The following is a 54,826-nucleotide window of genomic DNA, read 5'->3' as shown; positions in this document are numbered from 1 at the left end:
GTCGCTGAGCGTGCTGCGACCGGCGGCGCGGGCAGCGGCCATGGCCATCAGTGCTCGAGGGTCGTCGATCTGCGCGCTGATGTCGGCGAGGCTCGAGATCGCGGTCTGCTCGGCGGCCTCTGCCGCTGCCCGATCCGCGCTCGCACGCGACAGCTGCTCGGCGGCCACGCGCTCCTGGGCGCCGCGCACGCGCAGCAGGCCGGCCAGGGGGAAGGTCATGGGATGAGTCCTCCGAAGTCAGTGGTGAGGGCGGCGAGCTGCTGCCAGGAATCGTCGGATGTCATGAGGTCGTCCATGCTCTGAGTCAGGAAGCGCGAGATCGCTGCATCATGCGTGAGCGCGGCGTCGACCAGCGGATTCGCGCCGGCCCGATAGGCACCGATGTCGATCAGGTCGTTCGCACTGCGGCGAGCGGCCAGCACGCTGCGCAGCGTCACCGCATCCTGCCGCTGCTGCGCGCTGGTGATCTTCGACACGACACGGGAGACGGAGCCCAGCACGTCCACCGCGGGGAAGTGTCCGCGGACGGCGAGTGCTCGGTCGAGCACGACATGGCCGTCGAGGATCCCGCGAGCGGCGTCCGCGATCGGCTCGTTGTGATCGTCGCCGTCGACCAGCACCGTGTAGAGCCCGGTGATGGAACCCACCGGTCCTGTGCCTGCGCGCTCGAGCAGACGGGCGAGCACCGAGAACGTCGAGGGCGGATATCCGCGCGTGGCCGGCGGCTCGCCCGCGCTGAGCCCGATCTCGCGTTGGGCCATCGCGACACGGGTGAGGGAGTCCATCATCAGGACGACGTCGAGACCGTCGTCGCGGAACCCCTCGGCGATCCGCGTGGCGACGAACGCGGACCGCAGGCGCGCCATCGCCGGCTGGTCGGAGGTCGCGACCACCACGACCGACCGGGCGAGGCCCTCCGGACCCAGATCGTCTTCGAGGAACTCCCGCACCTCGCGACCGCGCTCGCCCACGAGCGCGATGACGTTGACGTCTGCGGTCGAGCCGCGGGCGATCATCGACATGAGTGACGATTTGCCCACCCCCGAACCGGCGAAGAGACCGAGGCGCTGCCCGGTGCCCACCGGGGTCATGGTGTCGAGCACTCGCACACCGAGCCCGAGCTGGCTGTCGATGCGCTGCCGATCCATGATGCTCGGCGCATCGTGGTCGAGCGGGGCGTAGAGGGTGGTCGTGTCGAGCGGCCCCTTGCCGTCGATGGGGCGACCGAGCCCGTCGAGAACGCGTCCGAGGAGTGCGCGTCCCGTGGGCACCTGCAACGGGGCTCCGCCGTGTCGCACGCGGGCTCGCGCGGTGATGCCGTCGAGACGACCCAGTGGCATGCAGCGGGCGGATGCTCCGTCGACGGCGACCACCTCGGCGTCGACCGAGCGTCCGGGCACCGCGTCGATGCGGATGCGATCGCCCACCGCGGCGTCGATGCCGAGCACTTCGACCCCCAGCCCCCGCACCGCCCTCACGGTTCCCGAGCACTCCGGTCGAGCGGCGTCGAGAGCGCGCCGCCATGATGCCGTCGCCACGGTCACACGATCACCCCCGCGTTGCTCTCCTCGTCGCCGCGCAGCGCCGCAGCCGCGCGAGCGAGCGCCTCGGTGATCCGGGTGTCCACCGCACCGTCCTCGATCTCGACGATCGCGCCTCCGGCGTCCACGGCGTGCGACGCGACTATGTCGATGCCGCGCAGCGGTTCGATCGCCGGTGCATCGGCCTCGAGGGTGCGAACGTCCTGCTCGCTGAACGAGACGCGTGTCCATCGATCGACCGGCATCTCCGCGAGCGCCCGACGCAGCGCGTGCGCCGCCGACCGCGCCGGATCCGAGAGTTCGGTCCCGAGGATGGTCGTCGCGAGGACGACGGCCAGATCCTCGATCCGTTCCGTCGCGAGCGTGCTCATCTCGTCGATCCTGTGGTCCAGCGCGGTCCGCGCCGCGTCCATCGCGCGCAGCGCCGAGCCTCGCTCGTGCAGATACAGTTCCTGCAGCTCGTGCATCCGCTGCTGCTGCGCGATCTGCTGCTGCCGGGCCTCGTCGAGCGCGAGCCGTCGCCCCTCCGCGAAGCCGTCGGCGTATCCCCGGGTACGAGCTCTGTCGGCCTCGCCGCGGATGTCGATCGGAGTCTCGCCCACGCGTGGCACCACGAGCGGTGTGAAGGCGGAATCGAGCACGGAGGACACCTCGGAATCGAAGGGCGAGGCCTGTCCGTGGCCCGAAGGGAGAGCTATCCGTGCTCCCTGTCGACTATCGCGACAGTCGTCTGCATCCGTAACCATCCCGACCGATTCGCGCGCCGTGAGAGGGATCACTCGATGAGCTCGTCCTCGTCTTCGCGCGAGATCGTGATCTCCTCGGCTGCTTCCAGCTCGCGGATGATGCGCACGATCTCAGCGCGGGCCTCGTCGACCTGACGCATCCGCACGGGGCCGAGCACGCGGGTCTCCTCCGCCAGGTTCTCCTGGTTGCGCTCGGTCATGTTGCCCTTGACCTTGTCGGTGATCTGCTCGTCCGCGCCCTTGAGCGCGAGGGCGAGCATGCGCAGGTCGATGCCCCGGAGCACCCGCTGCGCGTCGCGATCCTCGAGACGGGCGATGTCGGCGAACGTCACCATGCGGCTCCGGATGTCCTCGGCGAGAGCGAGGTCACGTCCCTCGAGACTCGCGAGCAGCGACTTCTCGAGCGCGGTGTCGGAGCGGTTGATGATCTCGACGAGAGGCTGGACTCCCCCGATCGACTCGTGGTTGTCGCGCATCGCGAACACACCGGTGCGCGATCGCAGCGAGTCCGCGACGATCGAGATCGCCTCCTGCGTGGCCGTGCCCATGGTGGCGATCGCCTGAGCGACGTCGGTGCGCAGCGGATCCTGCAGCGCCGCGAGCACGGACGCCGCACGGTCCGCGCGCAGATTCGCCAGCACGACCGCGACCGTCGTCGGCAGCTCGCCCTCGATGATCGTGGCGAGCTGGGCAGGGTCGGCGGCGTTGAGGAAGTCGAACGACACCGATCCCTGCGACATCACACGGCCGACCATCCCGACGGCCTTCTCGCGTCCGAACGCCGTCTCGAGCAGGCCCGTGGCCAGTTCCTGGCCACCCCGCGACGGCACGGAGCCGCCGGTCGCGATGCGACGGAACTCGCCGAGGGCGGCTGCCGTCGAGGCGACGTCCACCCCACCGAGCTGGGTGAGTTCGGCGGCGAGCATCTCGGCGCGCTCCTCGCCCAGGTGACGCAGCACCTCGGCACTGGCGGCCCTGTCCATGTTCATCAGCACGATCGCGGCCTTGCGCAGACCGCTCATCGCCGCCACGGGGGCGGCGACGGATCCCGCGCCGGTCGATACCTCGACGGTGTCGGCCTGGGCATCCAGCACGTCGGTCAGCAGGCTCATACCGTCGCCTCATCCATCAGATCGGCCAGAGCAGTCGCGATCGCATCCGGTTCGCGCTTGGCGAGCTCGTCGATCTCACGTCGCCGGCGTTCGACGAGCACCTTGTCGGGTTCCGGCTCGTCATCGAAGTCGACCGACGCCGACGGGAGCAGCCTGGTCGGCGCGGTCGGCACGATCGCGTCGGCGTCCTTGAGCCCTCTGAGCGACTTGAGCTTCTGCTCCTCGCTCTCGGTGACGGTGGCGAAGTACTCGATCGGACCGTCGTCGGTGTACAGCACGCGGCGCTTCATCCGTCGTCGGACGACGAGGAACACGACGAGGACGATGACTGCGAGCAGGATCGAGCCGCCGATGATGGCCGACTTCAGGAGCTCCTGCTGCATCTGCGCACTGCGCTCCGCTTCTGCGGCCTGCAGGGCGGCCTGGGCCGCCGTCGCCCCGGTCTGGTTGAACTCGACGAATTCGACGGCGATCTCATCACCGCGCTCGACGTCGATTCCCGCGGCGGATGCCACGAGCGCCTCGATCTGGTTCGCGGTGACACCCGTCACGGTGCCCCGGTTCAGCGCGATGCTCACGGTCTGCCGAGTGACCTCGCCCGCGGGGGTGACGGTCTTCTCCGTCGACTTGTTCACGGCGTTGTCGCGCGACGTCTCCTCGAACTCGTACGCGCCGCTGCCCTCAGCGTTGTTCGGCACAGCGATGTTGTCAGGACCGAGCACGCCCGTGCCACCGCCCTGCCCGCCGGTGTAGGTCTCGGTCTTGGTCTGCTCCGAGGCGCTGAGCTCGCCCTCCGGCGCCGAGTACGTCTCCTCCATCCGCTCGGAGGTCGAGTTCGCGACGTCCGCCGACACCGTCACCGTGGCGTTGCCCGGACCGACGATCGTGTCGAGCATCTTGCTGACCGATGCCGCGACCTTCGCCTCGTGCTCGGTCGCCTGCTTCGACGAGTTGCCCGTGAGTCCGGTTCCGACGGCGGACAGCACCCGACCGTCCTGATCGGTCACCGCGACGTCCTCCGGAGTCATCCCCGGCACCGCGGCACTGGTCAGGTGCACGATCGCCTCGATCTTCTCGTCACTCAGCGTCGCCCCGTTCCGGGTCTTCACGAAGACGGAGGCGGTGGGGCTCTGCCGCTCCGAGACGAACACGCTCTCCTCGGGGATCGCGAGCTGGACGGATGCCGTGGAGATGCCGTCCATCGCGCCGATCGTGCCCGCGAGCTCGCCCTCGATGGCCCGCTTGTAGGTCACGGACTGCTGGAACTCGCTGGCGGTGACCCCCATCTTGTCGAGCAGGGTGTAGCCCTCGCTCGTGTCGCTCGGGAGGCCCGCCGAGGCCGCCGCCAGCCGCTGCGGGTACACCTGATCGTCGGGCACGAGGATGGTCGCTCCGCCTTCGGTGAGCTCGTAGCCGACGCCCGCGGACTTGAGCTGCTCGACGACGGCCGAGGCGTCGCCGGCGCTGAGGCCGGTGAACAGCGGGCTCATCTGCGGCTTGGTCAGCCAGGCCCCCAGTGCGATGGCGCCCATCACCAGCAGCGCGACGCCGATGATGGCGATCGTGCGCTGTGCGAGCGTGAATCCTCCGACGACCTGCTTGGCACGGTCGTAGTAGGTCGTGAGCATCTTCGGCATCAGGCCTGCATCCTCATGATCTCGTTGAATGCCGACACGCTGCGGTCGCGGACCGCCACGACCAGGTCGAGCGTGACGGAGGCGCGTGTCGAGGCGATCATCGCCTGGTGGATGTCCTGCAGATCACCGGTGACCGCCTGCACGGCGAGCTCGTTCGAGGTCGACTGAAGCTGCTGCAGGTTCTCGACGGCGCCGGTCATCGACGTCGCGAAGGCGCCGGCCGATCCGGAAGCCCCCGCACCATCGGCGCCGCTCTCGAAGCTCAGGGGTGCGAGCGGGGTCACTCCCGCGGCGGAGACGGGCTCGATCCCGGCGCTCATCAGCTGCGGCCGATCTGCAGTGCGGCCTCGTACGTCGTCTTGGCGCGATCGACCACGGCCGCATTCGCCTCGTAGCCGCGCTGGGCGAGGATCAACATGCTCATCTGGTCGCCGAGCTCGACGTTGGGGTACTGCACGTACCCGTCCTCGTTCGCGTACGGGTGCTCGGGGTCGTAGACGAGCTTGCCCTCGGCCTCGGATTCCACGACGCCCGCGACGTACACTCCGGGGCTCTCGGTGCCGGCCTGCACGGTGACGAACTTCTCACGGAACGCCTCCTGGCCTGCCGGCGTCGCCGTGTTCACGTTGGCGATGTTGTCGCTGAGCGCATCGAGCCATTTGCGGTGGGCGGTCAGACCGGTCCCGGCGATGCCGATCGCGTCGAAGGTCATGCGGACGCCTGGCCGATCGCCTTGGTGATCGAGGCGGCCTGACCGCCGATCGCCTGGCTGGCGAACTGGAACCGCAGCACCGTGTCGATGTTCGACAGGGTCTCGGTGTCGAGGTTGACGTTGTTGCCGTTCAGGCGCGTCGGCTCGAGCGACCGCTCGACCGTGGCGGCGACGCTTCCCGAGCCGCTCTCGACGGCGGAGCGCAGCTCGTCCTCGAACTGAACCCGCTGGGCGTGGTAACCGGGGGTGTTGACGTTCGCGATGTTCTCGGCGATCGAGCGTTGGCGCAGAGCCAGCCCGTCGAGGGCGCTGATCAGCGCGGAGGAGGTGACGGATTCGAGCACGGGGGCACTCCGGATGTTGGTGGAGAGGCCTATCCGTGGCCAATCGTCGAGCGATCCGTGCTCAGTGGGGACTATCGCGACAGTGACCCCTCGCCGTAACCGACCGCGTTCACCCCTGGACGTCGAGATACACCGGGGCGTCGCCGGGTCCGGTCGGCACCCGGCGCAGTGCGGCGATCTCACGGGCGACGTTCGCTCGAGAGGTGACCAGGCCGTTGATCATGAGCTGCTGACGGGCGAGCACCGCCTCGGCACGCTCACGCAGCTCATCGGGCACAGGACCCGGAGGTGGAGCGAACGGCTGTTCCTCCATCTGCTCGTCGGCGGCGTCGAGAGCCCGCTCGAACTGATCGAGAACGGTCAGCCAGGCGGAGAGGTTGTCGGACACGATCGCTCAGGCCAGCGCCGACGTCGACGACGACGGAGCCGAGGTCGTCGTGGTCGCCGCCGCGGCCGCGTGCCACGCGTCACGCAGCGGGACGACGAGGTCGCGGCACTCGGCGGTCACCGCGCGATCGCGCGTGATGTTCGCCGTGATGAGGCGGCCCGTGAGGTAGGTGTAGACGCCGCGCAGCTCGGCCGAGCCGTCCCACGCGTCGGTGAGAGAGCCGTTGAGCTCCGCGACGATCTGCTGGGCATGCGTGAGGTGGCTCCCGGCGGTCGTCCAGTCTTCGGCATCCTGCGATGCGCCCGCGCGCTCGATGTCGACGAGGAGACGGTCGTACAGAAGGATGAGCAGCCGTTCCGGTGAGGCGGAGGCGACCTGCTGCTCGAGGTACTGCTGCTTCGCGCGGTCGAGGGAGGTGATGGGCATGGTGTGTGACTCCGATGCGGTGCGGGTGGAGGGTTCTCAGGTCACGACGACGACGTCGTGTTGGTGAGGCCGGCGAGCTGGGAGGTGAGCCACGAGGACTGGGACTGCAGCTTCGACAGCTGCACCTCGAGCTGCGAGTACGTGCGCTCGAGTGTCGCCCGTCGCTGTTCGAGCCGGATGTCCCACCTCTCGACCTGGGTCTTGAGGGTCTTGACCTCGGACTCCTGACCGGTGATGCGCTGGGTGAGCAGTCCGTCGTACTTGTCGGAGTACTGACCCGTCACGGTCTCGACACGCCCCGCGATCGCCGAGAACAGCTCCTGGGTCTTCTCGGGGTCGTCGGCCAGCGCCGCACCGAACTTCTCGGCGTCGAACGAGAGCACGCCCTTGTCGCTGATCGAGATCCCGATGGTCGAGGGAGAGACGCCGTCCACCGGATACTGCATCGCGCTCGCGAGCGCGCCGCGCAGATTCCGCACGGTGCTGTCGCCGGTGAAGACGCCCAGGGTCGTCGTCTCCCCCACAGCGCCGATCGTCGCCTTCGAACCGTTGTCGATGCGCGTGAGCAGTGCGGCGATCTCCTTGACGAAGGCCTCGGCCGATGTCGTCTGCGCCTTGGCATCGAGTGCGACGACCACGGCCACCGGGTCGGTGCTGACCTTCGACACCGTGACGTCGATGCCCTCGCTCACCGTGAACGTGTTGCTGGCACTGTTGAGGGTCTGCTCGGCCGCGGTTCCGGCGAACAGGCGGATGCGCGCATCGCTGCCCTGCGTCAGCACGGCGGCACCCGACTCGGTCGCGACGTCGACCGACGATCCGGCGTCGACGTCGGCGCCCGTACCCCGGTGCAGGGTGAAGCGCGCCTCTTCGCCGGTCTCGGCGGAGGTCAGCTGGATGCGAGAGAGCGGCTTGCCGTCGGCATCCGTTCCCGCGGGGACGACAGTCGCGGTGACGCCGGTCCTCGCCGCGTTGATGGCCTTGGCCAGGTCCTGGGGCGTGCCGCCGTTCGGGGTGACCTCGGTCTGTGTGCCGTCCGAGGCCACGAGGGTGAAGGTGCCTGCCCACGCGTCAGCGCCCGCTGCCGCGGTGACGATCGAGTGGGCCGAGGCGATCGCGTCGACCACCACGCCGGTCGAGAACGGGCTCGCGGTGGCACCGGCCGTGACCTTGACGGTCTCGGCGGATGCGGTCGCGGTGAAGGCGGCGAGCGATGTCGGGCCCGCCGCCGCCTTGGCTTTGGCGACGAGGGCCTGCAGCGAGGTGTTGAGCGACTGCAGGTTCGTGATGATCGAGTTGCGATCGGTGATCTTCGTGGTGATGAGCTTCTTGGGGATCGCCGACACGTCCATGAGCGCGTCGATGAGCTCGCCCGTCTTCAGGCCGGAGATCAAGCCGTCGAGTTTCATCCTCGGATGCCTTCCCAGTGGTGCGGATCGTGTCGGTCCTAGAGCAGGGCNGCCCCGAGCGCCTCAGGCGCAGCGACTCAACGGAGAAGCTGCAGCACGCCCTGGCCGGACTGGTTGGCCTGCGCCAGCATCGCCGTGCCGGCCTGCGCGAGGATGTTCGCAGCCGTGTACTTGACCATCTCGGCGGCCATGTCGGTGTCCGCGATACGGCTCTTCGCCGCCGACAGGTTCTCTGCCGAGACCTGCAGCGAGTTGACCGTCGACTCGAAGCGGTTCTGCACCGCACCGAGGTCGGCGCGAGCCGACGAGACGCTCTTGATCGCAGCGTCGACCGTGGTGATGGTCGCCGCTGCGAGCGTCGGCGTGGCGAAGCCGTCGGTGGTGACGATGTCGGCCTTGAGGTCCGTCGCGAGCGTCTTGATGTCGGCGGACGCGAGGTTCACCGTGATCTGGCTCGAGGCGGCGCCGTCAGCACCGACCTGGAAGCTGAGCACACCGTCGCCTGCGGCACCGGCAGAGGCATCGAGCAGCTTGATGCCGTTGAAGTTGGTGCTGTCGGAGATACGGGCGAGCTCGTCGACCAGCTGCGTCACCTCGGTGGTGATCGCCTTGCGCGAGTCGGCGTTGTTGGAGTCGGATCCTGCCTGCACCGCGAGGTCGCGGACACGCTGCAGGATGGAGTGGACCTCGGTCAGTGCACCTTCCGCGGTCTGGATGACCGAGATGCCGTCCTGAGCGTTGCGGGCTGCGACGTTCAGGCCGTTGACCTGCGAACGCAGGCCCTCGGAGATGGCGAGACCGGCGGCGTCGTCGGCTGCGCGGTTGATGCGCAGACCGCTCGAGAGCTTCTCGAGCGACTTCGAGACGTCGTTCTGGTTCGCCGACAGGTTGCGGTACGAGTTGAGCGCGCTGACGTTGGTTGCGATCTGAAGACCCATGAGTGTTCCTCCGTGGTTATGGGACTGAATGCGGGCCCATCCGTGGACCTGCACAACCGATATTCGCGACATGCGACATCGGCGTAACCACCGTTGCGGAAGATTCTGGACTCGTCGTCACACGGCCGCGAGAAGTGCGCCCGATCGCGGCATCGCATCGACTCTGGCCGGCCCGAACAGCGCCTCGAAGAACTCCGTCTTCGCCGCGGTCGAGCGGTCGCCGGTCGTGCCGTTCTCCCAGGCCTCCATCGCCTCACGCATCAGGACGAGCCCGCGAGAGCGCAGCTTCGACACATAGGCGTGGCTGACCTCGAGCTCCTCGGCGAGGTCCTTCACCATGCGATCCTCGAGGTAGATGCCGCGGACGACCTTCTGCATCGCCCCCGGGAGCGCATCCACGACACGATTGACCATCGCCCGCGTCTCGGACTGTTCGACCGCGTGCTCGGGAAGGATCACACTGTCCGTGAGATCAGTGGCCTGACGACCGGTCTCGGCGTCGAAGTGCTCCTCGAAACTGGTCGCCGTGCGCACCATCTCGTCGAGCTGGCGCATCTCGGCGACCGCGTCGGCCGAGAGGCCCGTCTCCTTCGCGAGTTCCGGGATCGTCGCCGGTCGTCCCCTGCGAGCCAGCAGCGTCTCCGCCGCGAGCCGCACTCGCTCGATCTTCTCGCGTGCGCGCTCCCCCGCCGGGTCGGCCCGACGCATCTCCGAGAGCATCGCCCAGTTGATCTGGCTGCTGGCGAACGCTCCGAAGGGTATGCCGCGGGACGCGTCGTACGACAGCGCCGCGCGCGCCAGGCCGAAGCGAGCAGCCGAGAGCAGGTCGTCGAGGTCGAGGTGCGTCGCGGAACGCGCCTTCTCGACCGCGAGGAACGTCGCGAGCGGCATGTTGTCGCGCGCGAGCTGGTCCGGCGTGGAGGCCAGGACGTCAGCACTGCTGGAATCAGCAGAAAAAGCAGAATTACTCAGCAATGCGACTCCGAAGCTAGGACAACTGTTTTACGAGTGAAGCTAGCATGAACCTCGCGTTTATGAGTAGAAAACGCACCCGCTTTCTCCTGTGCAGCGATCAGCATCCCGATCTGTCCGCGGTCTGAGATGATCGATCGATGGGCGCGCATCGTGGAATCGACCGGCCCTTCTCCGCGGCACCGCGGGTCGGGGCCCGTTCATGAACCGCCACCAGCGGGCGAAGGGTCGCGGGATCTGGCGTCGGCGTCGCGCACGCGCCGATCGCGGCGCCCATGTCGCCGACCGCCTCGACACGACGGCGATCGTGATCGACGGCGATGCTCACGACCTCGTGCGTGACCTGCAGGTGAGCGCCCTGCAGGAAGGAGTGCTGCTCCAGACGTTCGACACGGCCACGGAACCGGCGCAGATCGTCATCCTCGCGATCGAGGGCGACGGACGATCGTCCCTGCTGAAGATCAACACACTGCTGAGGTCGGCCCCCGAGACCGTGACTCCGGATGCTCTGCGGATCGCCGTGATACGCAGCGGCCGGGCGCGGATCGCCCCCGCGAAGCTGCAGCGATTGCTCGCATCCGAGATCCTGTTCCAGATCACGGTGGCTGTCGCACCGGTCACCGCGGGTGCACGGGACCGCTCCCTGCGACAGCGTCTCGTGCTGGGGTCGCTCGACGCCGCCGGTTTCAACGTGCTCCGCGTGGGCTGACGGCACGCTCCGGTCTCGGGCACGTGCGCCCGCGAGCGAGGCCGCCCTAGAATCGGTTCGTCACTGCGCGGGCCGACCTCCGAGAGTTGGAGGACGGATCTTCCCGGTCGACGGGCTGGACTCACTGGACCGACGAAAGAAGACGAACATGGCTGTGATCTCCCGCGGTTTCGGCGCTCGGCGCAGAGAGTCCGACGAACGGCTCCCTCCGGGGCAGTACCTGACCGAGGACTTCCCCGTGCTCTCCGCCGGCCCCACGCCGCGGGTCTCCACCGACACGTGGGAGTTCGCGATCGTCGGCCTCGACGGCATCCGCCGCACCTGGTCGTGGGATCAGCTGCACGAGCTCCCGGTCGACGAGGTCACCACCGACATCCACTGCGTGACCCGCTGGTCGAAACTCGGCACGCGGTGGCGCGGAGTCTCGCTCGATCATCTGCTGGCGGATGCCGGCGACGGCGCGTTCACGCGGGTGTTCTCCTACGGCGGGTACACCACCAACGTCCCGCGGGCAGACCTGTCAGGCGGGAAGGCGTGGATCGCGTTCGAGTTCGAGGGCGAGCCCCTCGCCGCCGAACACGGTGGTCCCGCACGCCTGCTGGTTCCGCACCTCTATTTCTGGAAGTCGGCGAAGTGGGTGCATGGACTCGAGATGCTCGCGCAGGACGAACCCGGCTTCTGGGAGCAGAACGGCTACAACATGTACGGAGATCCCTGGAAAGAGGAGCGGTACTGGTGACGACCTCGTCACCGTGGCTCGTCGCCCGAGTCGTCGAGACCCGACCGGCGACCCCCCACGGCAGAGTGCTCCGCCTGCGCGTCGAGGGCTGGCCGGGAAACCTGGCGGGGCAGCACGTCGACGTCCGACTCACCGCCGAAGACGGCTATCAGGCCGTCCGTTCGTACTCGCTCGCCTCATCCGGAGAATCCGACCTCCTCGAACTCGCCGTCGACGAGCTCCCCGACGGTGAGGTCTCGCCCTATCTTGTCGAAGACGTGCTCCCCGGCGACGAACTCGAGGTCCGCGGACCCATCGGCGCCTACTTCGTGTGGACCCCCGACCGTGCGGAGCCCGTGCAGCTCATCGCAGGCGGATCGGGGATCGTCCCACTCGTCGCGATGGCACGGGTTCACGCCCTCACAGGCAGCAGTGCTCCGATGCGGATGCTGTACTCGGTGCGCTCGCAGGATGACGCCTTCTACGCCGACGAACTCACCGGGTTCGAGGGTGATGCGTTCGTCCTCGACTGGGCCTACACGCGCTCGACGCCTCCCGGGTTCATCCGGCCGGCCGGCCGTGTGGATGNGGCGACGATCGCCGCATCCACGATTCCCCCGACGGAGCAGCCGTCGGTCTACGTGTGCGGACCGACGGGCTTCGTCGAGGCCGTCGCAGACCTGCTCGTGGCGGCGGGACACTCCCCCGACCGCATCCGCACAGAACGCTTCGGAGGTGCCTGATGAACACCACCCACCCGGGTCATCACCACAGAGTCGACGGCAATGCCGCCGGAGGACTCCTGCTCGAGATCTTCGGCCGGGAGATGACGACCGCACGAGCGACGTGCCGGCACTGCGCACAGGAGGCCGCACTGGCCGATGCCGTCGCCGAGGTCGACGACGCCGGAGTGATCCTGCTCTGCCGCGGCTGCGATCACACCCTGCTGACGTACCTGCGCTCGGAAAGGGAGCGGACACTCACGATCGGCGGACTCGCCGGGCTGCGGTGGCCTCAGGGTGCAGATGACTTCACGGTGGGCCCTGCCGGGATCGAACCGACGACATCCACGGTGTAAACGTGGCGCTCTACCAGCTGAGCTAAAGGCCCTGGTGACCCCCAGTCTACAGATGACCCGGTGCGCGCTGATGCCGTGGAAGGGGGATAGGGTGAGGGAGGCACGCGTTGTGCACAGCCGACAAGGCTGCCCGCGTCGCTTCCCGTTTCAATGGCATGACCTGCCAGCTTGACGAAAGGCTCCCCCGTGACTGTGCACGACCAGGATCCGTACTCCCAGGGCCCCCTCGACAGCGATCCGGAAGAGACGGGCGAGTGGCAGCAGTCGCTCGACGAGCTCGTCGACGCCAAGGGCCACGGTCGTGGCCGCGAGATCATGCTCAGCCTGCTGAAGCGCTCGAAGGAGCTGCACCTGGGCGTGCCGATGGTCCCGACCACCGACTACATCAACACGATCGCCGCGGAGAACGAGCCTGAGTTCCCCGGTGACGAAGAGATCGAGCGTCGCTACCGCGCCTGGATCCGCTGGAACGCGGCCATCACGGTGCACCGCGCGCAGCGCCCCGGCATCGGCGTCGGCGGACACATCTCGACGTACGCATCCTCCGCAGCCCTGTACGAGGTCGGCTTCAACCACTTCTTCAAGGGCGCCGACAACGCCGGCGGCGGAGACCAGATCTTCATCCAGGGCCACGCCTCCCCCGGCACCTACGCTCGTTCCTTCCTCGAAGGACGCCTGAGCGAGGACCAGCTCGACGGGTTCCGTCAGGAGAAGTCGCACGCACCGTACGGCATCCCCTCCTACCCGCACCCGCGTCTGATGCCGGAGTACTGGCAGTTCCCGACCGTCTCGATGGGTCTCGGTCCGATCAACGCCATCTACCAGGCGATGTCGAACAAGTACCTCGAGAACCGTGGCATCAAGGACACGTCGCAGTCTCACGTCTGGGCCTTCCTCGGCGACGGCGAGATGGACGAGGTCGAGAGCCGCGGTCAGCTGCAGGTCGCGGCGAACGAAGGACTCGACAATCTCACCTTCATCGTCAACTGCAACCTGCAGCGCCTCGACGGTCCCGTGCGCGGAAACGGCAAGATCGTCCAGGAGCTCGAGTCGTTCTTCCGCGGAGCCGGCTGGAACGTCATCAAGGTCGTGTGGGGTCGCGAATGGGACGACCTGCTCGCCCGCGACACCGAGGGCGCACTGCTCAACCTGATGAACGTCACCCCCGACGGTGACTACCAGACGTACAAGGCCGAGTCCGGCGCGTACGTCCGCGAGCACTTCTTCGGCCGCGACGAGCGCACGGCCGCCCTCGTCAAGGACTACTCCGACGACGACATCTGGAACCTCAAGCGCGGTGGCCACGACTACCGCAAGGTCTACGCCGCGTTCAAGGCCGCGACCGAGCACAAGGGCAAGCCCACCGTCATCCTCGCGAAGACCGTCAAGGGCTACGGCCTGGGTCCGCACTTCGAGGGCCGCAACGCGACCCACCAGATGAAGAAGATGACGCTGGACAACCTGAAGACGTTCCGCGACGCCATGCACATCCCGATCACGGATGCGCAGCTCGAGGAGAACCCGTACCTGCCCCCGTACTACAACCCCGGGGCCCAGGACGAGACGATCCAGTACATGCTCGAGCGCCGCCAGGCACTCGGCGGTTTCCTGCCCGAGCGCCGCTCGACGCACGTCGGCCTGTCGCTTCCCGACGACTCGGCGTACGCCCTTCCCAAGAAGGGCTCCGGCACGCAGGAGATCGCCACGACCATGGCGTTCGTCCGTCTGTTGAAGGACCTGCTGCGTTCGAAGGACTTCGGCCACCGCATCGTCCCGATCATCCCCGACGAGGCGCGCACGTTCGGCATGGACGCCTACTTCCCGTCGGCGAAGATCTACAACCCCAACGGCCAGCACTACACGTCGGTCGACCGTGAGCTCCTCCTCGCCTACAAGGAGAGCCCGCAGGGTCAGATCGTGCACGTCGGCATCAACGAGGCGGGCGCCCTGGCCGCGTTCACCGCGGCCGGCACGTCCTACGCCACGCACGGCGAGCCGCTGATCCCGATCTACCTCTTCTACTCGATGTTCGGATTCCAGCGCACCGGCGACGCCCAGTGGGCCGCCGGCGACCAGATGGCCCGAGGCTTCATCATGGGCGCCACCGCCGGTCGTACCACCCTCACGGGTGAGGGCCTGCAGCACGCCGACGGTCACTCGCACCTGCTCGCCGCCACCAACCCGGCGACGATCTCGTACGACCCGGCATACGGCTACGAGATCGCGCACATCATGCGTTCGGGTCTCGAGCGCATGTACGGCGGAAACCACGAAGACCCGAACGTCATGTACTACATCACGCTCTACAACGAGCCGATGGTGATGCCGGCCGAGCCGGAGAACGTCGACGTCGACGGCATCGTGCGCGGTATCCACCGTGTCTCGGTCGGCGAGGGCGAGGGACCCCGTGCCCAGCTCTTCGCATCGGGTGTCGGACTCCCCTGGGCCCTCGAGGCGCAGCAGCTGCTGAAGAACGACTGGGGCGTGATCGCCGACGTCTGGTCGGTCACCTCCTGGACCGAGCTGCGCCGCGACGGCCTCGCCGCCGACGAGCACAACTTCCTGCACCCCGAAGAGGAGCCCCGCACCGCGTACCTCACGCAGAAGCTGCAGGGCGCCGAGGGTCCGGTCGTCGCGGTCAGCGACTTCATGCACGCCGTGCAGGACCAGATCCGTCCCTGGGTTCCGCAGCGTTTCGCGACGCTCGGTGCCGACGGCTTCGGATTCTCCGACACCCGTGCAGCCGCCCGTCGTTTCTTCAAGATCGACGGTCCGTCGATCGTCGTCCGCACGCTGCAGTCGCTCGCCGAAGACGGGGTCGTCGACCGTTCTCTCGCCGCGCAGGCCATCCAGAAGTACAGCCTGCACGACGTGAACGCCGGCACCAGCGGCAACGCGGGCGGCGAAAGCTGAGCCATCGGTGACAGGTTCCTCTTCGCGCGGCATGGACAAGTCCGCCACGCTCACCTGGCTGCGCCGGATCTCCGGTGACATCGCCTCGGTGACGATCAAGCGCCTCGAGGACACCCTGCCGTGGTACGCCGACATGCCACCAGCCCGCCGCTCTGCGGTCGGGCTGGTGGCCCAGGCAGGCATCACCTCCTTCATCCAGTGGTATGAGGATCCGACCTCGACCCCCTGGATCGCCGCCGACATCTTCGCGGCCGCTCCGCGCGAGCTTCTGCGCAGCGTCAGCCTGCAGCAGACGCTGCAGCTCATCCGCGTCACCGTCGAGGTGACGGAAGAGCGTGTGGCCGGTCGTGGCGAGGACCTCCGCGAGGCGATCCTGCTGTATTCGCGCGACGTGGCCTTCGCCGCTGCCGACGTGTACGCCCGTGCCGCCGAGGCCCGTGGCCTGTGGGATGCGCGCCTCGAAGCACTCGTGGTCGACTCGATCCTCACCGGTGAAGCAGACGAGGAGCTCCCGAGCCGTATCGCCGCGCTCGGCTGGCACGGCCACGGCGAAGTCGCTGTTCTGGTCGGCACGACTCCCCCGCAGTTCGACGTCGATCTGGTGCGCCGCACCGCCCGCAAGCTCGCGGTCGATGTGCTCATCGGTGTGCAGGGCTCGCGCCTCGTGCTCGTCATCGGTCGTGCGCGCATCGCGGGTCAGGAACCCGTCGAGGGCGAGGAGGAAGAACTCGGCTTCGAAGAGATCGCGTCCAGGCTCGAGCCCTCCTTCGGTCCCGGCTACGTCGTGCTCGGCCCGGCGGTCGCCGCCCTCGTCGATGCCAGCCAGAGCGCGCGAGCGGCTCTCGCCGGCTTCGCCGTCGCGCGCGCCTGGCGCAGCGCCCCTCGGCCCGTCGATGCCGACGATCTTCTGCCCGAACGCGCCCTCGCGGGCGATCCGCTCGCCAAGCAGACCCTGATCGAGCGCATCTACCGCCCCCTGCAGGCGCACTCCACCGACCTCGTGACCACGCTCTGGAGCTATCTCGACAACGGTCGATCTCTCGAGGCGACGGCGCGCGAGCTGTTCGTGCACCCCAATACCGTCCGATACCGCCTGAAGCGCGTCAGCGAGGTCATCGGCTGGGATGCAACCGGACCCCGCGAGGCCCTCATCCTTCAGACCGCGCTCATCCTCGGATCCATCGGCGCGGCGGAGCAGGTCCGCCGTCGTCCGCCGCTGCGACGCCAATCCCGCTGAACGACGCGCAGAACACCGATCTGCTGTACGCCACACACAAGGGATCTTCGGAATCTTGTGATGGATCATCCACCGCTTCCGCCAGATCGTTGGCAGACTGGGGATGTGATTGTCGTCGTATGCCCAGGACAGGGCTCGCAGACCCCCGGTTTCCTCTCTCCCTGGCTCGAGCTGGACGGCGTGGCCGAGAACCTCGCCGCGTACTCCGAGGCCGCTGAGGTCGATCTCCAGCAGCACGGCACGGTGTCGGATGCCGGCACCATCCGTGACACGCGCATCGCGCAGCCGCTGATCGTCGCAGCCTCGCTGATCGCGGCGAACGCCCTCACGGCGCGTGCAGGTCGCCGCGCAGATGGTGTCGCCGGCCACTCGGTCGGAGAGATCGCCGCACTCGTCGGCAGCGGTGTGATCGACGCCGAGACCGGAATGCGCCTGGTCGGCATCCGAGGTCGCGCCATGGCGGATGCCGCAGCACAGACCCCCACCGGCATGAGCGCGGTGCTCGGCGGCGACGAGGAGACGATCCTCACGCGGCTCACCGAGCTCGGCCTCTCCCCCGCCAACTACAACGGCGGCGGACAGCTCGTCGTGGCCGGCGAGCTCGCAGGACTCGAGGCTCTCTCGTCCGAGCCGGTCAAGGGCACCCGCGTCATCCCACTCCAGGTGGCCGGTGCGTTCCACACCTCGTACATGGAGTCGGCCGTCTCCGCCCTGCGTGACGCCGTCTCGACCGTGACTCCGGCAGACCCCGACATCACCCTGTGGACCAACCGCGACGGCTCCGTCGTCACCGATGGGTCGCAGGCACTGAGCTACCTGGTCGACCAGGTCTCCTCGCCCGTGCGCTGGGACCTGTGCATGGCGTCCTTCGCCGACCAGGGCATCACCGGCCTGATCGAGCTCGCCCCCGCCGGCGCGCTCACCGGTCTCGCCAAGCGCGGTCTGCGCGGCGTGCCGACGGTCGCCGTGAAGACCCCCGATGACCTCGATGCGGCCGTCGCGCTGCTGAACGGAGAAGCCGCATGAGCCCCACCCTGAACCAGGTCACCGGTCCTGCGTACACACGGATCTACTCCTACGGCGCGGCCCGTGGCGAGAACGCGGTGCCGAACGACGACCTCATCGGCCCGATCGACTCCAGCGACGAGTGGATCCGCCAGCGCACCGGCATCGTGACCCGCGTGCGCGCCGACAAGGGCACGGATGCGATCGATCTCGCGACCGTCGCGGCCGCCGAGGCGATCGAGAAGTCCGGCATCCCGGCCGACCAGGTCGATCTCGTCATCGTCGCCACCATCAGCAACCCCAAGCAGTCGCCCTCGGTCTCCGCGATCGTCGCCGACCGCGTGGGCGCGAACCCCGCCGCTGCGTACGACATCAACGCCGCCTGCGCCGGATACGCGTATGCCGTCACCCAGGCCGACGCCCTGATCAGGTCCGGCGCGGCACGCTACGCCCTCGTGATCGGCACCGAGAAGCTCTCGGACATCGTCGACCCGGCCGACCGCAGCATCTCGTTCCTGCTCGGTGACGGCGCGGGTGCCGCGCTCATCGGCCCGAGCGACACGCCGGGCATCGCCCCTGCGGTGTGGGGTTCCGACGGCTCGAAGGCAGACGCCGTCGGCATGAACGGCACTCTCACGGAGTTCCGCGACGGCGAAGTGCCGTGGCCGACCCTGCGCCAGGAGGGCCAGACGGTCTTCCGCTGGGCGGTGTGGGAGATGGCGAAGGTCGCTCGCGAAGCTCTCGACCGGGCCGGCGTCGAGCCGACCGACATCGCCGCGTTCATCCCGCACCAGGCGAACATGCGCATCATCGACGAGTTCGCCAAGCAGCTCAAGCTGCCGGAATCCACGGTGATCGCGCGTGACATCGAGACCACAGGCAACACCTCGGCCGCCTCGATCCCCCTCGCGAGTCACCGACTCATGGCCGAGCACCCGGAGCTCTCGGGCGGTCTCGCGCTGCAGATCGGCTTCGGCGCGGGCCTCGTGTTCGCCGCTCAGGTCGTCGTCCTCCCCTGAGAACGCGCCGACCTTCCCTAGACTGTTCCACGGTTCCGATACACAACCCGTAAGAAAGAGGAAGACCACATGGCTTTCACCAACGATGAGGTCCTCGCAGGCCTCGCAGAGCTGATCACCGACGAGACCGGCATCAACGCCTCCGAGGTCGCCCTCGAGAAGTCGTTCACCGACGACCTCGACATCGACTCGATCTCGATGATGACCATCGTCGTCAACGCCGAGGAGAAGTTCGGCGTCACCATCCCCGACGACGAGGTCAAGAACCTTAAGACCGTCGGAGACGCCGTCAACTTCATCGTCGCCGGCCAGGAGTAATCCACGCAGGATGCCACCCCCGCGCCTGCGGGGCGTGGCATCCTCCGCCTTGCCCGCCTTCTGCTCGACCCGCCTGACAAGGAACCACACATGACCAAGCGCATCGTCGTCACCGGCATCGGCGCCACGTCCGCCATCGGCGGGACAGCTCCCGAGAACTGGACCAACCTGCTCGCAGGACAGTCCGGAACCCGCCCCCTCGAACACGACTGGGTTCAGCAGTACGAGCTGCCCGTCACCTTCGCCGCAGAGGCGATCGTCCGCCCCGAAGACGTCCTGCCCCGCCACGAGGCGAAGCGGCTCGACCCCTCCTCCCAGTTCGCGCTCATCGCGGCTCGTGAGGCCTGGGCGGATGCAGGATCCCCCGAGGTCGCCCCCGAGCGCCTCGGTGTCGACTTCGCCACCGGCATCGGCGGCCTCTGGACCCTCCTCGACGCGTGGGACACCCTGCGCGAAAAGGGGCCCCGCCGTGTGATGCCCCTCACCGTCCCGATGCTGATGCCGAACGCCGCAGCGGGCAACCTGTCGCTGCAGTTCCAGGCACGCGCCTACGCCCAGACGGTCGTGAGTGCGTGCGCCTCCAGCACCGAGTCGATCATCCACGCGTTCCATCACCTGCAGGACGGTCTCGCCGATGTCGTGATCGCCGGTGGAACCGAGTCGGCCATCCACCCGATCACGATGGCGTCCTTCGCCTCGGCGCAGGCGCTGTCGCGCCGCAACGACGATCCCGCCACCGCATCCCGCCCCGGCGCGATCGACCGCGACGGCTTCGTCATGGGAGAGGGCGCCGCAGCGCTGATCCTCGAGACCGAGGAGCACGCCGAGGCTCGCGGAGCCAAGATCTACGGCTACGTCCTCGGCGGCGGAGTGACCGCTGACGCGTACCACATCACGGGCAACGACCCCGAGGGGAACGGCGCAGCACGTGCGGTCACCCAGGCTCTCGAAGAGGCCGGCATCACCGCCGATCAGGTCGCCCACATCAACGCGCACGCGACGTCGACCCCGGTCGGTGACCCCAACGAGTACGTCGCGCTCAAGAAGGTCTTCGGCGACCGGATCGACGAGATCCCGGTCTCGGCGACGAAGGCGTCGACCGGTCACCTGCTGGGTGGCACCGGAGCACTCGAGGCGATCTTCTCTCTGCTCGCGCTCCGCGACCGCGTGGCGCCGCCGACGATCAACATGACGGAGCCCGACCCGGCCGTGCCGTTCAAGCTCTCGGGCGAGGCGCAGCCTCTCGGCGACGGTCAGCTGTACGCGATCAGCAACTCGTTCGGCTTCGGTGGCCACAACGCCGTCGCGGTCTTCGCGAGCGCCGACTGACCCTCAGACACGCACGAGAACGGCCCCCGGGTGATCCCGGGGGCCGTTCTCGTCTTCCGCCATCTCGGGGCTATGCCCGGGCGAGCTGCCGCGAACGAGCCGCGCGCAGACGGGTGGTCCAGGGCAGGAACCAGCCGACCAGCGGTCCGACCCCGAAGGCGAAGAGCACCGTTCCCACGCCGACCGGCCCTCCGAGAAGGAAGCCGATCAGCAGCACGCTGCCCTCGATGAGGGTGCGCACGAGCCACACGGGCCGGCCCGTGCGCGCGACGAGTCCCGTCATCAGCCCGTCTCGCGGTCCTGGACCGAAGTCCGCGGCGATGTACAGACCGGTCGCGAATGCGAGGAGCAGCAGGCCCGCCACGAACATGGGGGCGCCCACCCAGATCGACGGCGGTGCGGGGATCACGAAGAGGGCCACGTCGGCGCTCGGTCCCACGAGCAGGGCATTCAGCAGAGTGCCGAGGCCGACACGCTGACGGAGCGGGATCCACAGCACCAGCACGAGCACCGACACGAGGACGGTGACGAATCCGTAACCGATCCCCGCCTGTCCGGCGATACCGAGAGCGAGCACGTCCCAGGGGGCGACGCCGATTCCACCGCGCACCATCAGGCCGAGGGCGACGCCATAGAGGAACAGACCCACGAGCAGCTGGACGATGCGCTCGACGACGTCGCGCCGGCTCGTGGCGGCGATGGGCAGGAAGACCGAACGCAGGTGCATTGTTCCATCGTGGCCCCGGTGGACGACGGGACGTCGAGGCCAGTCTGTGAAAAGTGGCCTGCCGTAACCAGTCCACTTTGCGGCATGCTGGGGAGATGACCTCCCGACTCGTCGAGCAACTCGGCACCCAGAGCGTCGCCGGGGCGACCGCTGCGTCGCTCGCGGAGCAGATCCGTGCCCTGATCCTCGACGGCCGATTGACCGTCGGAGAGCGGCTGCCCAGTGAGCGGGCGCTCGCGCTCGAGTTGCGCCGTTCACGCTCGACCACGACCCGCGTGTACGGCCTCCTCGAAGACGACGGATACGTGTCCCGGCTGCACGGCGGCAGCACCCGAGTCGCCCTTCCGCACTCCCCACCCGCCGCCACGAACACGGACGACGACGAGGCCATCGACCTCTCCATCGCCTCGATGGATTCGACGCCCGGGCTGTACGACGCCACGGTGCGGTCGCTCCCCCGGCTCGCCGCGCTCCGGGGGACGAGCGGCTATTCGCTGCGCGGACTCCCCGAACTGCGCGAAGCGGTCGCGCGCCGCTTCACCGAACGCGGCGTCGAGACGGACGCCGACGAGATCATCATCACGTCCGGCGCGCTCAATGCCTTCCACCTCGTCCTCGCCACGATCGGCCGGCGGGGAGAACGGGCACTGGTCGAGCAGCCGACCTTCCCGCACGCGCTCGAAGCCCTGCACCGGCACGGATACCGGCTTCTCCCCACCCCGGTGGATGTCACAGGCTGGGACGAGCGTCACCTCAGCGACACGCTTCTGCGCAGCCGCCCGCACGTCGCGTACCTCATCCCGGATTTCCACAACCCGACCGGAGCGACGCTGAGCGATGCCGAGCGATCCCGCATCGCGACGACGGCGAGGAACTCGGGCACGCACGTGGTCGTCGACGAGACCACCGCCGAGCTCGACATCGATCGCGGCTGGTCGCCGCTCCCGATGGCCGCTTTCAGTCCGCAGATCATCACCGTGGGCTCGATGTCCAAGATCGCCTGGGGCGGCTTGCGCATCGGTTGGATCCGCGCGGAGCGCTCACTCATCGCCCGACTGCTCGCGACCCGACCCTCGTTCGAGCTGGGCACGGCTCTGCTCGAGCAGTGCATCGCCGTCGAGCTCCTGCAGGACATGCCGGCACTCACCGCGCACGTCACGGCGCGCCTGCGAGCCGGCCGCGAGGCGGTCGCCACCGGCCTCGCATCCATCGGCGGCCTCTCCATGCCGCCGACGAGCGGTGGCCTCTCCGCCTGGCTCGACCTGGGCGCTCCGATCTCGACGTCGCTCTCGCTCGCGTCGCGCGACCATCAGCTGATCCTTCCGCCGGGCCCGCGGTTCACCACCGGAGGAGTCCTCGAGCGCCGCCTGCGCATCCCCATTACTCTTCCTCCCGAGCGGATGGCCGACGCGATGGGACGCCTGCAGCTCGCCTGGGATGACGTCATGGCCGGCGGAGCGTCCGCACCCCGGGAGATGCCGCGCTCAGCCGTCATCTGAATGCAGACGAGGACCCCGCCCCTGGATCAGGGGCGGGGTCCTCGTCATGTGGAACAGGGATTCGCATTCTCAGCGTCCGGGATCACTCACCGGCATCCGATACTCACGCCTTCCGGTTCCAGGTCTGTGCGCCGTGGCCGACTAGCCCACCTTGTGCAGCCAGACGACGCGGGCATCGTCACTCGCGTGGCGGAACGGCTCGAGCTCTTCGTCCCAGGCCGAGCCGAGAGCGATGTCGAGTTCGCGCTGCAGCTCCGTGGCACTGCCGGCCGCGATCTCCATCGCGTAGCGGATGCGGTCCTCGCCGATCACGATGTTGCCGGCGGCATCGGTCTGCGCGTAGTGGATGCCGAGGTCGGGGGTGTGCAGCCAACGGCCGCCATCGCTCCGCGGAGTCGGATCCTCCGTGACCTCGAAGCGGAGATGCTCCCAGCCGCGGATAGCCGTGGCGAGAGCAGCACCGGTTCCGACGGGGCCGTCCCAGTAGAACTCCGCACGGCGAGCACCGTCGAGCACCGGCTGGTCGCTCCAGTCGAAGTTCACCGCACGACCGATGGCGCGTCCTACCGCCCATTCCAGGTGCGGGCAGAGCGCGCGAGGTGCAGAGTGGATGAACACCACTCCGCGTGCGTAAGCCGTCGCCATGATCTCTCCGTTTCATCAGGTGCGTCTTCCCCAACGACCTGAAACAACGAGAACTGGCGTGAATATGCGGTTATGGGGCTATTCTCGCCCAGACCAGGCGAAATCACAAGCATGTGATTCGACGACGAAGGCCCCGGTCACGAGGACCGGGGCCTTCGGACCGTCACCGGTCCTGATTCGGAGGAGGCTCAGGCCTCGCTCATCGCCTGCTTGACCTGCTGGCCCTTGGCGGCGTAGTACGCGGCACGGGCGGCGTCACGACGAGCCTGCTCGGCGTAGCCGGCCTCGAGCACGTCCTGCGGGACGTCGACGTTCGGCACATCCTGCGTGCCGTTGTACTTCTCGATGTAGGCGTCGAGCTCGGGGCCCGACGTCCACGACGTGATGAGGCAGTAGCGCGGCTCGGAGCCGACGTGCGTCGCGGCGTGCCACAGACGCTGCGTGTCGACGATCAGCTGCGCGCCGGCCGGCAGCGCGATGCGGTACTCGATGCTCGGGTCGGTGCGGTTCTCGCGCAGGACGAAGAAGCTGTCCTTGTCATCGCTGAGGTTGAAGAAGCCGCGCACGACCCAGCCGGTGCCGTCGGGGTTCAGACGGTTGTTGTCGTCCTGGTGGAGGTTGTAGAGGCACTCGCCGTACGGCGTCGGCTGCAGCTCGATCACACGGCAGCGACCGACGTTGGCACCCGGCTCCTGCGCGCGACGCGTCAGGTTCGGCGCCTTGGCGGTCTGCGAGTCGATCCAGACGCCGTCCTTGTCGGTGCGCGGCGGCTTGTGGTTCCAGAAGCCGTTGCACTCGATCTCGCCCTTGGCACTGGCGAGCGGCGCGAAGCGGGTGTCACCCGACGACTTCCAGTCGTTGTACTCGATGTCGAGCCACTCCTTGGGGTCGAGCTCCTGGTCGTAGCTGTCGAGAACGACGAAGCCCTTGTCTTCGAGCGCCTTTGACTTGATGTATCCCATGATCTGAACCAGATCCTTTCATCGGGGGCCAGCACGTTTTAACAGGCCCTGATAAGGCAAGCCTAACAGTGCGCCTCTGACGCGCCGCCGAGGGCCGCCGTGAATAACCGAATAGACTGAATCGGGCGCCTGGCGACTCCTCGGCGCCGGGCGTTACGGGAGGACGAGACACCAGCATGAGCACTGCGACCAACGTCGAGGCGACAGCTGTCAACACGATCGAGTGGCTCGCAGAGGACTCCACCACCATCGTCGTGCCGGTGTACCAGCGTCAGTACCGATGGGACATCGGCGGATGCGAGCAGCTGCTCTCCGACGTACGAGCCGTGGCCCGCGAAGACGAGTCCCACCGCCATTTCATCGGGTCGATCCTGTCGGCCTCCGACGACTCGGATGCCGACACGGAGCTCGTCCTGATCGACGGGCAGCAGCGCATCACCACGCTCATGCTGCTCGTCGCGGCTCTGCGGCACGCGCTGCAGGACTCCTCCCCCGAGTTGGCCGCCGAGCTCGACCGTGTTCTCGTGCGTCCGGACGACCCCACCCGCACCAAGCTGCGCCCGCATGACGCCTGGGCCGAGCTCTACGAGTCGGTTGTGCTCGAACGCGGCGATCACGCGGACCGTGAGTCGCGCTTCGACGACAACTACGCGTTCTTCCGCAGCCAGGTGCACGTCGACGAGGTGCCCTCGATCTGGCGCGGACTGCAGAGGCTCGAGCACGTGTCGATCACGCTCGCCACAGAGGCGAATGCGCAGCAGATCTTCGAGAGCCTGAACTCCACCGGTGAACCGCTGCGTGATCACGAGCTCATCCACAACTACATCCTGATGGGCCTCACCCACGCCGAGCAGCTCGATGTCGAGACCCGGTTCTGGCTGCCGATCGAACGCCACACCGGAGAGACGATCGGTGCATTCTGGCGGCACTACCTCGTGATGACCACAGGACGAGAGGTCGCCGCGAACGGCGAGCACGGCGTCTACAGCGCCTTCCGGCGCTCCTTCCCCCGTGTCGACCTCGATCATCTGCAGGCGGATGCGGAGGTCTGGCGCCACTACGCCGAGATCTACGGCATCCTGCTCGACCCCACGCTCGAGAACGACTCCGAGATCGCGCGGCAGCTGCGGTTCGTGAACACCTTCGGGCGCGCGTCGTACCCCCTGGTGCTGAGCGTCTACAGCGATCACTCGCGAGGGCTCATCGGACGCGATGAGCTCCTGGAGACGCTCGAATGGATCCAGACGATGTATCTGCGCCGCACCCTCGTGAATCTTCCGAATGAGCGTCTCGTCGCCCGTCTCTGCCGCGCGCGGCGGGGCGGAAGGGATGCGCTGGCCCGCGCATTCGCTCGGATCACCCCCTCGGACGAGCGCGTGAGCGCCGTCCTGAAGTACAGCGAGCTCCCGCATCCTGCGTACGTGCTCGGACGTCTGGAGGGGGTCGACGACGCCGACGACTTCGACGTCGAGCACATCGTGCCGACCGTGCCCAGCGACAGCTGGTCGGGAGACGGCGTACGCCCGTGGATCGACTACTCCGACGACGAGCGCAACGCGCATCGCGCTCTCGCACCGACACTCGGAAACCTCACGCTCCTCGAGCAGCACCTCGCAGAGCGCGTGTTCGGCGAGTCGTTCGCAGCCAAGCGCGATTCCGCCTATGCGCGGAGTTCCGTCGCCGAGACGAAGGCGCTCGAAGCGACCGACACGTGGGGCACCGCCGCCATCTCGGAACGCACCATCCGCCTCACCGCAGAGCTGCTGCGCATCTGGGCGAGGCCCGCTCTGCCCGAGATCGATGACGACGGGCTGACCCCCATCCTCGACGCGGTGCGTCGCCGTGGCTGGCCCGCCGGGTGGGAGCGCGAGTTCGAGTACGTCGAATACCGGGGCGAGCGCTGGGAGGTCTTCGACGTCCGGTACCTGTTCAACCGGGTCTTCCGCCGCGCCTGGACCGACACACGCGATGCGGCTGTGACCTACTGCGCCACCCACGGCGGACCGATCTACGACGACATGGCCTGGAAGGGCCAATGGGACCAGCTCGACGAGTCGCACCACCTGTACATGGGATGGGACTCGAACTACATGATGAATGCGGTGCAGGGCGTGCTCCAGGAGGCCGGCATCGCCTCCGAGGTGTTCGTCAAGTACTCCTACATCGGGAATGTGATGTGACATGACGACCACCATCCGCCGCCTGCTCGACCTCACTGTCGAGGAGCACACGCTCACCGTCCCGCTCGTGTGGGGCGACCCGGCCGACACCCGCACGATCGACGTCTTCGCCCGCGTGGTCACCCGCGAGGGAGGCGAAAGGCTCCCCTACCTGGTCTTCCTGCAGGGGGGACCCGGTCACGAAGCACCCCGTCCGTTCCACTCGTCGACGTCGCCCGCCTGGCTCGACGAGGCGCTCGCGCACTACCGGGTCGTGATGCTCGACCAGCGAGGCACCGGACTCTCGACGCCGGTCGGCGACGCCGACCTCGAGCGCGGATCGGCCGCGGTCGCGGAGCACCTCACGCACCTGCGCGCGGACTCGATCGTCCGCGACTGCGAGGCGATGCGCGAACACCTCGGCGCCGAGACGTGGAGCGTGCTCGGCCAGTCGTTCGGGGGGTTCACGACCCTCGCCTACCTGTCGACCGACGCCGACTCGCTGGCCGACGTGTTCATCACCGGCGGGCTCAGCACCGTGAGCCGCCACCCGGACGAGGTCTACGCGCTCTGCTACGACAAGATGCGCGTGGCCTCCGAGCAGTACTACCGTCGGTTCCCCGAGCACAGGGATGCCATGCGCCGCCTCGTCGATCGAGCCGCGGCAGGCGACATCGTCCTGCCCGACGGCGAGATCGTCTCACCGTCGAGGCTGCGCTCCGTGGGTTCCGCGCTCGGCACGGACGACGGGTGGCAGACCGTCTGGTCGCTGCTCGAGCGCGATCCCGCGTCCAACGCCTTCCGTCACGATCTGATGCACGCGATGCCGTACCGCGGCCGCAACCCGCTCTACTTCGCGTTCCATGAATCGAGCTATGCGAGCGGTCATGCCACACGATGGTCGGCGGAGCGCACCGAGCCCCAGGACTTCCGCGACGACGTGACCCTGTTCACGGGCGAGCACATCCGCCGAGACTGGACCGAGACGGTGCCGGCATTCCAGCCGTGGCGCGACGTCACGCTCGCGCTGGCGGAGTTCGAATGGCCGCGCATCTACGACGAGGTCGCCATCGCGACGTCCGGTGCGACGGGTGCGGCGGCGGTGTACGTGAACGACGTGTACGTGCCGATGGAGTTCTCTCTCGAGACCGCTCGTCTGCTGCCCGGCGTCACGCTCTGGGTGACCAGCGAGCACGAGCACAACGGCGTGCGCTCCGGCCCCGTGCTGACCCGCCTCTTCGATCTCGCCCACGGTCGCCGCGTCCGTTGAGAATCCCCCTGCAGGCTGATGCCTCCACGTCCGGAGCCGCATAGCCTGATTCCATGGCCGACACACTCGGGATGCTCCTGACGATCGCGATCCTCCTCATCGTCGTGACCGCGATCGTCGTGGTGATCGTGGCGGCGTACGCCAGGGTGCCCCTCGAGAAGAAGTACGAGAGTGCCGGTGGCGGACTCGGAGGGTCGTTCGAGGCGGTCTGGATGCCGTCGGCCCACGAGGCCGGCATCGAGCGCGACCGCCAGACCAAGCGCACGGCCCCCGCGCCCTCTCCCGGCGACCAGCCCAGCCGGATCGACGCGGAACGCATCGTCATCGATCTCTGAGGACCGCTCGCCTCCGGGTGAACACGAAGAAGGCCCCGGTTCCGAGGAACCGGGGCCTTCTGACGCGGTGGTCGTTACTTGGACGAGCCGCCGAAGCCCTTGAAGCGCTGGTTGAACTTCTCGACGCGACCGGCCGAGTCCATGATGCGCTGCTTACCCGTGTAGAACGGGTGCGATGCCGACGAGATCTCGACGTCGATGACGGGGTACTCGACGCCGTCGAGCTCGATGGTCTTGTCGCCCGTGACGGTCGAACGGGTGAGGAACGTCTCTCCCGAACCGAGGTCGCGGAACACGACAGCCTTGTACTCGGGGTGAATGTCAGTCTTCATGGGATTCCTTAGTTGCTGCCCTGGATTGTGCCAGGGACGAGGGAAGTCTGCGGTGCAGAGAGCACCAAGGATCGATTCTATCAGATCGCGATCAGGATGCCGCGCGCGCGGCGTAGCGACCGTCTTCGCTGCTGAGCACGATCGGCATGCCGAACGTCTCGGTCAGCGTCTCGGCGGTCAGGGTCTCGGCGACCGGCCCCGCGGCGACGATGCGCCCCTCGCGCATGAGCAGCACATGCGTGAAGCCGACCGGGATCTCCTCGACGTGATGCGTGACCATCAGCATCGCGGGCGTCGTCGGCGACGACGCGTAGCCGCTGAGCAGGGCGAGCAACTCTTCACGCGACCCGAGATCGAGCGACGCCGTCGGCTCGTCGAGGAGGAGCAGCTCGGGGTCGGTCATCACGGCGCGAGCGATCTGGACGCGCTTCTGCTCGCCGTCGCTCAGCGTTCCGAACGTGCGCTCGGCGAGGTGCTCGAGGCGCCAGTCACCGAGCACGCGCAGCGCGCGACGCTCATCGATGTCCTCGTAGTTCTCGTTCCATCGGCCGAGCACCGAGTATGCGGCGGTGAGGACGGTGTTCAGCACCGTCTCGTCACGCGGCACGCGCTTCGCCATCGCCGAGGACGCGAAGCCGATGCGCGGCCGCACCTCGAACACGTCTGTGCGGCCCAGGGTCTCCCCCAGCACCGTCACCGTTCCGGAGGTCGGGTGCATGAGTGTGTCGGCCAACTGCAGCAGGGTCGTCTTTCCCGCGCCGTTCGGGCCCAGGATCACCCATCGCTGATCGTCGTCGACCTGCCAGGTCACGTGATCGATGATGTTGCGGCCCTCGCGGCGCACGACGACGTCGGTGAATTCCAGAGCGCTCGACATGCTCCCAGCCTATCGGCTCAGGACGTCAGCTCCGCGTACAGCGCGCGCGTGGTGTCGGCGATCGCACCCCAGCTGAACTCGTCGCGGGCGCGCTCCCGACCGGCCTCGCCGTAGGCCCGCGCGCGCTCCGGATCGGAGGTCACCTCGGTGAGCACGCCGGCGAGATCGGCGATGTAGCGCTCCGGGTCCACGGGGGTTCCCGTGCCGTCCTGCAGCTGCTCGATCGGCACGAGCCGCCCGGTGACGCCGTCGGCGACGACCTCGGGGATGCCCCCGGTCGCCGTGCCGACCACCGCTGCCCCGCATGCCATCGCCTCGAGGTTCACGATGCCCAGCGGCTCGTAGACCGACGGGCAGACGAAGGTCGTCGCGGCCGTGAGGATCGCCGAGAGCTCGTCGCGCGGCAGCATCCGCTCGATCCAGACGACACCGTCGCGGGTCTGCTGCAGGAGCTTCACGCCCTCCTGCACCTCGGCCATGATCTCGGGAGTGTCCGGGGCGCCGGCGCAGAGGATCAGTTGCACCTCAGGGGGCAGCAGACGAGCGGCCTGCAGCAGGTAGGGCAGGCCCTTCTGCCGGGTGATGCGTCCGACGAAGACGACGGACGGACGAGCGGGGTCGATCCCGACGGATTCGAGGAAGGCGGGGTTCTGCACCGGCCGCCACCGTTCGACATCGATCCCGTTGTGGATCACGCGCACCTTGGCCGGGTCGACCGACGGGTAGCTGCGCAGGATGTCCGCGCGCATCCCTGCGCTCACCGCGATGACCGCCGCCGCATTCTCGTAGGCGAGCTTCTCGATGCCACTCGACACCGCGTATCCACCGCCGAGCTGCTCGGCCTTCCATGGGCGCAGCGGCTCGAGGCTGTGTGCGGTGAGCACGTGAGGGATCCCGTGCAGTTGGGAGGCGATGTGCCCGGCGAAGTTCGCGTACCAGGTGTGACTGTGCACGAGGTCGGCGTCGGAGATGGCCGAGACGATCTCGAGATCCGTGCCGAGCGTCTGCAGAGCGGCGTTCGCGGAGGCGAGTTCCGACGGCGTCCGATACGCGAAAGTACCCGCCTCATCACGCGGAGAACCGAAGGCTCTGACCTGTACATCGATATTCTCCCGCAGGGCCGTGACGAGCTCGGCGACGTGGACGCCCGCACCTCCGTAGATCTCCGGCGGGTATTCCTTCGTGATCATCTCGACGCGCATGTCTAGACGGTAGTGACTCACTTGTCCAGATGCTAGTTCGCCGGGCCGATTCGCCTCTATGGTGGGTGCATGTCCGCACCAAAGAAGATCTTCGGCATCATCCTCGCCGGCGGCGAGGGAAAGCGTCTCATGCCCCTCACAGCCGATCGCGCGAAACCTGCAGTGCCCTTCGGCGGACAGTACCGATTGATCGATTTCGCGATCTCGAACCTCATAAATTCGGGGCTTCGTCAGGTCGTCGTCCTCACGCAGTACAAGTCGCACAGCCTCGACCGGCACATCTCGCAGACGTGGCGCATGTCAGCACTGCTCGACTCGTACGTCACCTCGGTGCCCGCGCAGCAGCGACTCGGCAAGCGCTGGTTCTCCGGCTCCGCCGACGCGATCCTCCAGAGCCTCAACCTGATCAACGACGAGAAGCCCGACATCGTGGTCGTGATCGGCGCCGATCACGTGTACCGCATGGACTTCCGTCAGATGCTCGAGGCGCACATCGAGTCCGGCGCCAAAGCCACCGTCGCCGGCATCCGCCAGCCGCTCTCGATGGCGTCGCAGTTCGGCGTGATCGATGCAGACACCGAGACCGGACGCATCAAGCAGTTCCTCGAGAAGCCGACCGACATCGCCGGCCTCGAGGACTCCCCGCACGAGGTGCTCGCCTCGATGGGCAACTACATCTTCGACGCCGACGCTCTGATCGCCGCCGTCGAGGCCGACGGCGAATCGCCGACCTCCGGGCACGACATGGGTGGCGACATCGTGCCGTACTTCGTCGACCGCGGTGAGGCCGGCTACTACGACATGAAGCAGAACGACGTCCCGGGTTCCTCTCCCCGCGATCGTTCGTACTGGCGCGACGTGGGTACCATCGACTCGTTCTTCGACGCCCACATGGATCTGATCTCGACGCTGCCGATCTTCAACCTCTACAACATGGAGTGGCCGATCCATTCGCAGGCCGTGAACTCGCCGCCCGCGAAGTTCGTGCGCGACTCGGTGGGCCGCATCGGCAACGCGATCGACTCGATCGTGTCGCTCGGGTCCGTGCTGTCGGGGACACATCTCGAACGCAGCGTCGTCGGGCCGTGGACCCTCGCTGGCGGCGGTTCCACGATCACCGACTCCGTCGTCTTCGACGGGGTGCGGGTCGGAGCGGGTTCGCGAGTGCATCGCGCGATCCTCGACAAGAACGTGGTCCTCGCCGACGGCGCGACCGTGGGCGTCGACCGAGAGCGCGATCTCGCCCGGGGGTTCACCGTGACGGAGTCGGGCATCACCGTGGTCGGCAAGGGCCTGTTCATCGAACGGTGACCGGGCCATCTGAGTCCCGCACCGCACGTCGACGAGCGCAGCTGTCGATACGCTGGGGGCGTGACTGCTGCGCGCTTCCTCGTCGTCCTCGATGCTGATTCCACACTCATCCGCAATGAGGTGATCGAACTCATCGCCGACGAAGCTGGGCGTCGCGACGAGGTGCAGGCGGCCACGGAGGCCGCGATGCGCGGCGAGATCGACTTCGCGACGAGTCTACGGTCGCGGGTCGCAGCCCTCGAGGGCGTACCGGTGTCAGGTTTCGCCCGGGTGCTCGCCCGCATCGAGCCGACGCCCGGCGTCCGTGAGCTGACGGCCGCCGTCCATGAACGCGGTGGTGTCGTCGGTGTCGTGTCCGGCGGTTTCCACGAGATCCTCGACGACGTCGCCCCCGGTCTCGGCGTGGACCGCTGGCGCGCGAACCGCCTGGAGGTCACCGACGGCGCGCTCTCGGGTCGGGTCGACGGCGAGATCGTCGATGCCGCCGCCAAGGCCGCATCGCTGCTCGCCTGGGCGGACGAGCTCGGAGTGCAGCGCCACGCGACGATCGCGATCGGCGACGGAGCCAACGACCTGCAGATGATGTCGGTCGCCGGGCTCGGAGTCGCGTTCAACGCGAAGCCTGCCGTGCGCGCCGCCGCAAGCCTGGTCGTCGGTCCTCAGAACCTGTCCGAGGTCATCGCCCTGCTGCCGTAGCGGATGTCCGAAGCCCGGTCTATCGTCGGGCCATGGACATCATCCTCATCCCGGGCCTGTGGCTCGATGCCTCGAGCTGGAACGACGTCACGACCGAACTCGAGCGCGCCGGTCACACGGTTCATCCGCTCACGATGCCGGGCGTCGGAGCACCCGCGTCGGAATCGTCCGAGATCGGCATCTCCGAGTGGGTCGACGCCGCCGTGGCCGCGATCGATGCGGTCGGACGCCAGGTCGTGGTCGTCGGTCACAGCGGCGGAGGCAATGTCGCGTGGGGGGTCGCGGACGCACGCCCCGAGGCCGTGGCCAGAGCGGTGTTCGTCGACACTGTGCCTCCACCGTCGGGTTTCGGCATCAGCGAGTTCGAGGTCTTCGACGGCGTCGTGCCTTTTCCCGGCTGGGACTTCTTCCCCGCCGAAGACGTCGAGGATCTCGACGAAGACACCCGCTCGCGCACCGCGCCCCTCACACGAAGCGTGCCGGCCAAGGTGCCGACCGATGAGATCGCACTCGGTCCAGGGGCCCGGCATTCCGTCCCCGTGACGCTGCTCATGGGCGCCATGGACCTCGAGACCCTCGAGTCTGAGCTCGAGCAGTGGGGCCCGTACGCCGACGAGTTCCGGGCGATCGCTGACGCCGAGGTCGTGCGCATCGGCTCAGGTCACTGGCCGCAGTTCTCGATGCCGAGCCGGCTCGCCCAGCTCATCGATGCGGCGGTCACCCGCCGCTGACGCAGCGAGTCGGCTCAGTGCCCCATTCCGAGTCCGCCGTCGACCGGGATGACGGCACCGGAGATGTATCCCGCGTCGTCGCCGGCGAGCCACGTGACCACAGCCGCGACCTCGTCGGGAGTGGCGAAGCGACCTGCCGGGATGTTCGCCTTGTACTGCTTCTGTGTCTCTTCGGGGAGCTCAGCCGTCATGTCCGTCTCGATGAAACCGGGGGCGACGACGTTCGCAGTGATGCCGCGGCCGCCGAGCTCGCGGGTGAGCGATCGTGCGAAGCCCACCAGTGCGCTCTTCGACGCCGAGTAGTTCACCTGCCCGGCCGAGCCGTAGAGACCGACGACGCTCGAGATCAGGATCACGCGGCCGAAGCGCGCGCGCAGCATCCCCTTCGATGCGCGCTTGACGACGCGGAAGGTGCCGCCGAGGTTGGTGGCCACGACGCTGTCGAAGTCGTCCTCACTCATACGCAGGAGCAGCGTGTCCTTCGTGATACCCGCATTGGCGACGACGATCTCCACGGGTCCGAGCTGCTGCTCGACCTCGGTGAACGCCGCATCGAGCGCAGCGGCATCGGTGACGTCTGCGCGCACCGTCAGGGTGCCCTCCGGGCCTTCACCACTGCGTGCGGTGACGGCGACGCGGTACCCGTCACGGACGAATCGCTCGGCGATCGCACGGCCGATGCCGCGGTTGCCTCCGGTGACGAGGACGACGCGAGAACTCATTTTCCACTCCTGATCTGGCCGGTGGGGGTCGGGCCGGGTCGTCATCGATCCTACCGATGATGCCGCGTGCGTCCCGCGACGTTTGACAGCGCCTTCCCGGACTGGGACGCTGAACCCGACGAAAGGGCATCACCGTGAGCGACAACAGCATCCCCACCTCCCCGGGCGGCGAACAGCCGGCTCCCCCGCCCGCGCCACCGCTCGCGCCCGCACCGCCCGCGTATCCCCACCAGGCCGCCCCGGCGCAGCCGCCCCAGATCTACCCCGGCACCGCGCCCACGCAGCAGACCCAGGCATACCCGGGCGCCGCGCCGACGCAGGCGTACCCCGGCGCCGCGCCGACGTTCTCACCCGCCCAGCAGCCCTACGGCGCGGCTGCCGTCCAGCCCTACGGCACAGCCTCTCAGCACCCGCAGTACTCCGCGCCCGGTCAGCCCGGTGCCGGGTACCTCGCCTACGCCGCTCCGGTCTACGCCGCTCCGCGCCCGGCGAGCGGGCTCGCGATCACATCGCTGATCTGCGGCATCGCCGGTCTGGTCCTGTTCTGGGCGGTGATTCCCATGGTCGCGTCGATCGTCGCCGTGATCACCGGGCACATGGCTCTGCGGCAGACGAAGAACAACCCGGCCATCGGCGGCCGTGGTCTGGCCTTCGCCGGGCTGATCATGGGCTACATCATGGTCGCGGTCCTCGCGATCACGATCGTCATGACAGTCGTCAGCTTCGCGTTCTTCGGCGCCTTCACGCTGCCGTTCATCTTCTCGTCCTGACAGGTCGCGGGGCACCCCGGCGCCCCCTCACCGGCGTAGGCTTGTCTCATCGTGAAGAGCAAACCGCTGGTTCCTGCTGTCACCTCGCTGCCGCAGTCGCTGCAGGCCGAGGCTGATCACCGTGTCCGCCGTTATGCACTGACGATGACGATCCGCATCGTGTGCTTCGCACTCATGATGTTCGTCCAGCCCTATGGCTGGTACACCTGGGTCTTCGCACTCGCCGCCGCCGTCCTGCCGTACATCGCCGTGGTCTTCGCGAACGCGGGCAGCGACAGCACGGAGACGACCGCGGAGTCGCCGGTGCAGCAGATCGAGGCTCCGATCGCCACGACCCCGACGCCCGTCGAGACGATCACGGATCCCGGGATCATCATCATCCACGAGAGCCGCCAGGATCGCGAGTGAGTGGACTGGAGTGCTCGCGGGCCGGATGCCGGTCCGCGGCGACCATGCAGGTGGTGTGGCGCAATCCGCGCATCCACGCGGCTGACCGCGAGAAGGTCTGGCTCGCGTGCGATGAGCATGTCGGCTTCCTCCGCGACTATCTGGCAGCGAGAGACTTCCCCGTGACAGTGAGAGATGGTGTCCCCTCATGAGTGCCCGGATGGGTCGTTGGACCGTGTACGTGCTGATCGCGATCGGCTTCGCCATCGCCTGCGCTTTCCTGTCGCACTGGCAGTTCGATCGGAATGAGAACCGATCGGAGCAGATCGCACTCGTCGAGAAGAACTACGACGCGGATCCCGTGCCGCTCGCAGAGCTCATCGGCACCGATGGCGAGCTCGACCCCGGCGACGTGTGGCATCCGGTGGTGCTCACCGGGGAGTACCTCGACGACGAGCAGCTGCTGGTGCGCAACCGACCGCATGGCGGCACGAGCGCGTTCGAAGTGCTGGTGCCGTTCCGCGACGTCGACGGTCGCGTGTTCATCGTCGACCGCGGGTGGGTGCCTCCGGGTGACGGCGATGCCCCCGATGCGGTGCCGGCTCCCCCGAGCGGCGAGGTCGAGGTCATCGTCCGGCTGCGCCCGGGTGAGCAGCTCCCTGCGTCCGGGCGAGGCGCCCCTGAGGGCCAGGTGCCCACGATCAACCTGCCTTCGATCGCCGAACTGGTCGGCGGCGATGTCATCACGAGCGCGTACGGACAGATCGTCAGCGAGAATCCTGCCGGCGAAGGGACACTGGGCGGGTTCGACTCCCCCACCGATGATCCAGGCCCGCATCTCTCGTATGCGATCCAGTGGATCCTGTTCGCGCTGATGGGCTTCGTGTTCATCGGCTACATCATCCGGACCGAGATCGTGAAGCACCGCGAAGAGGTCGAGGGCATCCCCGCGCCGGTGAAGAAGTCTCGGCGACGGGACCAGGATGCCGATGTCGAAGACGAGCTCCTCGACGCCCGCTGACGCGAATCAGACGGAGCGGATGCTGCTCTGTCCAACCACGGTGCCGCCGACGGTCGTTCGAGACCACTCCGCTCCGGCGGCCTCATAGATGACGCGCGTGTGTCGCCGGTCTCTCGAGCCCTGCCAGAACTCGATGCGGGTGGGGACGATCCGCCACAGCACCCAGTCGCCGTCGGCGATGTCCGTCTGCGCTGACGCGGAGCGTGCGGCGAGATCGGCGGCGCTCTCCTCGGCCGTGGCTTCCTCCACCCGACCGCGCACCCGCACAGCCCGCACCTGCGGCTGCCACCAGAAGTTCAGCGCCGCGGCAGGGGCGGCGGCGAGCTGGGCACCCTTGCGCGACGATCTGGTACTCGCGAACGCCCACCCCCGGTCATCGATCCGCTTCAGGATGAGGGTGCGCGCGTCCGGGATCCCGTCGGCGTCCACGGTCGCGAGGGTGACGGTGTGCGGCTCGGCCACCCCGGCATCCGATGCGGCCCGCAACCATTCGGCGAAGAGCGCGCTCGGTTCATCCGGCAGCACATCGAGATCCCACTCCGGAGCTGTTCCGGTGAGGGCATGCCTGCCCCTCAGCCAGTCGTTGAGCGAGCGGAGGTGCGAGTCGAGTTCGTGTGTCACGCTCTCGACTATGCCACCGACCGCGGACGACGCAGGTCAGGCGAGCTCGATCAGGTCCTGGTAGTCCTGGCTCCAGATGTCCTCGACGCCGTCCGGGAGGATCAGCACGCGCTCGGGGTTGAGCGACTGCACCGCCCCGGGGTCGTGCGAGACGAGCACGACGGCACCCTCGTAGTGGGCGAGCGCGCCGAGGATCTCCTCGCGCGACGCGGGGTCGAGGTTGTTGGTCGGCTCATCGAGCAGCAGCAGGTTGGCGGACGACACGACCAGCGTCGCAAGCGACAGGCGCGTCTTCTCTCCACCGGAGAGGACTCCGGCAGGCTTCAGCACGTCATCCCCGGTGAAGAGGAACGAGCCGAGCACCTTGCGCGCTTCCATCTCGGTGATGTGCGGAGCCGCCGACACCATGTTCTCGAGCACCGAGCGGTTCACGTCGAGGTTCTCGTGCTCCTGCGCGTAGTAGCCGACCTTGAGCCCGTGGCCGGGCTCCAGCTGTCCGGTGTCGGGCTTGTCGACCCCCGCGAGCATCCGCAGCAGCGTCGTCTTGCCGGCACCGTTGAGTCCGAGAACGACGACCTTCGAACCGCGGTCGATCGCGAGGTCGACGTCGGTGAAGATCTCGAGCGAGCCGTACGACTTCGAGAGTCCGGTCGCCATCATCGGCGTCTTCCCGCACGGAGCAGGCTTCGGGAAGCGCAGCTTCGCGACCCGGTCTTCCTGGCGGACGTCATCGAGCCCGGCGAGCAGCTTCTCGGCACGAGCGATCATCTGGTGAGCGGCGGCAGCCTTCGATGCCTTCGCCCCGAAGCGGGCCGCCTGCAGCTGCAGTGTGGTGGCCTTCTTCTCGGCGTTGGCGCGCTCCTTCTTGCGACGCTCCTCGTCGGCCACCCGCTGACGCAGGTAGTTCTTCCAGTTCATGTTGTACGTGTCGATGACCTGGCGGTTCGCATCGAGGTAGAACACGCGGTTGACGGTCTCGCCGACGAGCTCGACGTCGTGGCTGATCACGATCAGCCCGCCCTTGTAGTTCTTGAGGAACTCACGCAGCCACACCACGCTGTCGGCGTCGAGGTGGTTGGTCGGCTCGTCGAGGATCATCGTCTCGGCGTCGGAGAACAGGATGCGGGCCAGCTCGATGCGGCGCCGCTGGCCACCGGACAGCGTCGACAGCGGCTGGTCGAGGATGCGGTCGGGCAGCGAGAGGTTGTTCGCGATGGATGCGGCCTCGGCCTCGGCCGCGTATCCCCCCTGCGCCTCGAACTGCTCGGTGAGACGCGCATAGCGCTTCATGGCCTTGTCGGCCACAGCCGGGTCATCCGACCCCATCGCCATCGACGCCTCGGTCATCCCCAGGTTGAGCTGACCGAGCCCACGCGCGTCGAGGATGCGCGTGCGCGCCAGGTCTTCGGGGTTGCCCGAACGAGGGTCCTGCGGCAGATAGCCGAGCTCTCCCGAACGGGTCACGTTGCCGCCCGACGGCAGGACATCACCGGCGAGCACCTTGGTGAGCGTGGTCTTGCCTGCACCGTTGCGGCCGACGAGACCGATCTTGTCTCCGTCGCTCACACGGAACGACACGTTCTCCATAAGGAGGCGTGCGCCCACGCGGATCTCGAGTTCGTGCACGGCAAGCACAGCGGGATGTCCGTTCGTTCAAGGGGAATCGGCCGAGCGGCCAAACTCCCAGTATAGATCGCTCGGCTGGATGTTCAGTCGAAGTAGAGCTGGTGGTGCATCCGGCATCCCGGATTGAACCCGGCGGAGCACTTCGGGCACCCGTGCACCTCGAGGTACTCGTGGATGCTCAGCAGCGCTCCGCACACACCGCACAGGATCGCCGGCGTCTCGCGCTCATCGAGCGCCCACTGCCGGGCGTCGTGGTCGGCGATCGCCTCGTGACACAGATGACACGGGTACCAGTCACCGCAGCAGGCGAACTGGAGCGCGATCACATCGAGCGGACCGTGATAATGCTCACAGCGGGTCTCGCCGTCGACCATGACTCCGTGCACCGTGGTCTCACCGACGCGCGCCACGCGGTCGCCCGATCTACCTCTCCAGGGGGATGCGGTCGATACCTCAGGGTGATGCCCCACGTGCCACCTGCTTCCTAGCCTTCTGGGGTGGATGTTATCAACGACCTCATTCTGCAGACCGTCTCGTCGCCCTGGCTCTACCTCGTCCTGCTCACGGTGACCGTCGTCGACGGGTTCTTCCCACCCGTGCCGAGTGAGACCGTGCTCGTGGCCGCGGCAGCGGTGCTCGCGTCGACGGGAGAATTCTGGGCGCTGGTGCCGCTCGGCCTGATCGCCGCCCTCGGGGCTGCGATCGGCGACAACATCGCCTTCGCGCTGGGGCGCCGGCTGGGTACCACCAGATGGGCCTGGATGCGGCGTCCCCGCGTGGCCTCCACGTTCGCCCATGCCGAGCGCGCACTCCACGATCGCAGCGCCGCCCTCATCCTCGGTGCCCGCTACATCCCGGTCGGCCGGGTCGCCGTGAACATGTCCGCGGGCGCCCTGCACTTCCCCTGGCGGCGGTTCGTGCCCCTGAGCATCGTGGCGGGGATCAGCTGGAGTGCACTGAGCCTCGTGATCGGGCTGCTGGCCGGCTCGTGGGTCACCGATCAGCCACTGGTCAGCGCCGGGATCGGGATCGTCGTGGCACTCGCCATCGGGCTGATCATCGACCGAGTCATGGCCATCCGCCGACGACATGCACCCGTTGCGCAACTGGCAGGATGACAGTCATGGCACGACCTCGGCCGCGCACCGCGCGCGCTTCCCGCATCAACCGCCGCACCGCCGCCCTGGCGGCACTCGGCGCTGCGTGCCTCGTGCTGTTCGCCGTGCTGGTGCCGATCCACACGGTTCTCTACGGCACGTCCCTCCCCCTGTCGTTCATTCTGGGCGCCGCGCTCTGCGGATCGCCGCTGTTGGCGCTGACCCACCCCCGATGGGCGATCGCGGCGTTCTGCGCGTCCGCCTTCACACTTCCCCTGCTCGTCGTACCGACGCTCGCGACCGAGTCGCCGTGGCCGTGGTCGGTGCCTGCGCTCTTGACCTTCGTGCTGTTCGTCGGTGTCGTGACCTTCATGCACGGCGCCAGGCTCGGCGCGTTTCCTCTCCTGATCGGCGCCATCCTCTCGCTCACGTCTCCCCTGCTGCGCCCGGAGATCGTCGCCACAGCGCCCACTGCGGGCAGCGCGACCGCCGACCTGATCGTCACCACTTCGGTCGCCGCAGCGATGTTCCTGGTCGCCATCCTGGTCGCCGGCCGGGTGCGCGTGTCGGCCGAGCTCACGCGCGAGCGCGAGCACTCCGCGCTCGAAGAGTCGCGCCGCGCACTCGTCGAGGAGCGCACCCGCATCGCCCGTGAGCTCCACGACGTGATCGCGCACAGCATGTCGGTGATCCAGGTGCAGGCGTCCACGGCGCGATACCGTCTTCCCGAGATCGGCGACGCCGCGTCCGCCGAGTTCGACAGCATCGCGGCGACCGCCCGGGAGTCCCTCACCGAGATGCGACGGATGCTCGGCGTCCTGCGCACCGAGGATCAGACGGCCGAGCTCGCCCCGCAGCAGCGCATCGACGACATCCCCGCACTCGTCGACACCATACGACGGGCGGGAGTCACCGTCGGACTGGAGATCACCGGCGCCGCGGCCGACGCGCCGCAGGCCGTGCAGATCGCCGCGTTCCGGATCGCGCAGGAGGCTCTGAGCAACGCGGTGCGGCACGCCTCGGGGGCAGCGGTGACCGTCCGGGTGCAGGCGGATGCCGACGCGGTCCGCATCCGCGTACGCAACGGCCGCGCCTCCGCACCGCCTGCGCCGACCGGCGGCGGATACGGACTCCGCGGCATGCGTGAGCGCGTCGAACTGCTCGGGGGCAGCTTCACGGCCGGGCCGACGACCGATGGAGGCTGGGAGATGGCGGCCTCGCTGCCACTCCACGACCCGGATCGGCACACCCGCACCACTGCATCCCTGGAGGAGACCCCGTGACCATCAGCGTCCTGATCGCCGACGACCAGGCCATGGTCAGAGCGGGCTTCGCTGCTCTCCTCGACGCCCACGAGGGCATCCGCGTCGCTGGTCAGGCGGCGAACGGCGCCGAAGCCGTCACCCTCGCCGCCCGCCTCGACCCCGACGTCATCCTGATGGACGTGCGGATGCCCGAGCTCGACGGCATCGAGGCGACCCGGCGCATCCTGGGACCCGGGTATCCCGCAGCCCATGTGCCGCGCATCCTCATGCTCACCACCTTCGACATCGACGACTACGTCTATGACGCGCTGGAGGCCGGTGCGAGCGGGTTCCTGCTGAAGGATGCCCTCCCCGAAGAGCTCGTCCACGCGGTGCGCGTGGTCGCCGGTGGCGACGCGCTGCTCGCGCCGAGCGTGACGCGGCGGATGATCGAGCAGTTCGCCGGCCGTCGGCCGCGCACGCCTCGGGCCGCCGCCGCTCTGGCCGACCTCACCGAACGCGAGCGCGAGGTGCTGGTGCTGATCGGCCGCGGTCGTTCCAACAGCGAGATCGCGGGCGACCTCTTCATCGCCGAGCAGACGGTCAAGACCCACGTCGGCAAGGTTCTCGCCAAGCTCGGGTTGCGCGACCGCGTGCACGCCGTGATCCTCGCGTACGACACCGGGCTCGTCGAGCCCGCGCAGTGACCGTCGGCGAGAGATCACCCCGCGGTAGGGGTACGGACAGCCCCATGGGTTGATCCCCCACCCGACACCGTCTTCGTACGCTCCTCGGACACCCCATCCGAGGAGGAACGATGACCATCGTCGAGGCATCCCCGCTCACCGCTCAGCCGAGTCCGCTGCCGGGCGGTCGAGACACCGCGATCGACTTCCTGCGTGCACTCTGCGTCGTCGGCGTCGTGCTGCTGCACGCGATCATGGTGGGTGTCACCGTCATCGATGACGCCCCCGTCTTCGAGAACGCCAGCGACGGCACCGCGTGGATCGTGCCGGTGAGCTGGATGCTGCAGGTCATGCCGCTGTTCTTCATCATCGGCGGCTTCGCCGGCTTCCTCGCCCACCAGCGGCAGAGAGAGCACGGCAGCACCGCATCCGGCTTCGTGGCCGCTCGCGTGCACCGACTCCTCCGGCCGGCTGTGTTCGCGATCGGGATCGTGGGCACCGCGCTCGCGATGCTGAGCCTCGCGGGAGTGCCGGCAGAGCTCGTGGTGGTCGCGGGGTTCCGCTACGGTCAGCCACTCTGGTTCCTCGGGGTTTTCCTGCTCTGTCAGGCCCTGCTCCCGATGTTGGCGGCCGCGCACGGCAGGGCCCCCAGGTCGACCTTGGCGGCGCTGGTGGCGGCATCACTCGCTGTCGACGGGCTCCGAGCGCTGACGGGCGTGGACGGTCTGGGGTTCCTGAACCTCGCCTTCGTATGGCTCGCACTGCAGCAGACCGGATTCTTCCTCGCGGACAGAACGATAGAGCGACTGAGCAGGCGCTGCAGAATCGTCTGCGGCGCAGCGGCGGCGACAGCGCTCGTCGCGACGTTCATCGGCGGCGTCTACCTCCCCGACCTCATCGCCAACATCAACCCGCCCACCGGAGCGCTCCTGCTCGTCGGCGCCGTGCACTTGAGCGCCGTGTCGCTGTTCCGGGACCGCATCGAGGCGTTCAGCCGCCGGCCGCGGGCGGCGGCCTTCGCCGCGTTCGTCAACCGTCGCACCATGACGATCTACCTCTGGCACATGCCCGTGCTTCTCGGCATGGCCGGGTTCTCGGCTGCGGCAGCGCTGGTCACGGGCCTGGCGCTCCCCGAACCGAGCAGCATCGCCTGGTGGCTCTCCCGTCCGGTCTGGCTCGCGACAGCGTTGGCCCTCACCGCTGCGGTCGCGGTCGCGTTCGCCCGCGTCGAGACCCGGCCGTCTCCCGTGCTGGCGGAGTCGCCTCGCCGCGTCATCGGCGCTGTGGTAGCAGGGCTCACGGCTGTGGTCCTGCTGCTGGTGCTCGGAACGACCGTGCCGACTGCGACCGTCGCCGTGATCGGAATGCTCTGGGCGCTGCGACTGGCGAGACCGTCACACCAGACCGCGAGCGGCAAGAGCGTCGCCCACATCGTCCGCGTGGCGTAGCGTGCGGACGAGAAGCGGCACGACACCTCGCACCCTCAGCCGGACCCCTCGTGCCCGCTGCGCGTCCCTGACCTCGCCGGCGAACGATGCCACGACGGGAATCATCGTGATCGTGAGGGAGATCGTCATCGAGACGGCGTCGGCGTCGACACCCAGGCGGCGCAGCGGCAGGAGCATCCTGTGCAGCACGCCGAGCAGATCGCCCATCCGCGTCGTGATGGTGAGCAACGAGGCGAGCAGCACGAGCGAGAGGACACGTGCGGTGCTGAGCCAGGCCGCGAGCGGCGAGACGAAGATCCACAGCGCTGCTCCGAGTACGAGTACGAGCCAACGGAGACGCCACACCTCAGCGGCCAGCACGTGAATCGGCAGACGAGCGAGGGCGAAGAGGGCGCACGTGCCGATCAGGGTGACGCCGATGCTCCAGCCGTCGTGCGGATAGGCAGACAGACCGATCGCGAGCGCGGCGAAGATCGCGAGCTTGACCCCCGCAGACATCCGATGGACGATGCTCGTGCCCGGCCTGTACATCTGGATCATCGGCTCAGGTCTCGGTAGGCGGCGACCACGACACCCGGCTCACCGGCGGCCACGACGGCTCCGTCGTCGAACAGCACCGCCTGATCGCAGCGCGCTGCGAGCTCGAGATCATGCGTGACGATGACCACCTGCGCCGTCTGCGCGAGCAGGAGGTCCGCGATGCGCGCGGCATTGCGCAGATCGAGGAGCGTCGTCGGCTCATCCGCGACGATCAGCTCCGGTTGCGTGATCAGCACCGATGCGAGTGCGAGGAGCTGCTTCTGACCACCGGAGAGGTCCGACGCGGCGACATCCGCACCATCCGTGAGTCCGTGTTCGGCGAGTGCGGCGGTCACTCGCGCATCGACCTCGGCCCGGGGCAGGCCCCGCAGCGACAGCGCGAGATCCTCAGCCGGTGTCGGCATCAGGATCTGAGCCTGCGGATCGGTGAACACGAAGCCGACGCGTCGACGCAGCGCCGCGACGTCACGTCGAGTGTCGAGGCCGCACACGCTCACGCTCCCGGACGTCGGCGTGACGAGTCCGTTGAGCAGCCGCGCGAAGGTCGACTTGCCCGATCCGTTCGCGCCGATGACCGCGATACGCCGCGCCGTGAGATCGACGCTGACGTCGCGGAGGATCCGCCGACCGTCGCGCTCGACGATCACACCGTCGAGCGCGATCCGCCGGATGCTCGTCTCAGACCGCACGGACGGGTGCCGACAAGACAGAGCCGCGAGAGCCGAATGCCCTCGGGTATGCGCGCCGCAGCGCGAGCGTCAGGGCCACGGCAGCTGCCGCCTTGAGCAGATCCCCCGGGAGGAACACGAGAGCCGCCACAGCTGTCGTGGTCAGGTCGAGGCCGAGTACCCACGCCGTCACGGGGATCCCGCACAGATAGACGACCAGGATGCCGCCGATCACCGTTCCGAGCGCGATGCGCCACCAGGTGAGCCTGCCTCGATGCACGATCAGTCCGATCACGACGACTCCGGCCACCCACCCAAGCAGATACCCGGCTGTGGGGCCGACGAACACGCCGAGGCCCCCGCGCCCTCCGGCGAGCACCGGAAGACCGACGGCCGCCAGGGCGAGCACGAGCAGGACCGAGAGCGGCGCGAGCCGCGGGCCGAGGACGGCGCCGGCGAGCATCACCCCGAGAGTCTGCGCGGTGATGGGCACTCCGCCGGGGATGGGTATCGTCACCATTCCGAGAACCACGATGAGGGCGGCGAAGATCGCCACTCTGGCCAGTTCGCGACCGAGGTCGCCTCGCTGCTGCGTCATGTCCGACACCTTCCTGAACGCTGTTCACCTGAACGGTGTTCACTATAGTGAGAACATGAGTCCCGATCACAACTCGACCCGCCATGATCGCGACGGCGTCGCGCGTGCCGCGCTGGCGCTCCTCGACGAGGTCGGGCTCGCCGACCTCTCGATGCGTCGGATCGCGAGCAGGCTCGATGTGCAGCCGAGCGCCCTCTACTGGCACTTCTCCAGCAAGCAGGAGCTCCTCGCAGAGCTCGCCGACCGGATCACCTCGACGATCCCTTCTGACGCTGCAGATGTGCTGACCACCGCACGCAGCATCCGCGATGCGCTCTTCACCCACCGAGACGGAGCCGAGCTGGTGCTCAGCACGTACGCGCTGCAGCTCGGTTCCTCGCACGCGCAGGCCGCTCTCGAACGATCCCTGCGACGGCAGGGATCCGCGGATGCCGACGAACGGGCGGTCGCGCTCCTGCATTTCATTCTCGGCCACGCGACGCTCGTGCAGCAGCGCATGCACGCCGACAGCCATGGAGCCCTTCCCGCAGGAGAAGCCGTCGACGTCACCTCCGGCCTCGACCGCATCTTCGACCTGGGCGTGACCGGCCTGGCCGCAGGCACCGTCGACGACGGGATCAGCGAGCGACAGCTCCGGCCGTGACCCGGCAGAGCACTGCGTCCCGCATCGTCGCGGTCACCTGGCGACGAGCGCCGCGATCCGCTCGATGGCTTCGGTGATGATCTCCGGACTCGTGCCGAAGTTCAGCCGCACATGGCCCCTGCCCTCGTCGCCGAAGGCGGGACCGAAGTGCAGGGCGACCTTCGCCTCCTTCAGGATCCGACGAGCGGGGTTCTCACCCCAGCCGAGACCCGAGAGGTCTATCCAGGCCAGATACCCGGCATCCGGAATGCGATAACGCGCCTCCGGGAGCCGCGCGGCCAGCAGATCCTCGAGCAGCACACGATTCCGGTCGAGCGTTCGCAGCAGACCGTCGAGCCACTCGTCGCTCTCCTCCGAGAAGGCCGCGACCGCGGCGAGCAGACCGAACTGCCCGGTGCGCCACTCGACTTCGATCGGAAGACCGCGCACGACGGCGCAGGTCGCATCGGCGGCCGTGACCATGAGAGCGCACTTGAGGCCGGCCAGGTTGAAGGCTTTGCTCGCGCTCACGACCGCGTAACCGACACGCTCGGCGGCGTCGCCCGCGTCGAGGAACGGGGTGAACGGCGTGCCGGGCTGGACCAGCGGCGCGTGGATCTCGTCCGACACCACGGCAGCGCCGAACTCGTCGGCGATCTCCGCCAGCGCGACGAGAGAGTCTCGGCTGTGCACGGTACCCGAGGGGTTGTGCGGGTTGCAGAGCAGGATCGCGGTCGCGCCGTCCTCGAACGCGGCGCGGATGCCGTCGAGATCCAGCTCCCACGCCGTGCCCGTGTCTCGCAGCGGAACCCGCTGCACCTCGGCGCCCGCCTCCGAGACGAGATCGTAGAACGGCGGATACACGGGAGGCGTCACGACGACGCGCTCCCCCGGCTGCGTGACGCGCCTGAGGATCTCGACGATGCCCATGCTCACGTCCGCGGTGCTGCGCATCCGCGCAGGGTCGACGCTCCAGCCGAATCTGCGCCGAGCGAATGCGGCATACGCAGAGGCCAGCGGCGTCCTCGACGCGACATACCCCGTGTCGCCCGACTCGACGGCCCGGTGAAGGGCCGTCGAGATCGCGGGTGCGAGCGGGAAATCGGTCTCGGCGACGAACAGAGGAAGCACGTCGGCGGGATACTCCCGCCACTTCTCGCTGCTGCGCTCGCGAAGCTCGGCCAGGGGCAGAGCCGTGACCTCGAGCATCCTCAGATGGCGAAGCCGAGGGCGCGCATCATGTCGCGGCCGTCGTCGGTGATCTTCTCCGGGCCCCACGGCGGCATCCACACCCAGTTGATGCGGAAGCGATCGACGACGTTGTCCAGAGCCTGTGCGGTCTGGTCTTCGAGCACGTCGGTCAGGGGGCAGCCGGCACTGGTCAGCGTCATGTGGATGACGAGAGCATCGTTCTCGTCATCCCACGCGAGGTCGTAGATGAGGCCGAGGTCGACGACGTTGATCCCGAGCTCCGGGTCCATGACGTCCTTGAGAGCCTCGGTGACCTCGTCGTACTTCTCGTCCGTGAGGGTGGCTGTCATGCGAATCAGCCTACGCCTCGATGGGGGCTGCGGGGTCGAGGAAACGGTCGTATCCCTCGTCCTCGAGCCGGTCTGCGAGCTCCGGGCCACCCTCTTCGACGATTTTCCCGGCGACGACCACGTGCACGAAGTCGGGGCGGATGTAGCGGAGGATGCGCGTGTAGTGCGTGATGAGCAGAACGCCGAGACCGGTCGACTCCTTGGCGCGGTTGACGCCCTCGGAGACGATCTTCAGCGCGTCGACGTCGAGACCCGAGTCGGTCTCGTCGAGGATCGCGAACTTCGGCTTGAGCACCTCGAGCTGGAGGATCTCGTGGCGCTTCTTCTCGCCACCGGAGAACCCCTCGTTGACGTTGCGCTGCGCGAACTTGGGGTCCATGCGCAGGTTGGCCATGGCCGCCTTGACGTCCTTGGTCCAGCCGCGGATCGCCGGCGCTTCTCCGTCGAGTGCCGTCTTGGCCGTGCGGAGGAAGTTCGTCACCGTCACACCGGGGATCTCGACCGGGTACTGCATCGCGAGGAAGAGGCCGGCGCGAGCGCGCTCGTCGACGCTCATCTCGAGCACGTCCTGGCCGTCGAAGGTGATCGAACCGGAGGTCACCGTGTACTTCGGGTGGCCGGCGATCGTGTACGCGAGGGTCGACTTGCCCGAGCCGTTGGGGCCCATGATCGCGTGCGTCTCACCCGTGTTCATGGTGAGGTTGATACCGTTGAGGATCGGGGTGGTCCCCGCCTCGGTCTCGACCGTCACATGCAGGTCGCGGATTTCAAGAACAGACATTCAGACTTCCTTCGTCACAGTCGGGTCGATGAGCACGTCGTCGCCGTCGATCTCGACGACGTAGACCGGAACGGGCTCATAAGCGGGGAGATTCTGGGGCTTGCCGGTGAGCAGTGAGAATGCGGAGCCGTGGGCCCAGCACTCCACCGTGTCACCCTCGACGAAGCCCTCGGCGAGAGAGATGTCGCCGTGCGTGCAGGTGTCTCCGATGGCGTGGATGACGCCTTCGGAGTCCTTGATCACGGTGATCGGGACACCGTTGGGCTCGACGCGGATCGGCATGTCCTGCTCGAGTTCCGCGACGCCGCACACGCGCTCGGCGCTCACGCGTTCACCTCGGCAAGCTCCGTCTCGATCGCGTCGAGCAGCTCGGTCTCCAGCGCCGGGATACCCAGGCGCTGGACGATGTCGGTGAGGAAGCCGAGCACGACGAGGCGGCGTGCTTCCTCTTCGCTGATGCCCCGCGCCTGCAGGTAGAACAGCTGCTCGTCGTCGAAACGACCGGTCGCGCTGGCATGGCCGGCTCCGAGGATGTCTCCGGTCTCGATCTCGAGGTTCGGGATCGAGTCGGCGCGAGCGCCCTCGGTGAGCACCAGGTTGCGGTTCGCCTCGTACGAGTCGGTGCCCGTCGCGTCGGCGCCGATCAGCACGTCACCGATCCAGACACTGTGCGCGCCCTCGCCCTGGAGAGCACCCTTGTAGAGCACGTCGCCCTTCGTGTGCGCTCCCTTGTGGTGCAGGTACACCTGACTCTCGAGGTGCTGACCCGCATCGGCGTAGGACAGACCGTAGAGATAGCCCTCGGATCCGGCGCCCGCGAGCTCGACGCTCGGGTTCACGCGCACGACGCCGCCGCCGAAGCTGATGACGAAGTGCTTGAGGGTGGCATCCGCATCGACACGCGCCTGGTGCGCCGAGGTGTGCACAGCCGCGTCCTGCCACTGCTGCAGGCTGATGACGGTGAGCTTCGCCCCGTCGCGCACGATGATCTCGACGTTCTGCGAGTACTGCGCGGCACCGGTGTGCTGGAGCACGACGGTGGCCGAGCTGTGCTCGAGCGCCTCGATCACGATGTGGGCGTCGGCGCGCAGCTCGGCACCGAGACCGTCGATCGACACGAGGATCGGCTCCGCGACCTCTTCTTCACGAGGGATGCGGATGTGCAGCGCCTCGGGAGAACCCTGCCAGGCGACAGCCGCGGTGATGTCCTCGGCGAGGAAGACCTCTCCGCGCGGTGCGTCGCCAGCGGCGAGCGGGGCGGAGACGTACTGCTCGCCGGCGCCGAACGTGTAGCGCACTCCCTCCGCAGAGCCCGCGACCTCGAAGAGGGGCGAGAGCTTCGCGACGGGTGTGTGCTTCCAATTGACCTCGCGGCCCGTGGGCGAGCCGAAGTCAGCGGGTTCGAAAGAATGCGGGCGCTCTGAACGGGTCTGCACCGGAACGAATCCGGCGTCGGCGACCTGTGCGGCCGGGTCGACATGCGCGCTCGAATGATGCGACGCCGTCGGCGTCGTCGTCTGGGCCGTCATCTCAGCCGACCGATCCTTCCATGCCCATTTCGATGAGCTTGTTCAATTCCATCGCGTACTCCATGGGCAGCTCGCGAGCGATCGGCTCGATGAAGCCGCGCACGATCATCGCCATCGCCTCGTCCTCGGGCATGCCGCGGGACTGGAGGTAGAAGAGCTGCTCCTCGCTGACCTTCGAGACCGTGGCCTCGTGGCCGAGCTGCACGTCGTCGACGCGGATGTCGATCGCCGGATAGGTGTCGGAGCGAGACTTGGTGTCGACGAGCAGGGCGTCGCAGCGCACGGTGTTCGCAGAGTGGTGCGCGTTGGCGTCCACTCGCACCTCGCCACGGTATCCGGCACGTCCCCCGCCACGCGCGATCGACTTCGAGACGATCGACGACTGCGTGTAGGGAGCCATGTGGATCATCTTCGCGCCGGCATCCTGGTGCTGACCGGGACCGGCGAAGGCGACCGAGAGGGTCTCGCCCTTGGCGTGCTCGCCCATCAGGTAGATCGACGGGTACTTCATCGTCACCTTGGAGCCGATGTTGCCGTCGACCCACTCCATCGTCGCGCCCTCGTGCGCGACCGCACGCTTGGTGACGAGGTTGTAGACGTTGTTCGACCAGTTCTGGATCGTCGTGTACCGAACGCGCGCGTTCTTCTTCACGATGATCTCGACGACGGCCGAGTGCAGGGAATCCGACTTGTAGATCGGAGCCGTGCAGCCCTCGATGTAGTGGACGTAGCTGTCCTCGTCGGCGATGATCAGGGTCCGCTCGAACTGGCCCATGTTCTCGGTGTTGATGCGGAAGTACGCCTGCAGCGGGATCTCGACGTGCACGCCCTTGGGGACGTACACGAACGATCCGCCCGACCACACGGCGGTGTTCAGCGCGGCGAACTTGTTGTCGCCGGCCGGGATCACCGTGCCGAAGTACTCCTCGAAGAACTCGGGGTGCTCGCGCAGAGCCGTGTCGGTGTCCATGAAGATGACACCCTGCTCTTCCAGGTCCTCGCGGATCTGGTGGTAGACGACCTCGGACTCGTACTGAGCCGCGACGCCGGCCACGAGACGCTGGCGCTCGGCCTCGGGGATGCCGAGGCGCTCATACGTCTCACGGATCTCCGCGGGCAGGTCCTCCCAGGACTGCGCCTGCTTCTCCGTGGAGCGCACGAAGTACTTGATGTTGTCGAAGTCGATCTCGCTGAGGTCGGCGCCCCAGGTCGGCATCGGCTTGCGTCCGAAGAGCTGGTATCCCTTGAGACGGGTCTTCAGCATCCATTCGGGCTCGTGCTTGAGCGCCGAGATCCCGCGGACCACCTCTTCGGAGATCCCGCGCTTGGCGATCGCTCCGGCGGCGTCCTCATCATGCCATCCGAATTCGTACACCCCCAGGCCATCGAGCTCCGGGCGGTCGATCAGCACATCCGACATCACACACTCTCCTCACAGGTCCCAAAACGGTGTAATCCGCCCCGACACACCTGATCCCCGTCGAGTCTGCGGGAGCGGGTGCCGTTGGTGGGCCCTCATCACCGGCGCTGTCATCGCGCCTAAACTGTTAGTGATGGTGCAGCGCGGTCAGCGCTCATCACAACAATCCGATTCTACAGGTTCCGCCTGAAGACAGGGCCGCTCGCCGTGTCCGCCGCGGTTCGGAGAGACTAATGCCCCATCCATCGATCGCCTCCCCCACCAATGCACCGGCCGCGCCCTCGACGCAGGCCGCTCTCTGGGGGCGCGCGCTGCGGATCTCCGCCTGGTTGTCGTTCCTCGCCCAGACGATCATCATCGGCACGGGCGGCGCCGTGCGGCTCACCGGGTCGGGTCTCGGATGCTCGGAGTGGCCGCTCTGCACGCCCGAGTCCCTCGTTCCGATCTATGCCGATCAGGGCATCCACGGGCTCATCGAGTTCGGCAACCGGGTGATGACGGGCGTCGTCGGCATCATCGCACTCGCCGTCCTCCTGCTCGTGCTGGCACGAGTCGGAGGCAGAGGCCTGGTGTTCTCCGCGCTGCGATTCGCCGCGAGCGGCATCGTGGCCGCCGGGATCGTCTTCGGTCTCGTCTCGCTCTTCTCGCTTCCCGCCACGCCGTTCGCGATGGCGGCGCTGCTCGTCACGGTGATCGCGGCGATGGTCCGTTCGGTCCGGCTCTCGTCGGAGCGGCGCGACCTCGTCGTCCTCGCATGGATCGTCCTCGTCGGAGTGGTCGCGCAGGCACTCGTGGGCGGGATCACCGTCCTCACTGGCCTCAACCCGTTCATCGTCGGGTTCCACTACGTCTCGTCGCTGCTGCTCGTATGCGTCACCGCGGCCTTCCTGGCGAGGCTCTACGCCGCGGTCGGACCCCGCGTGAGCGCCGTCCCGACGTGGTTCGCCATCCTCAGTCACGTCACCGGCCTCGCTCTCGCCGTCACGATCCTCTTCGGAGTCCTGACGACGGGCTCGGGACCCCACTCGGGTGATGCCGACGTGTTCCGTCACGGATTCGATGCCACGATCCTCGCCCACGTGCACTCGTGGCCCGGCTACATCCTCGCCGCCCTCGTCGCCGCTCTGACGATCTCCGCGTGGGCGCTTCGCCTCGAACCGCGCAAGTGGCTGCTCGTGCTCGTGCTCGCGATCGTCGTGCAGGTGGGCGTCGGCATCTGGCAGGCACGTGAAGGCCTCCCGCCGCTCCTCGTGGGCATCCACATGGTGCTGGCCTCTCTGTCCGCTGCGACCTACACGGTCGTGGTGCTGCACCTGAAGAAGCCCGTCGCCGCTCAGGACTGAGCACGATCGCCGGTCACATGGTCGGCACAGTGGATGCATAGCTGCGACATCAGAGGCTCATCAGTTCGTCGTGCACCGTGGCTGACATGAACAAGTCACTGACACGCAGCATCGGCTTCTGGCTCCTCCTCGTGCTCTCGCTCGCCTCGGCCGGCGTCGGCGGATGGCTGATCGCCGGACAGATCGGCACCATGACGAGCACGCTGCTGGACGGCACCGCCACGGGCATCGAGGTCTATGTGGGCCAGTCGCTCGTCGTGGTCGGCGCGGCGCTCCTGGGCGCCGGCGTCCTCGGCCTCCTGATCGCGATCGCTCTCAGCGCGGTGCAGGCACTCATGCCCTCGGCCGCACCCGTCGTCGTGGAGCCCATCGATTGGACCGCGGAGTCGGACGACGCCGGAGAGGCCGAGACCGTGGTCGACTCCGCGACCGCGCACAGCGCGACTGACCTGTCGGATGCCAGCGAGTCAGCCGACGAGATCGACGAGACCGGGGAAGCTCAGAACGGAAGCAGCGGATCGACCGCGACGGCCACGAAGATCAGCGTCAAGTAGGTGATCGAGGCGTGGAAGACCCGCATCGGCCGCGCCTCGTTCCCCCGCACAGCCTGGTTGTACAGGCGGTGCGACTCGTAGATGAACCAGCCGCCGAACACGAGGGCGGAGACGGTGTAGACGAGGCCCATGTTCGCGATGGGGATCAGCAGCAGCGAGCAGGCGATGGTCGCCCAGGCGTACAGTATGACCTGGAGGCCGACCTGCGAGGCGTTGCGGGTCACGCCGAGCATGGGCACGTCGACATCGTCGTAGTCATCCTTGTACTTCATCGACAGAGGCCAGTAGTGCGGCGGCGTCCAGAGGAAGATCAGGGCGAAGAGGATGAACGCCGGCCAGTCGAGCGAACCGGTGACGGCCGCCCAGCCGATGAGCACCGGGAAGCATCCGGCGATGCCGCCCCAGATGATGTTCTGTTCGGTGCGGCGCTTGAGGATCATCGTGTAGATCACGACGTAGAAGAAGATCGCGGATGCCGACAGCGTCGCTGCCAGCCAGTTCGTCGTGAACCAGAGCCACACCGTCGAGAGCACGGCGAGCGTCCACGAGAAGATGAGCGCTCCGCGCGGAGTGATCTCCCCCGTCACGAGCGGACGATTCTCGGTGCGATGCATGTGGGCGTCGATGTCACGATCGAGGTACATGTTGAACGCCGCAGCGGAGCCCGCGCTCAACGAGCCGCCGATGACGGTCGCCAGCACCAGCCACATGTCGGGCAATCCGCCCTGTGCCAGGAACATCACCGGAACCGTGGACACCAGCAGCAGTTCGAGGACGCGCGGCTTGGTGAGGGCGACGTACGCCTTCACGGTACGACCGATGGACTTCTTCACAACGGTCTGATCAGACATCGTCGAGATCTCGATCGCCTCCTCCACACGCGTCACGACAGCGTTTCCCAGTCTAGGGCACGCCGGACGCCGGGCCCGCCCTCCTCATGAGTCGTGACGGGCGATGACAGGGACCCGCCCGAGAGGAGGACACCGCGTTCCAGTCGATCTGATCCGCAGTTCCAACCAGCGGGCGACACGGTCGAAGATCATGGAATTCCTGGGTCGGTGACGCGTTGTAAGAAGGGGTAACGGGTCACACCACGGCGCTATGCTGAAATGACTCGCGCGCCCGGCGCACATCACACACCCCCTCACAGTTGCGGTCTGCGATCGTGCTCTCCGGACGCTCTCGAACAGTTGCAGAAGGGCTTCACAGTGTCGGAATTGCAGTGGGATGAGATCGACCGACGTGCGGTGGACACCGCCCGTCTTCTGGCAGCGGATGCCGTGGAGAAGGTCGGCAACGGCCACCCCGGCACCGCGATGAGCCTCGCTCCGGCCGCGTATCTCCTCTACCAGCGGGTTCTCCGCCACGACCCGACCGACACCGACTGGCTCGGCCGCGACCGCTTCATCCTCTCGGTCGGACACTCCTCGCTGACGCAGTACGTGCAGCTCTACCTCGGCGGCTTCGGTCTCGAGCTCGACGACCTCAAAGCACTCCGCACCTGGGGCTCGCTCACGCCGGGTCACCCCGAGTACGGCCACACGAAGGGCGTCGAGATCACGACCGGCCCGCTCGGCCAGGGTCTCGCCTCGGCCGTCGGCTTCGCCTACGCCGCCCGCTACGAGCGCGGTCTGTTCGACCCTGAGGCCGCGGCGGGCACGAGCCCGTTCGACCACTTCGTCTACGTGATCGCTGGCGATGGAGACCTTCAGGAGGGCGTCACCAGCGAGGCGTCGTCGCTCGCCGGTCACCAGGAGCTCGGCAACCTCATCGCGATCTACGACTCCAACCAGATCTCGATCGAGGATGACACCAACGTCGCCTTCACCGAAGACGTCGCGAAGCGCTACGAGGCCTACGGCTGGCAGGTCCAGACCGTCGACTGGAAGAAGACCGGCGAGTACGTCGAAGACGTCGCCGAGCTGAACGCAGCCATCGAGGCCGCCAAGGGCGAGACCTCCAAGCCGTCGCTCATCATCCTCAAGACGATCATCGGGTGGCCGTCGCCCGGCAAGCAGAACTCCGGAAAGATCCACGGCTCCGCCCTCGGTGGCGACGAGCTCGCAGCGACCAAGAAGGTCCTCGGCTTCGACCCCGAGGAGCACTTCGTCGTCGCCGACGACGTGATCGCCCACACGCGTGCTCTCGCCGACCGGGCCGCCGAGACGCGCGCCGCCTGGCAGACGTCGTTCGACGCGTGGGCCGCCGCCAACCCCGAGCGCAAGGCGCTCCTCGACCGCCTCGAGGCCAAGGAGCTCCCTGCCGACATCACGTCCGCTCTCCCGGTCTTCGCCAGCGGCAAGGACGTCTC

Annotated in this window: 60 protein-coding genes, 1 tRNA gene and 1 pseudogene (1 of these 62 cut by a window edge); 28 read left to right on the top strand and 34 right to left on the bottom strand. The window is 67.9% G+C overall.

Annotated features, from left to right (window positions below):
• The 13 genes from ACTJKH_RS14355 to ACTJKH_RS14295 form a co-directional block, all read right to left on the bottom strand.
• A protein-coding gene (locus ACTJKH_RS14355; RefSeq protein ID WP_440737479.1) for a hypothetical protein crosses the window boundary here: on the bottom strand, positions 1-219 show its 5' portion. Its footprint begins 207 nt before the window's first position; 219 of the gene's 426 nt are visible here — the first part of the coding sequence; it begins with the start codon at positions 217-219; its stop codon lies off the left edge, out of view.
• Positions 216-1,538 carry a FliI/YscN family ATPase gene (locus ACTJKH_RS14350; protein ID WP_440737478.1) on the bottom strand — a complete coding sequence of 441 codons (1,323 nt, stop codon included), beginning with the start codon at positions 1,536-1,538 and terminating at the stop codon, positions 216-218. The genes ACTJKH_RS14355 and ACTJKH_RS14350 overlap by 4 nt, the downstream gene beginning before the upstream one ends.
• Before the next feature lie 2 nt (positions 1,539-1,540).
• A complete protein-coding gene (locus tag ACTJKH_RS14345) occupies positions 1,541-2,182 on the bottom strand; it encodes a FliH/SctL family protein (RefSeq protein ID WP_440737477.1) in 642 nt (213 codons plus the stop codon).
• 134 nt (positions 2,183-2,316) lie between these two features.
• Positions 2,317-3,399: a flagellar motor switch protein FliG gene (gene fliG, locus ACTJKH_RS14340; RefSeq protein ID WP_245340799.1), complete on the bottom strand. Its 1,083-nt coding sequence runs from the start codon at positions 3,397-3,399 to the stop codon at positions 2,317-2,319.
• Positions 3,396-5,036: a flagellar basal-body MS-ring/collar protein FliF gene (gene fliF / locus ACTJKH_RS14335; protein ID WP_440737476.1), complete on the bottom strand. Its 1,641-nt coding sequence runs from the start codon at positions 5,034-5,036 to the stop codon at positions 3,396-3,398. The genes fliG and fliF overlap by 4 nt, the downstream gene beginning before the upstream one ends.
• Positions 5,036-5,356 carry a flagellar hook-basal body complex protein FliE gene (gene fliE / locus ACTJKH_RS14330; protein WP_210098137.1) on the bottom strand — a complete coding sequence of 107 codons (321 nt, stop codon included), beginning with the start codon at positions 5,354-5,356 and terminating at the stop codon, positions 5,036-5,038. Before fliE ends, fliF begins: the two co-directional genes overlap by 1 nt.
• Positions 5,356-5,748, bottom strand: coding sequence for a flagellar basal body rod protein FlgC (gene flgC / locus ACTJKH_RS14325; protein ID WP_210098138.1), 393 nt, complete (start codon positions 5,746-5,748; stop codon positions 5,356-5,358). Before flgC ends, fliE begins: the two co-directional genes overlap by 1 nt.
• A complete protein-coding gene (locus ACTJKH_RS14320) occupies positions 5,745-6,092 on the bottom strand; it encodes a flagellar basal body rod protein FlgB (protein WP_210098139.1) in 348 nt (115 codons plus the stop codon). The genes flgC and ACTJKH_RS14320 overlap by 4 nt, the downstream gene beginning before the upstream one ends.
• A gap of 109 nt (positions 6,093-6,201) precedes the next feature.
• The gene (locus ACTJKH_RS14315; RefSeq protein WP_210098140.1) at positions 6,202-6,480 is read right to left on the bottom strand and encodes a hypothetical protein; all 279 of its coding nucleotides are present in this window, start codon (positions 6,478-6,480) and stop codon (positions 6,202-6,204) included.
• 6 nt (positions 6,481-6,486) lie between these two features.
• Positions 6,487-6,906, bottom strand: coding sequence for a flagellar export chaperone FliS (fliS, locus tag ACTJKH_RS14310; protein WP_440737475.1), 420 nt, complete (start codon positions 6,904-6,906; stop codon positions 6,487-6,489).
• A 41-nt stretch (positions 6,907-6,947) separates the two neighbouring features.
• Positions 6,948-8,315 (bottom strand): flagellar filament capping protein FliD, encoded by a 1,368-nt coding sequence (gene fliD, locus ACTJKH_RS14305; protein ID WP_440737474.1) that lies wholly within the window; start codon positions 8,313-8,315, stop codon positions 6,948-6,950.
• 77 nt (positions 8,316-8,392) lie between these two features.
• The gene (locus ACTJKH_RS14300; RefSeq protein ID WP_210098142.1) at positions 8,393-9,253 is read right to left on the bottom strand and encodes a flagellin N-terminal helical domain-containing protein; all 861 of its coding nucleotides are present in this window, start codon (positions 9,251-9,253) and stop codon (positions 8,393-8,395) included.
• Between the two features lie 117 nt (positions 9,254-9,370).
• Positions 9,371-10,228, bottom strand: coding sequence for a sigma-70 family RNA polymerase sigma factor (locus ACTJKH_RS14295; protein ID WP_440737473.1), 858 nt, complete (start codon positions 10,226-10,228; stop codon positions 9,371-9,373).
• A 199-nt stretch (positions 10,229-10,427) separates the two neighbouring features.
• Between ACTJKH_RS14295 and ACTJKH_RS14290 the strand changes: the two genes are divergently transcribed.
• The 4 genes from ACTJKH_RS14290 to ACTJKH_RS14275 all read left to right on the top strand — a co-directional run bounded on the left by ACTJKH_RS14290 (position 10,428) and on the right by ACTJKH_RS14275 (position 12,730).
• Positions 10,428-10,934, top strand: a complete 507-nt coding sequence (locus ACTJKH_RS14290) for a hypothetical protein (protein ID WP_440737472.1) — start codon at positions 10,428-10,430, stop codon at positions 10,932-10,934.
• A gap of 148 nt (positions 10,935-11,082) precedes the next feature.
• Positions 11,083-11,673 (top strand): sulfite oxidase-like oxidoreductase, encoded by a 591-nt coding sequence (locus ACTJKH_RS14285; protein WP_440737471.1) that lies wholly within the window; start codon positions 11,083-11,085, stop codon positions 11,671-11,673.
• Entirely contained in the window at positions 11,568-12,395 is an 828-nt protein-coding gene (locus ACTJKH_RS14280) for a ferredoxin reductase (protein ID WP_440737470.1), read from the top strand. The genes ACTJKH_RS14285 and ACTJKH_RS14280 overlap by 106 nt, the downstream gene beginning before the upstream one ends.
• Positions 12,395-12,730, top strand: a complete 336-nt coding sequence (locus tag ACTJKH_RS14275; RefSeq protein WP_440737550.1) for a DUF6510 family protein — start codon at positions 12,395-12,397, stop codon at positions 12,728-12,730. Before ACTJKH_RS14280 ends, ACTJKH_RS14275 begins: the two co-directional genes overlap by 1 nt.
• Here the strand turns inward: ACTJKH_RS14275 and ACTJKH_RS14270 are convergent.
• Positions 12,690-12,762 (bottom strand) — tRNA-Val (locus ACTJKH_RS14270). The two genes, ACTJKH_RS14275 and ACTJKH_RS14270, sit on opposite strands and share 41 nt — an antisense overlap.
• 154 nt (positions 12,763-12,916) lie before the next feature.
• Between ACTJKH_RS14270 and aceE the strand changes: the two genes are divergently transcribed.
• The 6 genes from aceE to ACTJKH_RS14240 all read left to right on the top strand — a co-directional run bounded on the left by aceE (position 12,917) and on the right by ACTJKH_RS14240 (position 20,551).
• Positions 12,917-15,643 carry a pyruvate dehydrogenase (acetyl-transferring), homodimeric type gene (gene aceE / locus ACTJKH_RS14265; protein WP_440737469.1) on the top strand — a complete coding sequence of 909 codons (2,727 nt, stop codon included), beginning with the start codon at positions 12,917-12,919 and terminating at the stop codon, positions 15,641-15,643.
• 31 nt (positions 15,644-15,674) lie between these two features.
• Complete coding sequence (locus tag ACTJKH_RS14260) at positions 15,675-16,880, top strand: PucR family transcriptional regulator (RefSeq protein WP_259162679.1); 1,206 nt, start codon at positions 15,675-15,677, stop codon at positions 16,878-16,880.
• 105 nt (positions 16,881-16,985) lie between these two features.
• Positions 16,986-17,906, top strand: a complete 921-nt coding sequence (locus tag ACTJKH_RS14255; protein WP_440737468.1) for an ACP S-malonyltransferase — start codon at positions 16,986-16,988, stop codon at positions 17,904-17,906.
• On the top strand, positions 17,903-18,904 hold the full coding sequence (locus ACTJKH_RS14250) for a beta-ketoacyl-ACP synthase III (protein ID WP_440737467.1): 1,002 nt from the start codon (positions 17,903-17,905) through the stop codon (positions 18,902-18,904). The genes ACTJKH_RS14255 and ACTJKH_RS14250 overlap by 4 nt, the downstream gene beginning before the upstream one ends.
• 69 nt (positions 18,905-18,973) lie before the next feature.
• Complete coding sequence (locus ACTJKH_RS14245) at positions 18,974-19,222, top strand: acyl carrier protein (protein WP_017202249.1); 249 nt, start codon at positions 18,974-18,976, stop codon at positions 19,220-19,222.
• Positions 19,223-19,312: 90 nt separating this feature from the next.
• Positions 19,313-20,551 (top strand): beta-ketoacyl-[acyl-carrier-protein] synthase family protein, encoded by a 1,239-nt coding sequence (locus tag ACTJKH_RS14240; RefSeq protein ID WP_440737466.1) that lies wholly within the window; start codon positions 19,313-19,315, stop codon positions 20,549-20,551.
• 70 nt (positions 20,552-20,621) lie between these two features.
• Here the strand turns inward: ACTJKH_RS14240 and yczE are convergent, their stop codons facing one another.
• A complete protein-coding gene (yczE, locus tag ACTJKH_RS14235; RefSeq protein WP_210098152.1) occupies positions 20,622-21,278 on the bottom strand; it encodes a membrane protein YczE in 657 nt (218 codons plus the stop codon).
• A gap of 95 nt (positions 21,279-21,373) precedes the next feature.
• Here yczE and yczR point away from each other — a divergent pair, with 95 nt between their 5' ends.
• Positions 21,374-22,777: a MocR-like transcription factor YczR gene (gene yczR / locus ACTJKH_RS14230; RefSeq protein WP_440737465.1), complete on the top strand. Its 1,404-nt coding sequence runs from the start codon at positions 21,374-21,376 to the stop codon at positions 22,775-22,777.
• A gap of 141 nt (positions 22,778-22,918) precedes the next feature.
• Here yczR and ACTJKH_RS14225 read toward each other — a convergent pair whose 3' ends face one another.
• Both ACTJKH_RS14225 and ACTJKH_RS14220 read right to left on the bottom strand, forming a co-directional pair.
• Complete coding sequence (locus ACTJKH_RS14225; protein ID WP_053096393.1) at positions 22,919-23,422, bottom strand: DUF3145 domain-containing protein; 504 nt, start codon at positions 23,420-23,422, stop codon at positions 22,919-22,921.
• Between the two features lie 188 nt (positions 23,423-23,610).
• Complete coding sequence (locus ACTJKH_RS14220; RefSeq protein ID WP_440737464.1) at positions 23,611-24,384, bottom strand: hypothetical protein; 774 nt, start codon at positions 24,382-24,384, stop codon at positions 23,611-23,613.
• 176 nt (positions 24,385-24,560) lie between these two features.
• Between ACTJKH_RS14220 and ACTJKH_RS14215 the strand changes: the two genes are divergently transcribed.
• Genes ACTJKH_RS14215 through ACTJKH_RS14205 form a run of 3 tightly spaced genes read left to right on the top strand, consistent with a single transcriptional unit; the run spans position 24,561 to position 28,148 of the window.
• The gene (locus ACTJKH_RS14215) at positions 24,561-26,564 is read left to right on the top strand and encodes a DUF262 domain-containing protein (protein ID WP_440737463.1); all 2,004 of its coding nucleotides are present in this window, start codon (positions 24,561-24,563) and stop codon (positions 26,562-26,564) included.
• Position 26,565: 1 nt separating this feature from the next.
• Complete coding sequence (locus tag ACTJKH_RS14210; RefSeq protein ID WP_440737462.1) at positions 26,566-27,813, top strand: alpha/beta fold hydrolase; 1,248 nt, start codon at positions 26,566-26,568, stop codon at positions 27,811-27,813.
• A 53-nt stretch (positions 27,814-27,866) separates the two neighbouring features.
• The gene (locus tag ACTJKH_RS14205; protein ID WP_440737461.1) at positions 27,867-28,148 is read left to right on the top strand and encodes a hypothetical protein; all 282 of its coding nucleotides are present in this window, start codon (positions 27,867-27,869) and stop codon (positions 28,146-28,148) included.
• A 74-nt stretch (positions 28,149-28,222) separates the two neighbouring features.
• On the opposite strand, the gene ACTJKH_RS14200 is transcribed toward ACTJKH_RS14205, so the two are convergent.
• The 3 genes from ACTJKH_RS14200 to glgA all read right to left on the bottom strand — a co-directional run bounded on the left by ACTJKH_RS14200 (position 28,223) and on the right by glgA (position 30,559).
• Complete coding sequence (locus tag ACTJKH_RS14200) at positions 28,223-28,480, bottom strand: type B 50S ribosomal protein L31 (protein ID WP_028501712.1); 258 nt, start codon at positions 28,478-28,480, stop codon at positions 28,223-28,225.
• Between the two features lie 91 nt (positions 28,481-28,571).
• Positions 28,572-29,357: an ABC transporter ATP-binding protein gene (locus ACTJKH_RS14195; protein WP_440737460.1), complete on the bottom strand. Its 786-nt coding sequence runs from the start codon at positions 29,355-29,357 to the stop codon at positions 28,572-28,574.
• 17 nt (positions 29,358-29,374) lie between these two features.
• Complete coding sequence (gene glgA / locus ACTJKH_RS14190; RefSeq protein ID WP_440737459.1) at positions 29,375-30,559, bottom strand: glycogen synthase; 1,185 nt, start codon at positions 30,557-30,559, stop codon at positions 29,375-29,377.
• Between the two features lie 69 nt (positions 30,560-30,628).
• On the opposite strand from glgA, the gene glgC reads away from it, so the two are divergent.
• From glgC to ACTJKH_RS14175, 3 genes are read left to right on the top strand one after another with little or no spacing between them, the layout of a single operon-like run.
• Complete coding sequence (gene glgC / locus ACTJKH_RS14185) at positions 30,629-31,870, top strand: glucose-1-phosphate adenylyltransferase (protein WP_210098160.1); 1,242 nt, start codon at positions 30,629-30,631, stop codon at positions 31,868-31,870.
• A 60-nt stretch (positions 31,871-31,930) separates the two neighbouring features.
• Positions 31,931-32,566, top strand: a complete 636-nt coding sequence (serB, locus tag ACTJKH_RS14180) for a phosphoserine phosphatase SerB (protein ID WP_440737458.1) — start codon at positions 31,931-31,933, stop codon at positions 32,564-32,566.
• A gap of 32 nt (positions 32,567-32,598) precedes the next feature.
• On the top strand, positions 32,599-33,297 hold the full coding sequence (locus tag ACTJKH_RS14175) for an alpha/beta fold hydrolase (protein WP_440737457.1): 699 nt from the start codon (positions 32,599-32,601) through the stop codon (positions 33,295-33,297).
• Between the two features lie 14 nt (positions 33,298-33,311).
• Here the strand turns inward: ACTJKH_RS14175 and ACTJKH_RS14170 are convergent, their stop codons facing one another.
• Entirely contained in the window at positions 33,312-34,019 is a 708-nt protein-coding gene (locus ACTJKH_RS14170) for a beta-ketoacyl-ACP reductase (protein WP_440737456.1), read from the bottom strand.
• Between the two features lie 134 nt (positions 34,020-34,153).
• Between ACTJKH_RS14170 and ACTJKH_RS14165 the strand changes: the two genes are divergently transcribed.
• The 3 genes from ACTJKH_RS14165 to ACTJKH_RS14155 all read left to right on the top strand — a co-directional run bounded on the left by ACTJKH_RS14165 (position 34,154) and on the right by ACTJKH_RS14155 (position 36,197).
• Positions 34,154-34,789: a DUF4190 domain-containing protein gene (locus tag ACTJKH_RS14165; protein WP_440737455.1), complete on the top strand. Its 636-nt coding sequence runs from the start codon at positions 34,154-34,156 to the stop codon at positions 34,787-34,789.
• Positions 34,790-34,840: 51 nt separating this feature from the next.
• The gene (locus tag ACTJKH_RS14160; protein WP_440737454.1) at positions 34,841-35,197 is read left to right on the top strand and encodes a DUF3099 domain-containing protein; all 357 of its coding nucleotides are present in this window, start codon (positions 34,841-34,843) and stop codon (positions 35,195-35,197) included.
• Positions 35,198-35,384: 187 nt separating this feature from the next.
• A complete protein-coding gene (locus tag ACTJKH_RS14155) occupies positions 35,385-36,197 on the top strand; it encodes an SURF1 family cytochrome oxidase biogenesis protein (RefSeq protein WP_440737453.1) in 813 nt (270 codons plus the stop codon).
• 6 nt (positions 36,198-36,203) lie between these two features.
• On the opposite strand, the gene ACTJKH_RS14150 is transcribed toward ACTJKH_RS14155, so the two are convergent.
• From ACTJKH_RS14150 to ACTJKH_RS14140, 3 genes are all read right to left on the bottom strand, one after another.
• Positions 36,204-36,818, bottom strand: coding sequence for a pyridoxamine 5'-phosphate oxidase family protein (locus ACTJKH_RS14150; RefSeq protein ID WP_440737452.1), 615 nt, complete (start codon positions 36,816-36,818; stop codon positions 36,204-36,206).
• 36 nt (positions 36,819-36,854) lie between these two features.
• On the bottom strand, positions 36,855-38,453 hold the full coding sequence (locus ACTJKH_RS14145) for an ABC-F family ATP-binding cassette domain-containing protein (RefSeq protein ID WP_210098166.1): 1,599 nt from the start codon (positions 38,451-38,453) through the stop codon (positions 36,855-36,857).
• Positions 38,454-38,527: 74 nt separating this feature from the next.
• Entirely contained in the window at positions 38,528-38,854 is a 327-nt protein-coding gene (locus ACTJKH_RS14140; RefSeq protein WP_440737451.1) for a CHY zinc finger protein, read from the bottom strand.
• Between the two features lie 87 nt (positions 38,855-38,941).
• Here ACTJKH_RS14140 and ACTJKH_RS14135 point away from each other — a divergent pair, with 87 nt between their 5' ends.
• From ACTJKH_RS14135 to ACTJKH_RS14120, 4 genes are all read left to right on the top strand, one after another.
• Positions 38,942-39,562: a DedA family protein gene (locus tag ACTJKH_RS14135; protein ID WP_440737450.1), complete on the top strand. Its 621-nt coding sequence runs from the start codon at positions 38,942-38,944 to the stop codon at positions 39,560-39,562.
• 5 nt (positions 39,563-39,567) lie between these two features.
• The gene (locus ACTJKH_RS14130; protein WP_440737449.1) at positions 39,568-40,824 is read left to right on the top strand and encodes a sensor histidine kinase; all 1,257 of its coding nucleotides are present in this window, start codon (positions 39,568-39,570) and stop codon (positions 40,822-40,824) included.
• Entirely contained in the window at positions 40,821-41,492 is a 672-nt protein-coding gene (locus tag ACTJKH_RS14125; RefSeq protein WP_440737448.1) for a response regulator, read from the top strand. The genes ACTJKH_RS14130 and ACTJKH_RS14125 overlap by 4 nt, the downstream gene beginning before the upstream one ends.
• 110 nt (positions 41,493-41,602) lie before the next feature.
• Positions 41,603-42,919: an acyltransferase family protein gene (locus ACTJKH_RS14120; RefSeq protein WP_440737447.1), complete on the top strand. Its 1,317-nt coding sequence runs from the start codon at positions 41,603-41,605 to the stop codon at positions 42,917-42,919.
• On the opposite strand, the gene ACTJKH_RS14115 is transcribed toward ACTJKH_RS14120, so the two are convergent.
• The 3 genes from ACTJKH_RS14115 to ACTJKH_RS14105 are packed head-to-tail and all read right to left on the bottom strand — an operon-like array spanning position 42,866 to position 44,725.
• Positions 42,866-43,450 carry an energy-coupling factor transporter transmembrane component T family protein gene (locus tag ACTJKH_RS14115; protein WP_440737446.1) on the bottom strand — a complete coding sequence of 195 codons (585 nt, stop codon included), beginning with the start codon at positions 43,448-43,450 and terminating at the stop codon, positions 42,866-42,868. The two genes, ACTJKH_RS14120 and ACTJKH_RS14115, sit on opposite strands and share 54 nt — an antisense overlap.
• Positions 43,451-43,455: 5 nt before the next feature.
• A complete protein-coding gene (locus tag ACTJKH_RS14110; protein ID WP_440737445.1) occupies positions 43,456-44,148 on the bottom strand; it encodes an energy-coupling factor ABC transporter ATP-binding protein in 693 nt (230 codons plus the stop codon).
• Positions 44,138-44,725 carry a biotin transporter BioY gene (locus ACTJKH_RS14105; protein ID WP_440737444.1) on the bottom strand — a complete coding sequence of 196 codons (588 nt, stop codon included), beginning with the start codon at positions 44,723-44,725 and terminating at the stop codon, positions 44,138-44,140. The genes ACTJKH_RS14110 and ACTJKH_RS14105 overlap by 11 nt, the downstream gene beginning before the upstream one ends.
• 55 nt (positions 44,726-44,780) lie before the next feature.
• Here ACTJKH_RS14105 and ACTJKH_RS14100 point away from each other — a divergent pair, with 55 nt between their 5' ends.
• Positions 44,781-45,368: a TetR family transcriptional regulator gene (locus tag ACTJKH_RS14100; RefSeq protein WP_440737443.1), complete on the top strand. Its 588-nt coding sequence runs from the start codon at positions 44,781-44,783 to the stop codon at positions 45,366-45,368.
• Positions 45,369-45,401: 33 nt separating this feature from the next.
• On the opposite strand, the gene ACTJKH_RS14095 is transcribed toward ACTJKH_RS14100, so the two are convergent.
• The 6 genes from ACTJKH_RS14095 to sufB are packed head-to-tail and all read right to left on the bottom strand — an operon-like array spanning position 45,402 to position 50,618.
• On the bottom strand, positions 45,402-46,556 hold the full coding sequence (locus ACTJKH_RS14095) for a MalY/PatB family protein (RefSeq protein ID WP_440737442.1): 1,155 nt from the start codon (positions 46,554-46,556) through the stop codon (positions 45,402-45,404).
• Between the two features lie 2 nt (positions 46,557-46,558).
• Positions 46,559-46,888 (bottom strand): metal-sulfur cluster assembly factor, encoded by a 330-nt coding sequence (locus tag ACTJKH_RS14090; protein WP_105672990.1) that lies wholly within the window; start codon positions 46,886-46,888, stop codon positions 46,559-46,561.
• Positions 46,889-46,898: 10 nt separating this feature from the next.
• Entirely contained in the window at positions 46,899-47,669 is a 771-nt protein-coding gene (sufC, locus tag ACTJKH_RS14085; RefSeq protein WP_210098171.1) for a Fe-S cluster assembly ATPase SufC, read from the bottom strand.
• The gene (locus tag ACTJKH_RS14080) at positions 47,670-47,996 is read right to left on the bottom strand and encodes a non-heme iron oxygenase ferredoxin subunit (RefSeq protein WP_053096453.1); all 327 of its coding nucleotides are present in this window, start codon (positions 47,994-47,996) and stop codon (positions 47,670-47,672) included.
• Complete coding sequence (gene sufD, locus ACTJKH_RS14075) at positions 47,993-49,198, bottom strand: Fe-S cluster assembly protein SufD (RefSeq protein WP_440737441.1); 1,206 nt, start codon at positions 49,196-49,198, stop codon at positions 47,993-47,995. Before sufD ends, ACTJKH_RS14080 begins: the two co-directional genes overlap by 4 nt.
• A 1-nt stretch (position 49,199) precedes the next feature.
• On the bottom strand, positions 49,200-50,618 hold the full coding sequence (gene sufB, locus ACTJKH_RS14070) for a Fe-S cluster assembly protein SufB (protein ID WP_053096457.1): 1,419 nt from the start codon (positions 50,616-50,618) through the stop codon (positions 49,200-49,202).
• A gap of 233 nt (positions 50,619-50,851) precedes the next feature.
• Between sufB and ACTJKH_RS14065 the strand changes: the two genes are divergently transcribed.
• Both ACTJKH_RS14065 and ACTJKH_RS14060 read left to right on the top strand, forming a co-directional pair.
• Positions 50,852-51,961: a COX15/CtaA family protein gene (locus tag ACTJKH_RS14065; RefSeq protein ID WP_440737440.1), complete on the top strand. Its 1,110-nt coding sequence runs from the start codon at positions 50,852-50,854 to the stop codon at positions 51,959-51,961.
• A gap of 86 nt (positions 51,962-52,047) precedes the next feature.
• On the top strand, positions 52,048-52,515 hold the full coding sequence (locus tag ACTJKH_RS14060; protein WP_440737439.1) for a hypothetical protein: 468 nt from the start codon (positions 52,048-52,050) through the stop codon (positions 52,513-52,515).
• On the opposite strand, the gene ACTJKH_RS14055 is transcribed toward ACTJKH_RS14060, so the two are convergent.
• On the bottom strand, positions 52,461-53,375 hold the full coding sequence (locus ACTJKH_RS14055; protein WP_372443576.1) for a heme o synthase: 915 nt from the start codon (positions 53,373-53,375) through the stop codon (positions 52,461-52,463). The two genes, ACTJKH_RS14060 and ACTJKH_RS14055, sit on opposite strands and share 55 nt — an antisense overlap.
• Before the next feature lie 348 nt (positions 53,376-53,723).
• On the opposite strand from ACTJKH_RS14055, the pseudogene ACTJKH_RS14050 reads away from it, so the two are divergent.
• Positions 53,724-54,826: pseudogene (locus ACTJKH_RS14050) on the top strand (transketolase); the annotation flags it as partial.

This window comes from Microbacterium sp. 22215 (assembly GCF_052045655.1).
GTDB classification, from domain to species: domain Bacteria; phylum Actinomycetota; class Actinomycetes; order Actinomycetales; family Microbacteriaceae; genus Microbacterium; species Microbacterium phyllosphaerae.
Note: the sequence above shows the minus strand (reverse complement) of the source record. Positions and strands in the feature narration are given on the sequence as shown.

Bases quoted from the DNA above. Each gene is read 5' to 3' on its own strand.
- fliG (WP_245340799.1), bottom strand. From the start codon at position 3,399: ATGAGCCTGCTGACCGACGTGCTGGATGCCCAGGCCGACACCGTCGAG.
- fliF (WP_440737476.1), bottom strand. From the start codon at position 5,036: ATGCCGAAGATGCTCACGACCTACTACGACCGTGCCAAGCAGGTCGTC.
- fliE (WP_210098137.1), bottom strand. From the start codon at position 5,356: ATGAGCGCCGGGATCGAGCCCGTCTCCGCCGCGGGAGTGACCCCGCTC.
- flgC (WP_210098138.1), bottom strand. From the start codon at position 5,748: ATGACCTTCGACGCGATCGGCATCGCCGGGACCGGTCTGACCGCCCAC.
- fliS (WP_440737475.1), bottom strand. From the start codon at position 6,906: ATGCCCATCACCTCCCTCGACCGCGCGAAGCAGCAGTACCTCGAGCAG.
- fliD (WP_440737474.1), bottom strand. From the start codon at position 8,315: ATGAAACTCGACGGCTTGATCTCCGGCCTGAAGACGGGCGAGCTCATC.
- ACTJKH_RS14300 (WP_210098142.1), bottom strand. From the start codon at position 9,253: ATGGGTCTTCAGATCGCAACCAACGTCAGCGCGCTCAACTCGTACCGC.
- ACTJKH_RS14290 (WP_440737472.1), top strand. From the start codon at position 10,428: ATGAACCGCCACCAGCGGGCGAAGGGTCGCGGGATCTGGCGTCGGCGT.
- ACTJKH_RS14285 (WP_440737471.1), top strand. From the start codon at position 11,083: ATGGCTGTGATCTCCCGCGGTTTCGGCGCTCGGCGCAGAGAGTCCGAC.
- ACTJKH_RS14275 (WP_440737550.1), top strand. From the start codon at position 12,395: ATGAACACCACCCACCCGGGTCATCACCACAGAGTCGACGGCAATGCC.
- ACTJKH_RS14260 (WP_259162679.1), top strand. From the start codon at position 15,675: ATGGACAAGTCCGCCACGCTCACCTGGCTGCGCCGGATCTCCGGTGAC.
- ACTJKH_RS14250 (WP_440737467.1), top strand. From the start codon at position 17,903: ATGAGCCCCACCCTGAACCAGGTCACCGGTCCTGCGTACACACGGATC.
- ACTJKH_RS14245 (WP_017202249.1), top strand. From the start codon at position 18,974: ATGGCTTTCACCAACGATGAGGTCCTCGCAGGCCTCGCAGAGCTGATC.
- ACTJKH_RS14240 (WP_440737466.1), top strand. From the start codon at position 19,313: ATGACCAAGCGCATCGTCGTCACCGGCATCGGCGCCACGTCCGCCATC.
- yczE (WP_210098152.1), bottom strand. From the start codon at position 21,278: ATGCACCTGCGTTCGGTCTTCCTGCCCATCGCCGCCACGAGCCGGCGC.
- yczR (WP_440737465.1), top strand. From the start codon at position 21,374: ATGACCTCCCGACTCGTCGAGCAACTCGGCACCCAGAGCGTCGCCGGG.
- ACTJKH_RS14225 (WP_053096393.1), bottom strand. From the start codon at position 23,422: ATGGCGACGGCTTACGCACGCGGAGTGGTGTTCATCCACTCTGCACCT.
- ACTJKH_RS14220 (WP_440737464.1), bottom strand. From the start codon at position 24,384: ATGGGATACATCAAGTCAAAGGCGCTCGAAGACAAGGGCTTCGTCGTT.
- ACTJKH_RS14215 (WP_440737463.1), top strand. From the start codon at position 24,561: ATGAGCACTGCGACCAACGTCGAGGCGACAGCTGTCAACACGATCGAG.
- ACTJKH_RS14210 (WP_440737462.1), top strand. From the start codon at position 26,566: ATGACGACCACCATCCGCCGCCTGCTCGACCTCACTGTCGAGGAGCAC.
- ACTJKH_RS14205 (WP_440737461.1), top strand. From the start codon at position 27,867: ATGGCCGACACACTCGGGATGCTCCTGACGATCGCGATCCTCCTCATC.
- ACTJKH_RS14200 (WP_028501712.1), bottom strand. From the start codon at position 28,480: ATGAAGACTGACATTCACCCCGAGTACAAGGCTGTCGTGTTCCGCGAC.
- ACTJKH_RS14195 (WP_440737460.1), bottom strand. From the start codon at position 29,357: ATGTCGAGCGCTCTGGAATTCACCGACGTCGTCGTGCGCCGCGAGGGC.
- glgA (WP_440737459.1), bottom strand. From the start codon at position 30,559: ATGCGCGTCGAGATGATCACGAAGGAATACCCGCCGGAGATCTACGGA.
- glgC (WP_210098160.1), top strand. From the start codon at position 30,629: ATGTCCGCACCAAAGAAGATCTTCGGCATCATCCTCGCCGGCGGCGAG.
- ACTJKH_RS14175 (WP_440737457.1), top strand. From the start codon at position 32,599: ATGGACATCATCCTCATCCCGGGCCTGTGGCTCGATGCCTCGAGCTGG.
- ACTJKH_RS14170 (WP_440737456.1), bottom strand. From the start codon at position 34,019: ATGAGTTCTCGCGTCGTCCTCGTCACCGGAGGCAACCGCGGCATCGGC.
- ACTJKH_RS14155 (WP_440737453.1), top strand. From the start codon at position 35,385: ATGAGTGCCCGGATGGGTCGTTGGACCGTGTACGTGCTGATCGCGATC.
- ACTJKH_RS14130 (WP_440737449.1), top strand. From the start codon at position 39,568: ATGGCACGACCTCGGCCGCGCACCGCGCGCGCTTCCCGCATCAACCGC.
- ACTJKH_RS14120 (WP_440737447.1), top strand. From the start codon at position 41,603: ATGACCATCGTCGAGGCATCCCCGCTCACCGCTCAGCCGAGTCCGCTG.
- ACTJKH_RS14115 (WP_440737446.1), bottom strand. From the start codon at position 43,450: ATGTACAGGCCGGGCACGAGCATCGTCCATCGGATGTCTGCGGGGGTC.
- ACTJKH_RS14105 (WP_440737444.1), bottom strand. From the start codon at position 44,725: ATGACGCAGCAGCGAGGCGACCTCGGTCGCGAACTGGCCAGAGTGGCG.
- ACTJKH_RS14100 (WP_440737443.1), top strand. From the start codon at position 44,781: ATGAGTCCCGATCACAACTCGACCCGCCATGATCGCGACGGCGTCGCG.
- ACTJKH_RS14095 (WP_440737442.1), bottom strand. From the start codon at position 46,556: ATGCTCGAGGTCACGGCTCTGCCCCTGGCCGAGCTTCGCGAGCGCAGC.
- ACTJKH_RS14090 (WP_105672990.1), bottom strand. From the start codon at position 46,888: ATGACAGCCACCCTCACGGACGAGAAGTACGACGAGGTCACCGAGGCT.
- sufC (WP_210098171.1), bottom strand. From the start codon at position 47,669: ATGTCTGTTCTTGAAATCCGCGACCTGCATGTGACGGTCGAGACCGAG.
- sufD (WP_440737441.1), bottom strand. From the start codon at position 49,198: ATGACGGCCCAGACGACGACGCCGACGGCGTCGCATCATTCGAGCGCG.
- sufB (WP_053096457.1), bottom strand. From the start codon at position 50,618: ATGTCGGATGTGCTGATCGACCGCCCGGAGCTCGATGGCCTGGGGGTG.
- ACTJKH_RS14065 (WP_440737440.1), top strand. From the start codon at position 50,852: ATGCCCCATCCATCGATCGCCTCCCCCACCAATGCACCGGCCGCGCCC.
- ACTJKH_RS14060 (WP_440737439.1), top strand. From the start codon at position 52,048: ATGAACAAGTCACTGACACGCAGCATCGGCTTCTGGCTCCTCCTCGTG.